The organism is Paraburkholderia sp. WS6 (genome assembly GCF_030464835.1).
GTDB lineage: Bacteria > Pseudomonadota > Gammaproteobacteria > Burkholderiales > Burkholderiaceae > Paraburkholderia > Paraburkholderia madseniana.
Map to the genome: position 1 here is coordinate 1 of NZ_JALQCK010000057.1, position 52335 is coordinate 52335.

38 protein-coding genes and 5 pseudogenes are annotated in these 52335 nt (G+C 58.1%); 27 read left to right on the forward strand and 16 right to left on the reverse strand.

Annotated features, from left to right (window positions below):
* Positions 1-288, forward strand: a pseudogene (locus M0D64_RS40165) (IS630 family transposase); the annotation flags it as partial.
* Positions 289-937: 649 nt separating this feature from the next.
* Here the strand turns inward: M0D64_RS40165 and M0D64_RS40170 are convergent.
* Positions 938-2335, reverse strand: a complete 1398-nt coding sequence (locus M0D64_RS40170) for a replication initiation protein (RefSeq protein ID WP_200567610.1) — start codon at positions 2333-2335, stop codon at positions 938-940.
* A 1120-nt stretch (positions 2336-3455) separates the two neighbouring features.
* On the opposite strand from M0D64_RS40170, the gene M0D64_RS40175 reads away from it, so the two are divergent.
* Together M0D64_RS40175 and M0D64_RS40180 are read left to right on the forward strand one after the other, a co-directional pair.
* Complete coding sequence (locus tag M0D64_RS40175) at positions 3456-4664, forward strand: ParA family protein (RefSeq protein ID WP_266261742.1); 1209 nt, start codon at positions 3456-3458, stop codon at positions 4662-4664.
* Positions 4661-5638 carry a ParB/RepB/Spo0J family partition protein gene (locus M0D64_RS40180; protein WP_266261743.1) on the forward strand — a complete coding sequence of 326 codons (978 nt, stop codon included), beginning with the start codon at positions 4661-4663 and terminating at the stop codon, positions 5636-5638. Before M0D64_RS40175 ends, M0D64_RS40180 begins: the two co-directional genes overlap by 4 nt.
* Positions 5639-9868: 4230 nt before the next feature.
* On the opposite strand, the gene M0D64_RS40185 is transcribed toward M0D64_RS40180, so the two are convergent.
* From M0D64_RS40185 to M0D64_RS40240, 12 genes and pseudogenes are all read right to left on the reverse strand, one after another.
* A complete protein-coding gene (locus M0D64_RS40185) occupies positions 9869-10312 on the reverse strand; it encodes a TetR family transcriptional regulator (RefSeq protein WP_266261744.1) in 444 nt (147 codons plus the stop codon).
* On the reverse strand, positions 10290-12134 hold the full coding sequence (locus M0D64_RS40190) for a tyrosine-type recombinase/integrase (protein ID WP_200567607.1): 1845 nt from the start codon (positions 12132-12134) through the stop codon (positions 10290-10292). Before M0D64_RS40190 ends, M0D64_RS40185 begins: the two co-directional genes overlap by 23 nt.
* Positions 12127-13767 (reverse strand): hypothetical protein, encoded by a 1641-nt coding sequence (locus tag M0D64_RS40195; RefSeq protein ID WP_266261745.1) that lies wholly within the window; start codon positions 13765-13767, stop codon positions 12127-12129. Before M0D64_RS40195 ends, M0D64_RS40190 begins: the two co-directional genes overlap by 8 nt.
* Positions 13764-14783: a site-specific integrase gene (locus M0D64_RS40200; protein ID WP_266261746.1), complete on the reverse strand. Its 1020-nt coding sequence runs from the start codon at positions 14781-14783 to the stop codon at positions 13764-13766. Before M0D64_RS40200 ends, M0D64_RS40195 begins: the two co-directional genes overlap by 4 nt.
* A 137-nt stretch (positions 14784-14920) precedes the next feature.
* Complete coding sequence (locus M0D64_RS40205; RefSeq protein ID WP_266261747.1) at positions 14921-15229, reverse strand: hypothetical protein; 309 nt, start codon at positions 15227-15229, stop codon at positions 14921-14923.
* Positions 15230-15331: 102 nt separating this feature from the next.
* Complete coding sequence (locus M0D64_RS40210; protein ID WP_266261749.1) at positions 15332-16192, reverse strand: ATP-binding protein; 861 nt, start codon at positions 16190-16192, stop codon at positions 15332-15334.
* Between the two features lie 28 nt (positions 16193-16220).
* Positions 16221-18221 (reverse strand): annotated as a pseudogene (locus M0D64_RS40215) (integrase).
* Entirely contained in the window at positions 18218-18853 is a 636-nt protein-coding gene (locus tag M0D64_RS40220) for a hypothetical protein (protein WP_266261750.1), read from the reverse strand. The pseudogene M0D64_RS40215 and the gene M0D64_RS40220 overlap by 4 nt, the downstream one beginning before the upstream one ends.
* 138 nt (positions 18854-18991) lie before the next feature.
* On the reverse strand, positions 18992-19183 hold the full coding sequence (locus tag M0D64_RS40225) for a hypothetical protein (RefSeq protein WP_266261751.1): 192 nt from the start codon (positions 19181-19183) through the stop codon (positions 18992-18994).
* 742 nt (positions 19184-19925) lie between these two features.
* Positions 19926-20092, reverse strand: a pseudogene (locus M0D64_RS40230) (rubredoxin).
* A gap of 118 nt (positions 20093-20210) precedes the next feature.
* The gene (locus M0D64_RS40235; RefSeq protein ID WP_201138912.1) at positions 20211-21020 is read right to left on the reverse strand and encodes an MOSC domain-containing protein; all 810 of its coding nucleotides are present in this window, start codon (positions 21018-21020) and stop codon (positions 20211-20213) included.
* 684 nt (positions 21021-21704) lie between these two features.
* The gene (locus tag M0D64_RS40240) at positions 21705-22610 is read right to left on the reverse strand and encodes a LysR family transcriptional regulator (protein WP_266261752.1); all 906 of its coding nucleotides are present in this window, start codon (positions 22608-22610) and stop codon (positions 21705-21707) included.
* A gap of 127 nt (positions 22611-22737) precedes the next feature.
* On the opposite strand from M0D64_RS40240, the gene M0D64_RS40245 reads away from it, so the two are divergent.
* From M0D64_RS40245 to M0D64_RS40260, 4 genes are all read left to right on the forward strand, one after another.
* On the forward strand, positions 22738-23358 hold the full coding sequence (locus M0D64_RS40245; protein ID WP_266261753.1) for a cysteine hydrolase family protein: 621 nt from the start codon (positions 22738-22740) through the stop codon (positions 23356-23358).
* Between the two features lie 10 nt (positions 23359-23368).
* Entirely contained in the window at positions 23369-24640 is a 1272-nt protein-coding gene (locus M0D64_RS40250; RefSeq protein ID WP_266261754.1) for an epoxide hydrolase family protein, read from the forward strand.
* 18 nt (positions 24641-24658) lie between these two features.
* A complete protein-coding gene (locus M0D64_RS40255) occupies positions 24659-25201 on the forward strand; it encodes a cytochrome P460 family protein (RefSeq protein WP_266261755.1) in 543 nt (180 codons plus the stop codon).
* 398 nt (positions 25202-25599) lie between these two features.
* Positions 25600-25803: a hypothetical protein gene (locus M0D64_RS40260; protein ID WP_266261756.1), complete on the forward strand. Its 204-nt coding sequence runs from the start codon at positions 25600-25602 to the stop codon at positions 25801-25803.
* A gap of 71 nt (positions 25804-25874) precedes the next feature.
* On the opposite strand, the pseudogene M0D64_RS40265 reads toward M0D64_RS40260, so the two are convergent.
* Together M0D64_RS40265 and M0D64_RS40270 are read right to left on the reverse strand one after the other, a co-directional pair.
* Positions 25875-27319 (reverse strand): annotated as a pseudogene (locus M0D64_RS40265) (AMP-binding protein).
* A 101-nt stretch (positions 27320-27420) separates the two neighbouring features.
* The gene (locus M0D64_RS40270; RefSeq protein WP_266261757.1) at positions 27421-28272 is read right to left on the reverse strand and encodes a fumarylacetoacetate hydrolase family protein; all 852 of its coding nucleotides are present in this window, start codon (positions 28270-28272) and stop codon (positions 27421-27423) included.
* Positions 28273-28558: 286 nt separating this feature from the next.
* Between M0D64_RS40270 and M0D64_RS40275 the strand changes: the two genes are divergently transcribed.
* The 20 genes and pseudogenes from M0D64_RS40275 to M0D64_RS40370 all read left to right on the forward strand — a co-directional run.
* Positions 28559-29062 (forward strand): helix-turn-helix domain-containing protein, encoded by a 504-nt coding sequence (locus M0D64_RS40275; protein ID WP_266261758.1) that lies wholly within the window; start codon positions 28559-28561, stop codon positions 29060-29062.
* Positions 29063-29108: 46 nt separating this feature from the next.
* Entirely contained in the window at positions 29109-30086 is a 978-nt protein-coding gene (locus M0D64_RS40280) for a hypothetical protein (protein ID WP_266261759.1), read from the forward strand.
* Positions 30087-30105: 19 nt separating this feature from the next.
* A complete protein-coding gene (locus tag M0D64_RS40285) occupies positions 30106-31233 on the forward strand; it encodes a serine hydrolase (RefSeq protein WP_266261760.1) in 1128 nt (375 codons plus the stop codon).
* 20 nt (positions 31234-31253) lie between these two features.
* Positions 31254-33062 carry a GMC family oxidoreductase gene (locus tag M0D64_RS40290; RefSeq protein ID WP_266261761.1) on the forward strand — a complete coding sequence of 603 codons (1809 nt, stop codon included), beginning with the start codon at positions 31254-31256 and terminating at the stop codon, positions 33060-33062.
* Positions 33055-33867 (forward strand): SDR family oxidoreductase, encoded by an 813-nt coding sequence (locus M0D64_RS40295; protein ID WP_266261762.1) that lies wholly within the window; start codon positions 33055-33057, stop codon positions 33865-33867. Before M0D64_RS40290 ends, M0D64_RS40295 begins: the two co-directional genes overlap by 8 nt.
* Before the next feature lie 75 nt (positions 33868-33942).
* Positions 33943-34779, forward strand: coding sequence for an enoyl-CoA hydratase/isomerase family protein (locus tag M0D64_RS40300; protein WP_266261763.1), 837 nt, complete (start codon positions 33943-33945; stop codon positions 34777-34779).
* A 606-nt stretch (positions 34780-35385) separates the two neighbouring features.
* Positions 35386-36537: a porin gene (locus M0D64_RS40305; protein ID WP_266261764.1), complete on the forward strand. Its 1152-nt coding sequence runs from the start codon at positions 35386-35388 to the stop codon at positions 36535-36537.
* Positions 36538-36903: 366 nt separating this feature from the next.
* The gene (locus tag M0D64_RS40310; RefSeq protein ID WP_266261765.1) at positions 36904-37809 is read left to right on the forward strand and encodes a LysR family transcriptional regulator; all 906 of its coding nucleotides are present in this window, start codon (positions 36904-36906) and stop codon (positions 37807-37809) included.
* 322 nt (positions 37810-38131) lie between these two features.
* Positions 38132-39025 (forward strand): SDR family oxidoreductase, encoded by an 894-nt coding sequence (locus M0D64_RS40315; protein ID WP_266261766.1) that lies wholly within the window; start codon positions 38132-38134, stop codon positions 39023-39025.
* Positions 39022-40518 carry an AMP-binding protein gene (locus M0D64_RS40320; protein ID WP_266261767.1) on the forward strand — a complete coding sequence of 499 codons (1497 nt, stop codon included), beginning with the start codon at positions 39022-39024 and terminating at the stop codon, positions 40516-40518. Before M0D64_RS40315 ends, M0D64_RS40320 begins: the two co-directional genes overlap by 4 nt.
* Positions 40519-40662: 144 nt before the next feature.
* Positions 40663-41211, forward strand: coding sequence for a PaaI family thioesterase (locus M0D64_RS40325; RefSeq protein WP_266261768.1), 549 nt, complete (start codon positions 40663-40665; stop codon positions 41209-41211).
* Positions 41212-41244: 33 nt separating this feature from the next.
* Positions 41245-41637: a hypothetical protein gene (locus M0D64_RS40330; protein WP_266261769.1), complete on the forward strand. Its 393-nt coding sequence runs from the start codon at positions 41245-41247 to the stop codon at positions 41635-41637.
* Between the two features lie 123 nt (positions 41638-41760).
* A complete protein-coding gene (locus tag M0D64_RS40335) occupies positions 41761-42948 on the forward strand; it encodes an acetyl-CoA C-acyltransferase (protein ID WP_266261770.1) in 1188 nt (395 codons plus the stop codon).
* Between the two features lie 47 nt (positions 42949-42995).
* On the forward strand, positions 42996-44333 hold the full coding sequence (locus tag M0D64_RS40340) for an MFS transporter (protein WP_266261771.1): 1338 nt from the start codon (positions 42996-42998) through the stop codon (positions 44331-44333).
* Between the two features lie 208 nt (positions 44334-44541).
* Entirely contained in the window at positions 44542-45627 is a 1086-nt protein-coding gene (locus M0D64_RS40345; RefSeq protein ID WP_266261772.1) for a porin, read from the forward strand.
* A 263-nt stretch (positions 45628-45890) separates the two neighbouring features.
* Complete coding sequence (locus M0D64_RS40350) at positions 45891-47978, forward strand: 3-hydroxyacyl-CoA dehydrogenase NAD-binding domain-containing protein (protein WP_266261773.1); 2088 nt, start codon at positions 45891-45893, stop codon at positions 47976-47978.
* A gap of 198 nt (positions 47979-48176) precedes the next feature.
* Positions 48177-48869 carry a cysteine hydrolase family protein gene (locus tag M0D64_RS40355; RefSeq protein ID WP_266261774.1) on the forward strand — a complete coding sequence of 231 codons (693 nt, stop codon included), beginning with the start codon at positions 48177-48179 and terminating at the stop codon, positions 48867-48869.
* A gap of 430 nt (positions 48870-49299) precedes the next feature.
* Positions 49300-49623 (forward strand): reverse transcriptase domain-containing protein, encoded by a 324-nt coding sequence (locus M0D64_RS40360; RefSeq protein ID WP_266261777.1) that lies wholly within the window; start codon positions 49300-49302, stop codon positions 49621-49623.
* A complete protein-coding gene (locus M0D64_RS40365) occupies positions 49589-50239 on the forward strand; it encodes a group II intron maturase-specific domain-containing protein (protein WP_266261775.1) in 651 nt (216 codons plus the stop codon). The genes M0D64_RS40360 and M0D64_RS40365 overlap by 35 nt, the downstream gene beginning before the upstream one ends.
* Positions 50240-50315: 76 nt before the next feature.
* Positions 50316-50447: pseudogene (locus M0D64_RS40370) on the forward strand (DDE-type integrase/transposase/recombinase); the annotation flags it as partial.
* A 689-nt stretch (positions 50448-51136) separates the two neighbouring features.
* Here the strand turns inward: M0D64_RS40370 and M0D64_RS40375 are convergent.
* On the reverse strand, positions 51137-52150 hold the full coding sequence (locus tag M0D64_RS40375; RefSeq protein WP_266261776.1) for an ATP-binding protein: 1014 nt from the start codon (positions 52148-52150) through the stop codon (positions 51137-51139).
* Positions 52151-52335: the final 185 nt, after the last annotated feature.

A 52335-nucleotide genomic window follows, 5' to 3' on the forward strand; every position in this document is an offset into this window, starting at 1 on the left:
GCATCCCAAGGTCAACGCATGGCTGGCCGCGCGGCCTCGGTGGCACATGCATTTCTCCCCACTTATAGTTGGTGGCTTAACCAGGTGAAACGCTTCTTCGCGCTGATCACCGGCAAGGCTATACGTCGCGGCTCGTTCGGTTCCGTCAAGCAACTGATTAAGCGTATTGATCAATTCGTGTCCCACTACAACGAGAATTGCAAACCTTTTACATGGACCGCTTCCGCTGACTCCATCCTCGCAAAACTACAAAGACTTTGTACGCGAATCAGCGGAACGGAACACTAGTTGTTACCGCACTTAGCCTCCGCATCAATCTGGTTCCCACTACATTCTGGTGGGAACCAGATTGGCCATCCCGCAGTACCTGTCTAGACGGTACTGCCATGACGCTTACAGTGCACCGAGAGAAGGTTGATCCTCTGTTTCAGGCCACAGCAAGAGTGAGGCTGCAGCCTGCTAGCCAGCATAGCGATCAACGTTTCTTACTAGCACTAACTCGACCTATCCAATATTGATCGCAGTAGCACTCTTTGAATTCTCTTTATGAAACGGTAATTTATGAACTCTCGTCGCCGAGAACTGCATTAAGGCGTTATGTTTGGTCGACTCGATTAGGTAAGCAAGTGCACGGCAACCCTCTCACCTCGGAGAAAGGAAGAATTGCGTGGAAGTTGCGGACGCTCTTCGAGTGGCATCCGCAGCTGTTCCATGTACTGGCGGATCACCGCCATGGGCGCCCGGTCGCGGCCCCCCACAAAATAGAAAGGCAACCAAGGCGAACCACCCCACAGCTTGCGTCGGATGCTGAGGGTAGTTCATTCGATTCGAAACGCCGTTCAGATTCGTTCACTGCCCCCCTCGGCAATGCCCGCCGCGGCCACCTGCGCAACACGCCTGCTGGTGACCTGCCCCGCTCCCGTTGATTTTCGACCGGTTAGGCGCGCGTTCGAGCCGCCTTGGGTTTGTTGCGCAGGTACACAAAATGATAGAAGGCGAAGGAGAGATCCGCGTGGGTGAGCACGTCTGCTTCGCCAATGGTGGCTATGTTGAACTTGAGACGCTTGATGGCCAGCTTGCCAGAGGGAGATGCAATGTACGCGCGCATGAAATCTTTCCTCGCGCGCGCGTCAGCTTGGTCGAACGCTTCGCGACCAGCGCGGACCTCGTCGGCTAATCGCAGCTTGGCTTCTTCCTCACGAGCTGCACTGTTCGCTTCAACGGCGATTCTCGTGTTGACTCTGGCAGTCACCTCTGCCTGTTCTTCCGTGGCTTTCTGGGCCAGTACCGTTTTCATCCGGCGCTCAGCCTCTGAAAGCTTGTAGCCCTCAGTGATGGCCTTCATCAGATAGCCGGAGGGACTCTTTGTCACCTTCGCGTCATCAATCTTCGCGCGGGTGTATTCGATTGCATCAAGGATGCGTTCATCGGACCAGATGGCGCGGTTCTGCGAGATAATATTGAACTGCTTTTCGGTGAAGCCAAATTCGGTTTTCAGCGTGGTGTAGGTTTCCTTCAACCCAATTAAGCTCGCGCGGACGGTGTCGGCCCCTTCCTTCCTGGAAAGCCTGAAGCGTATCCGGTCAATCTTCTTGGACTTGGGGCTTTCGGTGCGAGTCTCGTAGCTCAGCTCGATGTCAGAGACCTCGTTGATCTGCTTTACCGCAGGCTCGAGACTGTCCCGCTTGAAATATTTGAAGACCGTTGCGCTGGAACCCGCTTTGCCTGGCCAGTTTCGGATCAAGTCAATTTCAAACCAATCCGTGATGCCGTCCGTCACGTACGCAATGACGTGGTCGTAGATTGCACGTGCGTAAGTAAGGGTGAAGGCCGACGTGATGCGAAGGCTCAACCAGTGAGACTTTTCCGGGTCCTTAATGTGGCGGATGAGCGGTTGCGGGACTTCAAATGTTATGCGTCCTTTGTCGATACCGACAATGCCGAGCAACTGCACGGAAACCCATTTTTCGTGTTCTGGCGAGGTGCTACCCTGCGGTGCCGCGGACACTTGGATGAGTGCCTTCTGTGCTTCTGATACGACTGCTCTCAGATGTTTGTAGTTGTAGCTGTCGTAACGCATGAGCCACCTGAAGTAGCTTAGTTCAACGTCGTAGTATTTCGGTGTTGTTGACTCCTGCGCCACGATGAAATGCGCTGCATCAAGCAAGCGACGCGCTGTGACTCCGACGTCCGCGACATCAACGAAAACGTTGTTCCGCTGATAGCCGATTTCCTTGGTTGACTTATGGATCGGCGTGTCGGTCGCCAACATCTCCTCAAACAGTTCGAGCGACATCTGGCGCGATGTGGCGCGAGCCGATACGTCAGTGGACATCGTGGCCCTCTTCTATTGGTTGCTAGCCGCGGGAGACTCTAACACGCGTAGGTGAGATGTCAAAACAAAAAAGCTCACCATGAAAACGTTGTTTCAACAATTCGGCTCACCCACCTTCGCAATCAGTCAAGTCGACATTGATGCTCACCATGGCGCCGCGAGCATGCTAGTCGGTCCATCGTCGAGCCGTTGGTTTTGTGTTTTAAAGTCTTAGAAATAACGAACCCACAAACATACAGAGAAAATCAAACTCCCGAAAAAACAATGAGTTAACCAGAGAAAGGTGAGTGTTTTTGTTTCAGAGGTGAGCCCTTTTGCGGGCAAAGGTGAATGAAATTCCCCTACGAGAGTGAAGTGTTTACCCGCGCAGGGTGAGATTTCCTGTTGCCGTCGGCATGATGGTGAGATGAATTGTTGAAGCCTTCCTCGAAGCCGACAATGCGTTATGTGCCGGGGGGTTCCAGCGATCTTCCTTAGGAGGTGGTGAGGTTCTTTGTTGATGACGGTGAGTAAATTTGTGCTGGCCAGGGCAACCCACGGTCGGACCAAGAGAAAAGCATTATTGCCTCGGTGGTTAGGGAGTATCCCCGGCTGCTTCCGATCTTCCGGCGTGGTGATCAGGAGAGTCGTGGGGGCTGCCAAGTTGTGCTCTCCAGGCCATGTGGTGAAGGATTTTGTGTAATCGTCGACGCCGCTGATCCATGGTGAGCTGAATTGTGAGGTGGGCCAGCGAGGCGAGTAATGGTGCGAAATCTTGTGGGCGTCTTGTCGTTCCGGCTGGTTTTGATGCACCGCAAGACTAATCGCGCCCTATCTATGTTTCGGCTCGGACTCGCTCGCCTCTTGTTGTTCCGTTTTCAACAAAACTTCTCACCCACCTTCCGGACCGGGTCGCCACTGGTTCAACAATTTCCCTCACCATGACATTTCAAAACGCATGTATAGAACCCTCCAATATCGACACGAGTTCTTCCCACATTATGAAATAAATAGACATTTTTGGTTTCAAGATAGCCACTTAGCTCAGTTTTCTAAGAACTGAGGTTAACTTAGTGGCACTGTTTTGTATTTTTCTAGTATTCTACGCTTTGTCTCGATTTCGGACTAAACCTTAAAAACCATGTCTAAAGCAGAATTCCCGGCAATAACGCGAAGAGTGACCTTGGGTGAACTTGCGGGTTTCGCGGAGACGCTTAACACGCTCACGGAGGACTTGCGCAACAGTATCCTGACGCCAAAACCTCGAAAAGCGGCCCCATCGTTCACTACGGCGGAGGTCGCCGAGCTTTGCGGATTGGATCGCACGAAGATTCATTACCAGGCCACAAGGGAAGGGAGCACGTTGCCGGCGGGTGAGGCATCGGGTACTGGTCGTAGCCGCCATTTCACACTGGCCGAGGCACGGACTTACGTGCAGCAACTCTCCGAAATATACCAGTCGCCGCTGGTCACCGGGTCGCGCGGTGCGGACGGGAAGGTCATTCTCGTGGCCAACTTCAAAGGAGGTTCGACCAAAACAACGACGTCTATGTGTCTTGCGCAAGGATTGTCGCTCCGCGGTCGGAGGGTGCTCGCCATTGATCTGGATCCGCAGGCATCACTTTCCGAACTTTGCGGACTGTATGCAGAGAAGGAGGTTGATGAGGATTCGACGGTTTTACCGTTCATCTACGACCAGACCATCGAAGGCGGACTGTCATCATTCGTCAAGCAGACCTACTGGGACGGTTTGGATGTCATCGCAGCACACCCCTCATTGTTCAGTGCGGAGTTCTACATCCCATCGATGCTCAAGACCAAGCCCAGCTTTCAATTCTGGGCAATCCTGCGGGAAGGTCTCGCGCCGCTTCGCAGCCAATACGACTACATCATCCTCGATACGGCGCCTTCATTGTCCTACCTGACGCTCAATGCGCTGATGGCTGCCGATTCGATGGTCATGCCGCTGGTTCCGGAAAGCCTCGACTTCATCAGTTCGGTGTCGTTCTGGGGGCTGTTCTCCGACATCGCGCGTAACTTCATGGAGAAGGAGGCCAACAAGGCCTACGACTTCATTTCTGTCATCCTTTCAAAGGTCGATAACAGCCCGACTTCGTCGGCATCTGTGGTTCGTCCATGGACTCAACGGGCATACGGTGATTGGCTGTCGACAACCGAAATTCCGGCAAGCTCGGCGATGAGTAGCGGCGCGCTTGCACTGTCGACGGTGTTTGACCTGAGCAAGAAGGACGCGAGTTCGAAAACAGTCGAGCGGGTTCGCCATCCGCTCAGGGAATACTGCAAGTGGATTGACGACATGTACGTCGAACAGTGGAGGCTCGGCAAATGAACATCCGTGCTCGAATGGCCGAGCAGACCGCCAATCTGCGGGCTGCTTCAGATATCCCGAAAGACGAGGTCACTGCCTCCAAGCCAACAAACGATAAACCGAAGACCGGGCCAGGGATGGCTGCCGCCTTGGCCGCGGCCAATATTAAGATTCAGGAGTTGGAGACGCGCGGTGCGCAATCTGTGCTGCCAGTATCAGAGATAGTGCCGAATCCGTGGCAGCCTCGGAGGGTTTTCAACGAGGCGAAACTATCTGAACTTGCAGAGTCCATTCGCGAGGTCGGGCTGCTACAACCAATCGTCGTTCGCCGCGCAGAGTCTGCCTATCAGATTGTTGCGGGCGAACGGCGCTGGCGCGCACACAAGCTAGTCGGACTTGAGGAAATCAAAGTCCTGGTTGTTGATTGCACGGATCAGGATATGGCCGTGCTGGCGCTGGTGGAGAACATCGGTCGGGATGACTTGGCCGACTATGAGATTTCCATCTCCATTCGCCGTACCGCAAAAGAATTTCCGAATCGCACACGCTTGGCCGAAGCAGTCGGCATGAGCCGGCGAGGGCTGTACCGATACCTCGCATTCGACGGCCTACCCGCGTTCATGGCGAACGATCTCGATATCAATCCCACGCTCATTGGTGGCAATGCCGCCGATGCGATTTCGAATGTCATCAAGAAACATGGTGAGAATGCAGTAGCTGCTGCCCGCGAGCTTTGGCCGGATGTTGTATCAGGAAGTCTGGACCAAGGTAAGTATGCGCCGGCAATTGCTGCGTTGCTCGGCCGTCGTGCATCTAGCACAACGGCTCGCGAGCGTTCAATTGAGAAGTTCTTTGCGGGAAATACTCACGCCGGCAGCATTACCAAGGACGTGAACAGCTTCACCGTAAAAATCAAAACGGGCGTCCTCTCAGATGCACAGGAGACCCGGATTCGTCAGGTCATCAGCGAATTGTTTAACGGCGATCCCTCTTGAGTGAAGTCATCGCCAATGGATCTGGAGCCCGCCTCGATGCGGGCTTTTTTTCGGCTGCTTGATTCCGCATGCTATATCGTGGCCGCTTTACGCGACGGGGATTCAGCGCGCGGCTTCTTGAGTGGTCGGCCACAAATCCTGGCGTATCGGCGGCGCATAGTGGTGAACGAGAGTGTGCTACTAGGCACACTTTTCGGATGAGCCCTAACTTGCGAGGCGACCCGAATCGGCTGACCAGCCGTAAATTCGCCAGGTCCGCACGACGTTAGCCACCCCGCTCCATTAGCTGCGGGGCGACGAAAGAGTGTGCTACTAGGCACACTCTTCGGCGGAGGCCTGTTTGCGGGGCAACCCATGTCGGCCACCCATGCGTAAATCCTCCACAGGTGCGTTCCACAAAGCGACAGGCCCAAACATAACCCTCATGTTCGGCTGTGCGGTCATTCATATCTAATGCTGTTGGGGAGTAGAAACGCTCAAACTCTCTCGCCATAGGTCGTTTTTTAGCCTACCCATAAATGAAAGTCTTCTGGACACGAGCATGCTGCAACGCTCTGAATCACATTTCTTGGAACTCCTTCGGCCGCAGCCTGAAGGTACAAACGTGTGCCGGAATGAGTGGCGGAAAACTTCGTGTAGCGACATCCGGTCAGCTCCGTAACGGCCGTCTATACCGACCAGCACCCGGTTATCGCCCAGTCAACCAGACGCGATGCCGCGCGCTGAATATCTGTCTCGGCCCCGACGGCATACATTCCGTCTGCCATTTTTGTACGGAGCGCAAAGAACGGAGCAAGAAGGGGCGCAGCGGACGCTTAGATAGAACTGCAATCGAACTCCCGGTGCCCCAGTGCGACCGGATGGCTGGCACGTAGCAAGGCTCATTGGAATCATATGTTCCCTTTTGCGCCTCCCTCCCCCCGGTCCACCGCAAGAACGGAAGATCGGTTCAATGCCTGTGCGGTGCATTGAAATCTGGAATTTGCCGTGTATCGCGCCCGCGGCATCTTCTCGCCACAGACTTGAGACATCGGTAAGCAGTATTAACTCGCGGGTTACTTGCCATTGCTTTGTTGCAGCCTGCCCACATCCGAGATCCAAGAAGCTCTGGACTGTTTCCCATAGGCCACCTGACAATGCGTCGCACATTTTTTTAGTTCATCGCGCTCGAGAATTATTCGGTCCATCGCAGCCTTCCATGGGTTGGCCGCCATCAAGCCTAGGTGCGCCCAGATCCCGACCCAACGAAGGAAGCGCCTCAACTCTTTTGTTTAGGCACGCAACGATGCGCCGGGTCTATCCAATGCCAATACGCGGCGTCGAGCGTCGAAGTCCCTCCTGCCTTCATCCCGCGTTGAGATCAGCGGCCGAACCCACATGCCGACTCCCCGATTCCCTTGGGCCGGGTTGCGACCAGCGCCGCAGTCTGGTCGACCAGTTCACGCTGACCTTCGTCAGCCGCGGGCCGCCGAGCGTCTAAGCCGAAGCCTTTAGATGGACGGCGAGAACGGATGAGCCATGCTTGACCTCCAGTTTGACCAAGGCGGCCAGCATGCGGCAGAGGCTTGGATCAACCCATACAGGCGTCGGATCGTCGCAGCCCTCGTTTTTTGCGAAGTAAAACCGCGCGATGGTCGGCGCCGGCGCGCGGGCAAAATGGGGCAAAGCTGCGAAGTCGCTATCGAGGATAGATGCGAATTCGCGAGATGGTTTGAGTATGGTTCGCTAAGGTCATTACCTATCATTCGCAAGTTCCAAAAGCCGCCTGAGGTGTGCGAGTGGACGCAGCGGCGTGAAGGACGGCATGACAGCAGATCTTCCAATCGTCCACGACGTGAGGTACTGACTTCCCCAAAGGGTTGAAAAGCTGCTGAAAAAACCAAACACAAGGAGGCAGATCGCCGCAGGCCCTCATTGCACCGCAGCGATGATCCTTTCCTGAATGTTCTTCCTTGACTGTTTGTCGTGCAGGGTTGCCATCTCTCTCCGCTGGATTATGCGATGGACCCTCCAGCGGTCAATCCAAGGCTCCTCGCTTGGAGAGTCTGAGACCCTGTCAGAATTCAACAAGGCTTCGAAGACGCATGATGTCTGCTGGCCACGGGCCGATCGCGGATCTCTGAAAATATTCCGAATGATGGTCCCTCTAGTCGAATGCTCGCCGGGACTCTCAGTAAGAACGGGCGACATTGAAACCCAACCGTTGAGCAACTGGGTGACCGTCATGTTCGTATCAGAAAAGATCTTGTTGACCCTTGGATTGTAGTAACAGCCACGCGTCATGATCCGCGAATAGTCTTCGGGTTCGGATGGCCGATCAACAAAATCTCTCCGTCGTTGGTTAGCCGGTTCGTGGTGGGTTACTCCGAATGCCACGAAATGAAAAGAAGCCTCCATATGCCCCGTAATTTATGGCAGCTGTCGGATAGCGTGGAATGGAAAGAAGTTTTGATATGACCCCATTTTTAACTCATCGAGCAAGGCTGCGACGCGGCAACGTCAACACTTTCACTTCGCAGTCGGAAGAAATGAAAGCCTCAACTCGCGGTTGTCGGACGGAATGTCTGAATTCATTCGGAATGACGATTGCAGGTGAAATTGAGCTTCCGTGAAACATCGACCATCGAACCAGGAAACCTGGGAAAGCCAATGCTGACAGGGTAGTGCCGGTCCTCTGTGACCCTAATACTCCTAATGTTTCACGACGAAGTGCTCCGCGGGGATCTGTAGCCGGTCAAACCTAGGCTGACTTTTGGAGGGCGCACGCCGACCCGAATGATCTGTAGCAAACGCTACGTATTGTGTAGTAACGCCATGAGCGCAGGAAATCTCCCGCCCTAGCTGGCCTGTAAAGGCCATTTGCCAAGCGCTTTTGTAATAAAACATAGGGACTTGTCTGAACTGGGGGCGTAACCGCGATCCCTCGACGACACGGTCAACGACGCTCGCTCGTAGTCCGCTGCCGCCAAACCCACTACGGGACGCTGGTGGACAACTTCGTCATGCAGTGGCTGCCGTCCTCGCAAGCACGTTCGCAATCACCCATCGGTATCAATCTGCTCCCGCACCACGCAACGCCGTTTGACCTGCAGCAGCCAGGCTGGCGAGGGTAGGGTAGTGCTCGAAATGCGGCGATTACGTGCCCGCGGCACGTAGACCGGAACAAATCTGTCACAACTTCGCTAGTAAATGTGTCAATTCGCCTAAAAGAGGCGTCGGTGGCGAGGAAAACCACGAAGATTCAACAGGTTGTCTGTTGCGAAATAAATGTGTCAACACACGAGCTCCAACGGGTCAGGAGTCTGCACCCCTAACCGATTGTTCAGGACGACGCTCGCCTGTCGTGTCGCCCGAGCGAAGAAGCAAGCGCCGACTGATGGCAGCGCGGTCCTGCCTACGCATTGCAGGGATTGTCGAAAGCAGCGAGAGTCGCCCGTAGCTGAAGTGTGAGTGGCACGAAACGCATCGAAATGGCGCTCCGACCACTTCGGTATTGATGACATAGGGCGTCTCTTTCCCACAAGACAGGCATCGCGTTTCGAGCGGCTGCTGATGGACAGGACAACGGTCTTCGTCTTTGAATTGATACAGCACGCAATGATAGCCGTGCGCAGCACACTGACGGCAATATCGGAGCGTAGGGTGGTAGCGACCCGGTAACGAGGTGTCGAGCAGCGACGCGCGCAGTACATTTTCAGGCAGACGTAACAGCCGATGCATACGGGTGATGCTGATGACATCGCGCACGGGCACCACGCCCACAGATGGGTCTACGTCGGGACTCATCTGTTGAACGAGCCAATCGGGAGCGAGCGCGTTAGCGCTGCAGAACTTCCACAGCATCGAGACAAGCGATTCTCCCGGCACCAGCCATTTGAGATCGAAGACGATTCCGGCGGCCAGGCGGAGGCGGAGCTCGTCAAACGCCAGGATCGGGAAACGAGGCGGCTTGAGTGCCGTCGCGTTACGCCGTCGCGAGCACGCGGCCGGTGGCATCGAGACTGAACGTAACCGCAGTGACGCACCGCGTGAGACCACAATGCGCCATCAGGGCAGAAGCCGGGCGCATCCTTGAGCTCACTGTCTTTGAGCACAATCTCGACAGCGCGTGCGAAGGATTCCATCGGAACAGATTCGTACTAACAGTTAGTTACGCGTGAGTGAGTGAATTTGCAGGACAATTTTTAACTAACCATTTTCGCGCACCTTGCACTCCGCTAACGATGACTTTTACTCGGTCTTCCGCCCGAACGGAGCGGTCAGCACCTTGCCCTCGACTATACCTTTGAGTATCCGGATTTCCACTCTCAGCGCTTCATTCACCGATGCCAGATCAACAATTTGCTTGTTTTGGTCGGCGATCACCTCGTAGAGCCGGGTGGTCGTCGCCCGTTGTAGCTGCAATTTCTGATGCTTGTCGTCGCGCTGTGCCCGTGTGGATTTGTTGAGCAGGGCGCGGATGTGTTCAGCGAAGTCTGGATAGGTGTTATGGATCAGGGCGGGCGTCACCCCGGCTTCCTTGGCGACTGCCGCAATCGACACTTTCCTGCTGGCGCGTTGCAGACGGTTCAGGGCCAGCTGCAGCTCAGTCTGCGTTCGCCTACGATCACGCCGGCGGGGCGGTTTGACCGCTTCCGACGGGGCCGCGGCGCTAGGAGTTCGCTTCGCTGCCATTCGGCTCTTCTCCCGGCAGTTCAACGCCCAAGTCGTTGAGCACTCGTGCGGCTTCTTCAAGATCGCGCTGGACCCGCTTAACGTCGCCAGGACCCAACTTCCTGGCCTCTTCAAGCAGTTCCCTTTGGTGACGGTAGGTCTCTTGCCAGAAGGGCTTGAAATGACCGTCAATGATTCCGTTGCGACAGGTTCCGCAGCGCCCCTTTTCATAGATGCCGGAGCCGCCGCAGCCCGCATCCTGCGCCAGGCACCACGCATGACCCGTGCTGCGAATGGTGATCCGGTCCGATGTTTCCTCGATCATCGCCTTCCGGTCTGGAAAGTCTTGCGCGCGCAAGGCCATGATTTTATCGCCGGCCCCGCCGGCCAACAATTCCTCACCTTCCAACCACCCGGTGATAGTCTGGATTTTGTGCTGCCGCGTTTCCTCCAGAATTTCGTCGTAGAGGGCGGCGTCCTGGCGCGGGTTGGCAGCGTATAGCTGGGTCATGTTGATCGATGAGTGCTTGAACTGCTCCTTGAGGAACAACAGGCCGCCCAGCCGATGCCGCGCGAAGGAATAGGCATATAGCCGCCGCATCTGGTGCGGCGCCAGAGCCCAGTCCACTCCGGCGGCCTTAGCAAACGTCTGAAGTGCATCGCCCCATCCGGTACCGGACACCAGAGAAATGCCGCGAGGGCCCTTTCCAAGAAACAGCTTCCCGAGATTGGCGCGGGCCTCGGCGATCTGCTGCATGCGCCCGTGTGTCCTCTCCCCTTGATTCGCTTCCCACCCCCGCAACCGTTCGGCCAGCCCCATTCGATGTGGTTCGGACCAGCGTTCCAGGACGCGCAGAACGTCGTGGCCCATGCTCGGCATCAAAAATTCGACGACACCTTTCTTGGTCTTGTGTTCGAATGACTTGATCCAGTGAAAGGTATAACCGTTCTTGATCTCGGTACGCCCGGCACCAACTTCGATGCCAGATAACTCAGAGCTTCGCATACCGGTCAGCACTCCAAGAAGGTAGAAGCAGGCATTGCGGATTGCGGTGATCTCCGGATCCCGCCACGCAGCACGCCTGCCTGCATCTCGCTCATCCAAAATGCTGTCGGCGTTGTTCAGAATGGTTTCTGCATGAGTGAAGAAGGCTTGTGCCGCTGCAGCAGGAATCAGAGGTGTTCTGCAGTCCTTTTCGCTGGCCTTCCTTGCCTGTCCAACGCGTCCCGCCATTTCGGTGGCGGACGAATTGGGCCATGGATGGAAACGCAACCGATCAGGATGCTGATCCCGAAACGCGTAGAGTCTTTCCAGAGTGAAGAATTTACTCGCTAGCGTACCGCTCACATGGCCACGATCTGTCTGGTCTCGAACGTAATTGGTGATGTGAATCGGATGGACATCAGCGAACGACGAGACGCCCACTGATTCCAAATACCGGAGGAACACGGCGAGATTGCCCAGGAAGTTTTGCAGCCGCGCCACGCCGGGCGGGGTAGCGCCCTCGGTTCCTACCCGCCAGTATCGAAACAAGACCGCTTTACTCGCCTCTCGGAACGGTTCAGGGATACGTGACCAGTTGAGGCGCTTGCTCCCTTCAAGAGTATTTGGTGTACTCACGAACGGCCACATTTCCCATACCAAATCGCCATAACGTGAAAGCACACGCTCTTGTCCGCTATCGATGACGGCCGAGATGACGACATTGCGGCGGGTCGTCTCGTCGAGCCCGGCGACACTCAGGGGCTGCTCAATCAACACCCCATAGGCGTTGGTCAGCGCCCGCCCGGCTGCGCGCTGAAGATACGGTCCGGTGACTGCGAACCGGTGGGCTTTAGCCATGTTCGAGGTCTGTCAAATCTGGGTCGATCACGTACGATTTCCAGAAGATATGCGGATCGACGCGTGCGCGCTCTTTGGCGGTTTGCACCAGCGCCAAATCAAAACTGTCCGCAGTGAATGAGTCAATCAGGCGCATCGTGTGATGAAATTGCGTGCGCCAGTCGCTGCTTCGGGCGCGATATTTTTCCCGCTCCAGAAACCAGTAGAAGCTGAAGAGCCGATGCAGGTCGTCCGGGGTACCGACGATGGCATAGCTGCGACAGGAGAAGCAGGTAAAGAAGTCGTCGCAGGGAGTGCCGTCGCACGGGGCCTTGTCGCCGTAATACGGATCTTTGCACCCACCCACGCGCGTCGCGGTGATCGGCACGATGGGGATTACCTTACCGTTATCATCGCCGTGCTCGCCGTTGCGGTAGATCTCGGGGAGCGCCTCCCCGACGAAGGTTGCATCCTCGCGCATCGAGTTCGTGCAGGCGAGGTAATGATTGTCCGCAACCTGCGGTGTGTGACCCATCAGCGCAGCAGTGACGATGAGGTCGCCGCCACTGAGTTGCCAGAGGCGGTCTTCCATGGTTTTGCGTAGACGCGATGGATTGATCTGCAGGGGCGCGCCGTCGTCTGCCTTGAGTTGATGTCGATCGATCAAGGCCTGGATGCCGAGACAAAGTGCGGATCCGCTCAACCTTGTGAGTTCGCGCGAATTGCTGCCAACTCCCGTTCTGATATAGAGCCAGACGAAATCTTTGAGGTCGTCGCGCGCAGCATCGGCGAGAGGCTGGGTCATCGCCAATACCTTCCGTACGAGTCCGACGCCGTCCATGGCGACCGCCAAGGGGCGGTCTTCCTCTTTGGAGAAGCGCAGGCTCCTGATCTGGGTTGCATTTCCGCGCCGCTTGAAGGTCTCCAGCAGCATCATGTTAGATATAAACGGATGCGGTTTTAGGCAATTCCGCTTCATTTCCAGAAGCGGAGTGGTATTGGCACCGGTGCGCACAGCAATTGCCAGCAGGTACACAATCAGCGCCGCCGAAGCAGTGCCGTTGAACTGTTGCTTGTGAATGGCGATGATGTCGTCGCGCAATGCGGCGGCCATCCGGGCGCGCTCGCTGGTCGAGAGCGGTGTCGCTCCCTTTTGTCGCGCATTGCTGTGCGGGAATGGATTGGCGGGGAACAGCTCCGTGCAGCCCGGCACCACGTCGCGACGCTGGAGACCGTTGAGCACGGCTTTGGTTCTCGTATAAAAGCTCCTTTGCGAGGTGTAGGCCCAGTCCGTGTGGTCGCTAAGCCATGCGATGAATGCAGCGATATGCTTTCGCTCCAACGTCCCCGGCTGACATGGCACCCCGGCCATGATCAGGAAGTTAAAGAAATGGACCAAGCCATGGACCCAGTAGCCACGCACCGTCGCCGGGGTGGCGCCGCCGCCCGCGAGGAATGCCCGCAGCTGCGTGGTGCATGCCCATACCCAGGCGTCGATGCCGCGGCCAAGGTAGGCAGACAGGTCGAGTGTGCGTTGTGACGTGGCATTGCCCTTGGCCGGAAGCATGACGGTGGCACCGCCCTGCTCCACGCCAACGGGGGCGATCGATACTCGAAGAGGAGCCGCGGCGTGGCTTTTGCGACTTGTTTTCACGGTTCCGCATCTGCAAACAGTTGATCAATCTCATCCTCGTGGGCGAGCACGAGGTGGCCTTCCAGCGAGTTGATCATATGAAGGTAGATCGCCGTGGTCGTGACGTCCGAATGACCCATCCGGTCGCGCACATACAAGAGAGGCTCTCCTTCGAAGGTCCTGCTCTTGCGCAGGCTCCAAAGCAAAAACGTGGCATAGGAGTGTCGCAACATGTGTGCAGTTACATGGAATCCCACTCGCCTCGAAAGTGCTGCGAAAATAGCGGTCAAGGCTGCTTTGGTGTAAGGCGTGCCGTGCTCGGTGAGAAACAGGGTGGGAAATTTTTCTCCATTGCAATGATTCCTCTCGCGCATCCGACGGTGTCGAACACTGTAGGTGTCCAGTTCCTCCATCAGTTCATAGGGCATGTCGATGCTGCGAGGCTTGTTGTTCTTGATCTCCATGTCGCGCGGGTCAAGATTCAATCGAATTTTTTGGTTCGAGCGGAGATCCTTCCGGCGACTGGGGTCGAAGACATACCCTGGCTTCTCCGGCCAGGTCCGACATTCAATCTGGCGCAAGCCCGAACGAAGCATCAGGGAGAACATGAGCCGATGGGTTAGGTTCGGTAGGGCCTCATAGCAAACCTTCAGCTGTTCCCTGGTCAGGATTCTGATGGACTGCGCTTGCTGTTTCAGCAGGATGCTTGGCGACTTCACCTTGCCGCTTGTGGCGTCGACATGCGCCAGAAAACCCGGCTGCCGACGGGTATGGATCGAGACCAACTCGAAGGGCAGGCGATCAATGTGGCCCCTCTTCTCCGCCCATTGATAAAAGCGGACAATGACACGCAGTCGATTGTTGATGGTCGTATTCGCAAGCCCGACCGTGCCCTTCGACCAGTCCCGATATGCTTCAAGTGCACTCGGCATGCCGGCCGGGCCGCGTTGCACCCAGTCCAGACCGTTGGCAAAAATAAAAGCAAAGAAGTCGTACAGCGCCCGGCCATACGAATCCCATGACTTCGGACTGCTCACTCGGCCATTCGATGTTATCAAGTCCCAGAGAAATGACTGTGCGGGTTCCATTGACTGGCCGCCCGTGTTGAGCAGCAGCGGAAAGCCCTTCCAGACTCGTCCTGCAACGACTAATTTCTCGTTTGCGAGGACGTATCTCACAGCACCTGCCGAAGTTTCGTGATGGCCTGCCTGAAATCCAGGGCAAGTAAATGCATGGCAAGATCGATACCGCCGCCACCACCTCGCTGGAGCCGTGTATCGAACCATTTTGGGCCAGTGGTTAGCAGCTCAAATTCGCGGTCCCCCACCCGTAAGTGCCAGCGGTGCGTATGACTGTCGCGTATCGGAATGAAGCTCGCGTCCGCTTTGACGTAATCGACCAGAAGCGGAAGCAACGCCTCGCAGCCTATAGATCGATACCTTTCCAGTTCAACGGCGTCGACTCGCCCTCGCGTGAATCCCATTCTTCGCCTCCGTCTCGCCGAAAAACCAAACGCCGCTACTCGTCTGTAAAACAGACTTTGCTACTCAACAACAAGAGGGTGCGCCTCTGGGATCAGCATATATCAAACGTGACTTTTGTCACTAACATATTTAAGTATCCTGATCATCGGCAGGTCGAGGTTGCCAGGTAAGCTCGCCTTGTGATGTGCAGCCTCGAACGTCTGCCATAACTGGCGGGCGTCGCTCACCAGGCGATAGCCGGCGTCAAACGCCTCGGGTACGTAAAAGCGTGTGAAGCTCCAGGGAGTGCCCTCCGGATAGGCCGTCTGATCGTAACCATTCAGGCATGTGGCGACGTCCTGGGCATTGCGGATACCGTAGAACGCGAGCTCGTCGACCATGAGGCGAGCAACGATCTGCGTCTTGCCTGCGAGCTGCAAGGCGGTCTTCTGCGCGAGCAGTTCCTCCTGCCCGACGAGAAACGTGAAGAGCTTGATCTGCTGGCGGTCAAGCACGTCATGCACGTCTCGCAGCCACTCGTATTCATTTTCATTGAACCTCTGGGCCTCGTCGAGGAACATGAGCACGGCATTGCTTCCTGAGCGCGCGGCTGCCTCGCGAATACGCAATGACAGGCGCGAACGTTTGGCCGAACTGGTGCCGGCGTTGGGTGCGTGATCGCCTACCGCCTCCAGCAGTGTCGCGAAGAAGGGGCCCTCTGCATGCCGCGGCTTGTGTTCGCACTGCGCATGATAGGTGGTTATCTTCGGGTACTGACGTGCGAGGAGCAGCCGAACGTATTCAATGGCCCGTGTTTTACCAACCCGCGACGGCCCATAGATGAGCGCGCCCATGATGCGGTAGCGCAGGCAGCGCGTGACGAGCTCATAGAATACCTCGATCGCCGGGGTGGCAAGACGATAGTTGCCGGTGACGAGTGGGTGCAGCGATGGATCGACCGGACGCGGGATCTTAAGCGACATGACACACCTCGCAGCTTGAACAGCGGAGTTAAAACACCTGACCGGTACCGATCGAGAGCTTTCGCGGCCGAACCACCATGCGTGGCTTAAGTTCATTGACCGTGGTCGCTTGCGGATCCATGCCTGATGCTGTGCCCGCTGTGACGGTATCTGTCCCGGGAGGGCGGGGCGGACCGACGGGAGTGCGAACAGTCGGTGCCGATCCGAGCAGGCGCGTCGCATGAGCGAGCTCCGTCGCAGCTTTGCGCGTTCTCTTCGCCTGCCTCATCTTCTCGTCGACGTAGGCTTCAATCGGGTCGAGACCGAGGTTAGCGTTGCCTCGCCGCCTGCCCGGTTGCCTGAGAATCTGCTGACGCAGTTTGAGGTTGTGTGGTACCACACGCCACGCGCCTTGCGCCTCGAGTACGCCGAGCTCCATGCCGTCGGACAGGAAGGCGCGCACGGAGCGCAGGTCGTCGGCGTTCATGTAGATCAGCAGATGCTGACCGATGAGGTGTGCACTTGTCGCGAGGACATGGTTTGTGTAGCGCACGCCAAACAGATTGATGTGCGGACGCACGCCCTGTTGAAGGTAGGCGCGTACGCGACACTGTCGTGCCGACTGCATCAGGCAGAGCGTCCGACGCTGGTGTTCTGCCAGCCAGACGAGCATCGTTTCCCTGCCCCGCACGAAGTACTGCATCGCTTCCAGCGGAGTCGCGTTGTTGAGCCCTCAGTGCGGTGTGCCGTTGTAACCTGAGATGGCGTACTCAACGAGTTCCACCAGTTCATCGAGGGAGACGTAGAGACGCAGATCGCCTTTCGGATCCGAGAGCGCCCGGCGAAGGTCACGTATATGAGAACCGGTGTATCCCGGCAATCGTGAAGACAGCCGACTGGCAATCGTGCCGAAGAACCGTTCGATGTAGGGCCGCTCGTCCGGACTGTGTTTCGGTCCGGCATCAGCGAGGCAGCCGACGAATTCGCACAACGCCGTCATCGTTTCGTCGGCGAGGTTGGCCTTCGCGTTGTCGAGCCTGATCCACTCCCAGGTCACGTAGCCCAGTTCAGGCATCTTCCCTGACGGAAAGCCGTCGTGCGGTCCATACGTGAGGCCTGGTATTGTGAACGTTCGCGGGCAGTGAGGCGTCAGTGCATTCTCGATAGTCTTGATGACGTCGTAGCGGCCATATTCCCTCGCTAATGCAATATGAAATCCGATCACGGCACGCGTGCAAACGTCGATAATCACCAGCAGCCACACTCTTTCCATCTCGAATTCATGCGCGAAACCTAGCGGGTCGCGCACGACCACCTTGAGACGGACGTCCAGTCGGTGACCGTCGAACTCGACGACCTGATATGGCCGGACCGCTGCGGGAGCACCAGTGTCGTCAACGCGCGGCAGGCCTTTGAGATGCGTGGCGCCCGCGGAGCGTGCAGCCGAGCCGAAGTTTTGCAGCATCTCGGCCTTCACCCGTCGCGAAAGCGAACGGATCGCATGGTCGGCCGTGTTCAGCGGGTAGTCGGCCGCTGTCAATCCGACTGAGCGGCATTGGCGGAGGAAATTGTCGTGTAGAGCCTGCAGGCCGCGCAGACGCGTGCGCAGTTGCCCGTCAGTATGAATCTGTTCGAGCCATACCTTGCGTTGTTTTACCTGAAGAAGCAGCCACCCTGTCAACGCCGGATAGCGTTCAAGCAGTTGCGCGAGCGCACCGGCGGCCCCGCGGCTGCCGCGCTCGCCGCGCACTTGCACGTCACGCACTCGCGCATATTCTGCGATGCGCACGTAGTGGATGAGTGCCCGGAAGCCGAAGGGGCGGCCATCAGGGTGAGTTGTCTGGGCGCGCTCAAGCCAGCGGTACAACTGCCGGCGATTGAACTGTGTCGATTTCTCAATCGCCTTGACCGGCTCACCAGCGATATAGCGCAATATGGCCTGCCGCCGCGCCTCGAACTTACGGCAGACTGGTTCGTCGAGTTCGGTATGGGCGACAGTGGGCCATGCGTTAACATCGATCGTCTGCAACTCCGGCTTGCGGCGACTCATGATGTTGCCTCCAACGCCGTGAAGGATGTCAGCAGCGACAGTGGTTGCGTCTGAAGTGCCGACGCGCTGACGCGACCGCTGTGGAGCAGACTGAACAAGGCAGCACGAACGATCACCGGGTCGCTGGTCAGGAACTCGCGCTCGATATCGAGCAGTCGTCGTGGCTCGTCCACGAATTGCATGATGGCTGGTGGTAACGTTGCCGGCACGAGGCCCCGGTTCGCAACAAGGTAGGGGAGGATGCGCTGCCAGTTGTCCGTCCACGCACGCGCTGCGGCGAGCTCAGCCGATCCGACCAGCCGGACCTCTACGGTGCCAGCGTCGACCTCCGGGCGTGACGCGTCTACATTCGATCCACAAAGCAGTTCGCTTAGTACAACCAACTCATCGCGATCAACGTAGCGCACCCAGAAATCGGCGAGGTGACGATCTTCGTTGATCAGCACGTAGCCTGGTCGCTCGCAGAAGGTGACCACCTTCGGGTTCGCCTCGAGCATTAACCATTGTTCAAGCAATGCACGACGGTAGAACATGACGCGGCGCGCGAGCTTGGGACTGAAGGCTTCGAATCGGTGTGCGCCACGTGGACGCTCCAGCGCGATCGGCCTGGTTACCTGAAGGGTATCCGCCATGAGATCAGCCTCCTACGGACGTGATTCGAAGTGTAGGAGGCGAGTTGGCAAATTTAATACGGACATATGCGAGTTGACACTTTTATGCCGATTCGAAGGGAAATAAAAGTGTCAACTCGCGCGCGTTCTGGCCCGTGGTTACTGGGGATGGCCGGTGACAGATTTATTACGTCCTACGACTCCCTCTAGCTCAGCCTGATAAGGCGCGAGCGCTGCCAGAATCAGTCTGAGATCATTGGTCAGCCGCTTGCAGTACAGCACCCGATCCTGGTCGTCGATCACGGCGACCACGGCGTTGTTCGAGTGCAGATCAATTCCGCTAAACGTCATTTCAGCCTCCTGAACGGGTCGGTTGAGCGTTGCATCCCAACTCTAGACCCTGGCCGCCCCCTTCTCTGGGCGGCCAGGAGGCCTTTCAATGATTATCAATCCGGAAGTCCCGTGTAGGCTGGGTTTTCCAGGACGAGTTGATTAATTATCTTAATAGCGCGGTCGGCTGTGCATCCGCAACTCCGCTCTTACACCGCGTCGCGCGCGTCGCGAATGGCCGTTATCGGGAGGCGCGAACGCCTCTTGTCGACCCACTGCCGCCGGTCGCGCTGTCAGGGATTCAACGGCAGGTAACAGAGTGGTCCGGTCATCCAAACCAGCTTCTCGGGGACAGCAGTTCGGCCAAACCGGACCTTCGCTCCTCGCAGTTGAGGCCGTTCGGCAATGTCCGCTTCCTGGCGGCGCGGATAGGAGTTTATCGACCACAAGCGGATCTCTGCCACACCTGGCCGCGATGTTTTTCAGTTGAGCTTCCTGCGCGAAAAGTGGCGCACTAGATGTCTCGTCTAGCCGGGCATGGAGGCAAGCGACTGCCCTTTCCTTCAGATAACCGATTGATCGCCAGTTCCATATCTTCTTCGTGAACGGTGTCGCCGCCAACGCCGGCGAACCGACAGTGTTTCGCAGCAGCATCAAGGACCTCGTCCGGCAGACTCGTCGCCAGAAGGTAAGTGGAATAAGCGCCGAATCCTATCGCGACAAGGCCAAACATAAGCAGATCCATCAAAGCCTCTCACATGTTTCAAGCGAGCTCGACCATTACGAACTCGGCTTTGCTCACAGCACACTCTGGACAGGCCCAGTCGGGGGGACATCCTCCCACGGCGTGCCGGATGCTATGCCATCCTCAGGGATACCCTCGGCTTGTTTACAAATGAATCCGCAAACGACGCACTGCCAGGTCTTCATTGTGTGGACCTCGTGAATTACTGCGGCATCGATATCCTTCGATGTAGTCCGCGGCATAGGGGCAACAGACGTTACGACTGACGTGGCGGTACAGCGCGTCAAGCTTGTGCACAGTTATTCAATTCAACTCGACCGCGTCGTTGACTCGCACCGTGCCGATCTGCACCGGCTCCGCGTACACGCCGATGGTGCCCGCGTTATGCCGATAGATCGCCTTCAGGACAGACATGTCCTTGGGCAAGTCTCCCTGGGCAAGCGTCGTCATCACACATCGTTGCGTCGGCTGTTTCACCTGCAGCACCACCTGGCCTATGCGCAACGTTCGACCCACCCATGTGTTCTCGACGAAACCTTCCGCGCCATCGGTACGGATGACGAGGTTAGGGCGAAAGCGACGGCTTTCGATGCGGCTGTGCGGCACCGTTTTTCGCAAGGCGTCGATGGTCGACGTCGTCAGGATATGGATTAGCCCGATGTCGAAAAACGTTCCTGGCGGGGAGATCTTGTCGAAAACGAAGTCGCGATCGGACACGCCCTCGACAGTAGGCACAAAGCCTTCGAACCCCTTGTTCGATTCATCGGGACGCACAAGACGCACGCGTTTGCGCAGCGCTGCGGACAACGTTTGCTCCGCATCGCCGGATGTGGATTCGATCACATCGCCATTGGGCAACGCGATGTACACCGGCGGCACATGCTCCGGCGAAACCGGGGGCGACGTGTAGCGGGCACGGTAGGCAAACATCTCCGGCCACTTTTGGGGATGCTTCGCATTGACGAGCTTATTGGTCTCGACATCGATGAGCGAGTAGGCGCGATCGCCCGCCACTCCGCGCGTGGTAATCGCGACTGAGTTGAGTTCCTCACCCATCATTGACTTGACGGGATATCGGTGAATCGATGCAACAATGGCTTGCGATGGTGACATGGCAAACGCTTCCTGTTCTTGCGCGGCCGAGGCGCCACGCTGAACTACAGGCTACTGCCTTAACACCTTTGCGACGCGCAAAAGCTTGCAGTGGATTCTGCCAACCCGGCGTTGAATTCTGCCATGTGTGGTCGTGTGCGCTGCATTTGACGCTGGCCGCCCACAATCGTGAAACGACAAACCGGTCGCCCAGGCAAAGTTCGACGAAGCAAGCTGTATCGAGCTTGTGTGATCGCCTGAGTCGCATGAGCCGTACTCCGGATTTCGTAGGCCGGAAACTCAGTTGGCTGTCAAATCGGCTGACCATTCAGCGTCCTGTGCCGAACCGGACGCCCGATGCGCGGACGAACGAGGCGCCGGTTCTGAAATTCCGGAGTTGGGACGCGCACATCGACCCGGGTCACCGGCAACCCGATCGTATCCCAGCGTTGCGTCGGATTTGCGCTTAGAAAAAGCTGCGTCGCGCCGGCGCCCTTATCGAAGCAACGGATCGATAAGGGCTATTCGCGAGGCTCCATGTCCCCACGTTCCGGAATAGGCTCGAGAAGTGCGAATGTCCGGATTGGCCGATCAACCGCCTGTTGTTTCGCGTAAGTGGCCGACAGGGCGTCGGCCTTAGCGGATGTTCCGGTGCCGCCCCTGTTGAGGCTGCTACAGGTTAGCTGCCGTCGCCGGGTTGGCCTATCATGCATGCATATAGCCGAGCCTTTTCCTTAGCCGCGGAATTGCAAAGTCGAGAAAGGCGCGCAGCTTCAGCGGTATCTGGCCTTGGCTGGCATACATGAGGCTGACCGGCGCGGGCAACGGCTCATAGGCCTCCAGCAGTTTCACCAGCGTGCGCGATTTCACCAGGTTCCCAATCTGGTACGACGCGACCCGGGCAATTCCGGCACCATCAATCGCGGCAACGAGCGCCGCCTCCACCGAGTTCACTACAAGCCGGGACGGGACCTGGATAGTTTGTAATGTCCCTTTCGAGCGGAATTCCCAATCGCTTCCGATCCCATACCCTTCGTATGCCACGCAGTCGTGCGAGACTAGATCTTCAGGCTTTTTTGGCACGCCACGTTTCTTCAGGTAAGCAGGGCTGGCGCACAGCATCTCTCGAACCAGCCCTATTCGCGTGCTGATCAAGCTACTGCTCGGCAGTGCTCCAATACGTATCGTCAGATCGACGCGGTCTTCCAGCAGGTTGACGAACCGGTCGGTCAGTTGCACGCCCATGCGGATCTGCGGGAAGGCACGCAGGAATTCCACGATCACCGGCAATACGTGGATGCGGCCCATCACCGGCGGCATGCTGATGATCAGCTCGCCCTGCGGCGCATGATATTCACCAGATGCCGTGCGTTCGACTTCCGCAATATCTTCCAAGATCCGCCGGCATGACGCGACGTAGCCGCGCCCGGCCTCGGTCAATGTCAGCTTGCGGGTGCCGCGCACGAGCAGGCGGATGTTCAGGTGCTCCTCGAGTTCCGACACCCGTCGGCTGACTGTCGCCAGAGGAATGCGGAGCTTGCGGCTGGCAGCAGAGAGGCTCCCCGTGTCTATCGCCGCCAACAGAATGGTCATCGCTTCGAGTCGATCCACAGCCTTCCACCAGTGAGAGGGTGCCTTCCGATTTTACCGTCTAGTCGACGGATCGAGAGAGGCCTAGATTGTGCGTCCAATCGCCGCGCATATGCGTGTTTCACTACCCAACGCAAGAGAGCTCTCCATGTCGAATGCACAGTATCCCCCCGGTCGCACTGGTTACCTGCTCGTCGATCCCTACAATGATTTCCTTTCCGAAGGCGGGAAGGTGTGGCCCCGGATAGAACCGATTGCCCGGCAGGTCGGCCTTCTCGAACATCTGCGTTCGTTGGAACGTGCTGTGCGCGCTCGGGGCATCCCGGTGTTCTTCGTGCCGCACCGCCGCTGGGAGGCGGGCGATTACGAAGGCTGGGCTCATCCCACGCCCAGCCAGCAGCTCGTCATGCGTGGCCATCACTTCGCAAGGGGCGAATGGGGTGGGGATTGGCATCCGGATTTCACGCCGAAGGCTGGCGACATCGTAGTCGCCGAGCACTGGGGCTCCAGCGGCTTCGCCAATACCGACCTGGATCTGCGCCTCAAGCAGAAGGGCATCACGCATGTGATCATCGCTGGCCTGCTGGCCAATACGTGCATCGAAAGCACTGCCCGCTACGCGGCGGAACTCGGCTACCACGTCACGCTCGTGCGCGACGCCACAGCTGCACTTGCGCCGGAAATGATGCATGCCGCGCACCAAGTGAACGGCCCCACATTTGCCCACGCGATACTGACCACGGATGAGCTGGTCGCATCCCTGAATTGAGGAGCCGAACATGAAGCGCTTTCTTGCCGCATTTATGACGGTCCTTGCATGCTCGGCATCGGCCGGCGCAAGTGCTACTCCGCAAGGCGAAGCAGAGCTCGTCCGTCCCTTCCATGTGCATGTCCCTGACGCCGAGCTCTCGGATCTGCGCCACCGCATCGCGGCCACGCGCTGGCCTGACCAGGAGACGGTGGTGGATGGAACCCAAGGGGCGCAGCTGACGCAGCTGCACGAACTGGTTCGCTACTGGGGGACACGCTACGACTGGCGTAAAGCGGAGGCTAGGCTCAATGCACTGCCGCAGTACGTCACGACCATAGACGGGATCGACATCCACTTCATTTGGGTGCGCTCCAAATACCCGAATGCGCTGCCGATCATCATGACGCATGGATGGCCGGGCTCCGTGTTCGAGTTCCTCAACGTGGTTGGCCCACTCACTGACCCACCTGCATACGGCGGAAACGCCGCCGATGCCTTCGACGTCGTCATCCCGTCGATTCCCGGCTACGGATTCTCCGGCAAGCCGACCGGCGCCAGGTGGGACCCCGACCATATCGCGCGGGTCTGGGCGCAGTTGATGCAGCGCCTCGGGTACACGCACTACGTTGCCCAAGGCGGCGACTGGGGGGCCCCGATTACCAGCGCCATGGCGCGGCAGGTGCCGCCGGGACTTGCCGGCATCCACCTCAACCTGCCCGCAACGGTGCCACCGGAAGTGGCCGCGGCGCTCGCTACCGGGGGACCGGCGCCAACGGGACTCAGCGAGAAGGAACGCGCAACCTTCGACGCGCTGCTCGCATACGCCAAACAGGGGAATTCGGCCTACGCCACGATGCTGGGCGCCCGACCGCAGACGATCGGCTATGGCGAAGCGGATTCACCGGCTTTCCTCGCGGCATTCATGCTCGGGCATCCTGGTTTCGCCAACTGGGCCTACGGTGCTAATCCACAAATGGCGCCGACAAAAGACCAGGTGCTGGACGACTTCACGTTGTACTGGCTGACAAACAGCGCTACGTCCGCAGGGCGACTCTATTGGGAAAATATGGGGCGAAGCCCGTTGATCGCGGCCGCCCAAAAAACCAATGACATCTCGCTACCTGTAGCCATAACCGTATTTCCGGAGGATGTCTATCGGCCCCCTGAGACGTGGGCACGGCGTGCTTATCGAAAGCTCATCTATTTCCACGAGGCGGACAAGGGTGGCCATTTCGCCGCCTGGGAGCAGCCGCAGCTTTTTTCCGAAGAGCTTCGCTCGGCATTCCGGTCGCTGCGCTAATTCTGGAGGAACCCAATCATGAGACGAACGGCTTTAATGCTGATGGCGACGATGGCGCTGGCCGGCGGGAGCGTCTGCACGCTTCACGCGGCCACGGATGCGGGCGGAGCGTACGTTTCGAATGACGTAACCCTTCCGGCCGGATACCGCGAGTGGACATTGATCTCAGTGGCGCGAGAAGAAGGAAAGATCGACGATCTACGCGCGATCCTCGGCAACGAGGCGGCGATCAAGACGTTGCAGGAAAGCAAGTACCCGATACCGAACGGAGCGATCATCGCGCGCCTGGCATGGAGTTATGACGAACTTGAGGAAAGCGCCAAGGCGTTTGGTCAATCCCAATCGCATGTCGCCGGACATCCCAAGAATGGAGTCCAGTTCATGGTCAAGGACGCGACGAAATATGCATCGACGGGCGGCTGGGGCTATGCCCAATTTGACCCGGGCAAGTCCTACAACACGGCGGATCAACACGCCTGTTTTGCCTGTCACTCGGTCGTAAAAAATCGCGACTTCGTTTTCAATCGCTTTGCGCCAGACCTGAACGGGACTCAACCATGACCTTTGAGACGATCGAGGTACACCGCGATGATGCGGTTCTGTTCGTGGATATTTCCGCGCCGCTCCTGACTATTTTATCTCCCACATCGTTTTGGCGCGGGTCAAGGAATATCGGGAGGAAGCCGCGAAGCTGACTGGCGAAGTGTCAAACATGTTGCTGTTTCGCCATATGAGCGCCAGCCGGCTCGTCTACAGCGCGAACATCGCGGCGCGGGTAGCGAGTTTGTGCTGGCGTGCGAAATGCGCTCTGCGGCGTACGAGTCTGCCTGCTTCGGTCAGATGGAACTGATATCTGGCGGGGGCGCGGTCCAGTGCCTCACAGGCGTGATGGACCGCGGCCGGGGCGCACGAGGTGATGCTGAGCGCGTTGGACTATGACGCGGAAGTCGCGGAAAGTTATGTTGGATCAACCGGGCGCTACCCGTGGGAGGTGCGACGAATTCCTCTCATGGGTCGCGCAACGGATCATGAGGTTTCCGGCCGCCGGACATGGCGTGGTCAAAGACCGCGTCAATGCCATCGTGCACGCATCCACTGACAATTTCCGCCGCGATTCCGATCTCTTCGGCGAGAACCTGCGTTACCGGGGGGGCAACGTCTGATAGGCGCTGCAATTGGCGCGAGGGTTTCAAACCCGGGACGTGGAACTGACGCTGTCCCGGATCCTGTGCGATCAGATGGCCCCGGTACCCGGTCCCTCAAAGTGCTCCCGTAACCACTTCTTGTTCAACTTCCCGACGCTGGTTTTTGCGAGAGAATCGACGAACCTTATGATCTCGGGAACGGCGTATTTCGAGATCATTCCTTTGTTGCTATAAGCGAGCACATGTTCACGAATATCAATGGCGGTCACGGGCGCAACACTATCTTTCTTCAGAACGACTAGGGCGGCTGGACGCTCTCCCCACTTTTCATCCCTGATTCCAATGACCGCCACTTCCGCCACCGCAGGATGCGCTGAAATCAGACTCTCGACCTTAATCGATGACACCCATTCGCCGCCCGATTTGATCACGTCCTTGATTCGATCTGTGACCTGCAGATACCCATCCCTGTCGATGCGACCGATGTCCTGAGTATGAAGATACCCCCCCACCCAAAGGCTCTCGGAAGCTTCCGGATTGTCAAGATATCCCTGGGTAAGCCAAGGCGCCCGTACCACGATCTCACCACTACAGAGACCGTCGCGTGGTACGTCGTTCATTTCGTCGCCAACAATACGAAGATCAACAAGTGGCACAGGTAGTCCCGTCTTGCACCTCATGCCGATCTCGTCATCAAGTCCCAGAGAATCTCGTCCGGGCTTTAGCTGAGCGAGAGTAAGGATTGGACAGGTTTCGGACATTCCGTAAGCTGAAAACACGTCAATCCCACGCTCACGCGCCGTTTGCGCGAGCCCCTTCGACAGAGCACTACCTCCGATCACGACCTTCCACCTGCTGAAGTCCGTCTCGTGCGCACTGGCACAATTCAAGACCATGTGAAGAACGGTGCCTACGCAATGCGAAAACGTCACTGCCTCGTCGGTGACGAGCTTGACTATGTACCGGTCGTATAGAACGTCGTCGCCCGGGTATTCTCATCAAAGTCGGGAAAATCGTATGATTCGGCGCTGAGGGAAAGCAGATGCTCGTACTCACCAGAGAACGAGCGCTCAACCACTTTCGCCTCATTCCCGTCGTCAGACATCAAGACGAATATTTGGACTGCCTTGATCTCGCCGCGGATCGCCTCCAGAATCGATAGAAAATCCTTATGCACCAGAAGCACTTTTGCGCCGGCATGATTGATCGTATAGGCAATCTCAGCGGGCGAGAGGCGCACGTTCACCGTTTGAAGTACGGCCCCCATCATCGGTATCGCAAAGTAGCATTCAAGATAGCGGTGGCTGTCCCAATCCATGAGCGCCACGGTCGTGCCCGGACGCACACCAAGCGAGTGCAACCCGTTTGCCAATCGCGCGATACGGGTGCGTAGATCCGCATAGGTCATACGCAGTCGCCCTTGGTAGACAATCTCCTGGCCCACCGCATGTGTCAAAGAGGTATGTAAGAGATGCTTGATCAATAGTGGATAAGCGTATGACATAGCCATTCGTCCGTCTGCCGGATTGTGCATTTCCATTTCCTTCGTTATTTCAGTGCGGAGCGGGCGTTCATCTGTCTCATGTCTGCTCCCGTGTCCTCTGCTTTCTCTGATTACCTGTCGGTCTTGCGTGCTCAACGCTGCGGTGCCTCGTCCCGCACGACGTTGCTCAACACTCCGAGCCCTTCGATCTCGACCTCGCACACGTCGCCATCGCGCATGATCAGTTTGGGTTCGCGCGCCCAGCCGATGCCGGACGGTGTGCCGCTGACGATGACGTCACCCGCTGCGAGGGTGATTGCTTCGCTGATGATCGAAATAAGGGAGGCCGCATCGAACAGCATGTCGTCGGTGTTTGCGGACTGGACGACCGTGCCGTTCAGGCGCGTCTCCAGCTTGAGGCCCTTGCCGCCCGCCGGCACTTCGTCGGCCGTGACGAGTGCAGGTCCGAATGCACCTGTGCCGTCGAAGTTCTTGCCGACTGTCCACTGCGGCGCTTTGAACTGGAATTCGCGCACCGAGCCGTCATTGAAGATCGAGTAGCCCGCCACGCAATCGAGTGCCTTCGCCAGCGGAATGTGCCGTCCGCCGCTCTTCAGCACCACGGCCATCTCGCCTTCGAAGTCCAGGGAATCGGAGACGAGTGGGCGGATCATCGGCGCGCCGTGTGCGATCAGGCTGGTGTTGAAGCGCGGAAACAGTGTCGGATAGGCGGGCTGGTCGTACGGGCTTTCCTTCGTGTGGTCCGCGTAGTTCAGCCCGACGCAGATGATCTTGCCGGGCTTCGTCAACGGCGGCAGCAAGGTGACCTCGCTGAGCTGGTATTCGGCGGCGGACGCGTGCTGGGCGTTCGCGAAGGCGGTCAGATCCTTCCCCTCCGCCAGCAGTTGCTCAAGCGTGGCAACGCCCAGTGACACGATCGTTGAGCCCTGGAGCACGCCGAGCTGACGTTCCTTCCCATCGGGCGAAAAATTGACAAAACGCATTGTTTCTCCAGATCAGGTGAGGTGGCGGCCGCATGTGCTCCGCCGACGCATACAAAAACTAGTTTCTTAATGATACTTGAAGACTTATACAAGTTGCATAGTGAAACTACATAGCGAGGCGTTTTGCCAAATTATCCCGGTAAAATGCACGTCATGCCAGTTGTCCGATACAACTACCAGTGCAAAAGAGGTTGCAACATGAAACTTAAAGTGCTAATGTACGTTCCATCGGGGAATGCGATGAAGTCAGTTGTGAACAACTGGATCTTGGCGGGAGGTTTGACAGATGAAACGTGTGAGTTTTCAAGGTGATGGATGCCCAGTGGCGCGTTCTCTCGACGTGATCGGCGATTTGTGGTCAATGCTGATCATTCGGAGCGCCACCAACGGCGCGAGGCGGTTTAATGATTTCCAAACCAGGCTCGGTGTCGCGCGGAATATTCTTACCGCTCGTCTTCGAGTGTTGGTCGAGCACGGAATCCTTGAGCTTGTGCCGGCATCCGATGGGACCGCCTACCGGGAGTACGTCCTGACCGCTAAAGGGCGTGGGCTGTTTCCCGTCATCGTTGCACTGCGGCAGTGGGGCGAACAGTTCCTATTCGAAGACGGGGAGCCAGAGTCAGTGATGATCGATCGGGAGCAGCGCCAGCCTGTAAGGCGACTTGAGCTACGTGCGGCCGACAATCGGCTACTCAGCCTCGAAGACATCGAGGTCATGCAGGTGAGTCCGAAAGGACCGCAGAGCCAGCCTGGACTTGCGGCGGCGGAAAGTAATCGACGCGGTTCTTGAGCGAAATAATTAGCCCGTCCGAGCGGCGAAGCGTATGGAGAAGACTATGGGTACTGGCGTCCGGTTGGTGGTCGGCACAGGAGGCTTTGCGGCGTGGCAAACCGACGATTTTGGCGAGACTTGGCAGAGATCGCCAGCTGAGGGTGGAATCTATCCTGAATGTAGGGTTTGGGGCGTCGTTAGCGATCGGATGGACCCCAAGCGAATCTTCATCGGAACGGACATCGGCGTCTATACGTGGATCGATGCTGAAGCGCGTTGGCAGCATTTGCCTTCGGTCCTGGATCTAAGCCCAGTTTGGGTGCTGGAGCAATCGCCGCACGATCCCAACGTCTTTATCGCTGGTACTCAAAATCCTGCCGCGCTGTTCCTCTCGAAGGACCGGTGTCGCAGCTGGGAGCGGTTGGATGTCGTTTTCGCCGAAAGATGCGCATTAGTGGGATCGCCCCGTGTGACGCACGTTTTGTTTGACCCCTTTGACCCGTTGACCATTTGGGCCGGCGTCGAGATTGATGGGGCCTACCGTTCGACAGATGGCGGGAAGACCTGGACGCGGATCAGCAACGGGCTTGTCTCTGAAGACCTGCATTACCTTGCGCACGTCAATGCCGGCGGGCAGAGGAAGTTATTTGCCACTACTAATAAAGGCCTGCACAAGAGCTACGATGGTGGAGATAGCTGGATTCCTGTGCCACTGGATACGCCTTGGCCCTTTCTCCGGGAACTCGCCGTCGCCGAGGACAACAGCGGAGTCATGTTTCTGTGTAATGGGAATGGCCCGCCGGGCTCGACCGGTAAGCTGCTGATCAGCCGGGATTGGGGCGAGACCTGGTCACCATCGCCCCTGCCCAAGACACCGAACAGCACGTTGTGGAGCATTGCAACAAACGCTGCTGATCCGAACCTGATCTTCGTTTGCTCCAATCTAGGTGAGATCTACCGGACACACGACAAAGGTGAGACGTGGATCAAGCAAGATCGTGAGCTTGGCGAAATCCGCAAGATGGTCTGGTTCCCCGTTTGATACCCCGAGTGCCACAGATATGACTTTCCTGATGCCAATAGCAGAGGATGCGACGCAGTTGGGCTTCGCCGCAGAGCCTCTGGCACATCTCGATGCCCTCATCCGACGCCATGTAGCCGAAGGACGCTATCCGGGATGCCAAATCGCACTCGCACGCCATGGCCGCCTGGCGTTCGCGAAAACATACGGCACGGCGGTTATAGAGTCCGCTACGCCTGTTGATGACCGAACACTCTGGCAGCTCTATTCGGGAACGAAGCCCCTTATCGCGGCTTTGCTATGGGTTCTTGTTGAAGAGGGGCGGATTTCCTTCGCAGATCGCGTTGCTGATCACCTTCCAGGTTTTGGTACAAACGGGAAGGGAGAAATCACCATCCTGCAGTTGTTGACCCATCAGGCGGGCTTTCCAAGCGCGGTCATCAGCGAAGCCGCATGGCAGGACCACGCGCTCCTTGCCAAAGAAGTCGCGGCGATCGAACTCGAATGGGAGCCGGGAAGCCGAACCGTGTACCACGTGCGCAGCGCACACTGGGTTGCTGCCGCGCTGGCGGAAGCAGTTACCGGCAAAGACTTCCGCGTCGCGCTAAAGGAACGCGTCCTGACACCACTCGGGCTGGAGCGCGATATCGTCGTGGGTTTCGCAGGGATAGAAAAATCGCGAATCGCTCCGATGTATGCCTGTCGCGATGACGGCTCCATCGGCCAGATTGAGAGCGAGAACAGCGCCTTATGGCTTGAGGCCGGAATTCCGTCGAGTGGTGGTTACGCTACCGCACAAGGGCTCGCGGCCTACTATCAGATGCTAATCAACAGTGGCGAGTTCTCTGGCGTACGCCTGTTTTCTCCGCGTCTCGTTAGCTATGCGACGCAGAATTTCACAGGGGAGCGGGTGGACGAACTATTCAAAGTTCCGATGCGGCGCGCGTTGGGGCCTCACGTTCGGGGCGAAGCACCCTTGGTCCGCTCTTTGGGTACCCTTGCTCACCCGCGAACGATTGGCCAAGGAGGGAACGGGTGCTCTGTTGCGTGGGGGGATCCCGATTCAGGCGTGTCGTTCGCATATCTTACCAATCTCCGAACAAGCGAGCCGTGGCATTCCGCTCGCCTCGAGTACGTGAGCAATCTCGTCCACTCGGCGATCCGCTGACGCCGCAAGGAGATCTATCAATGAAGTTCCGGCAGCGTGGCCCGGTTCGCGCGGAAGGATCCGACATCTGGGACAAAATCGACGAACAGCGCCAGATTTTTGACGGGTCTTGCGGGCCCTGTAGTGATCTGACCAACTTTCCGATGAGCGGCAAATCCATGAGAAGGAGTGTGAACTACGACTATGTGGTCGTCGGTGCCGGTGCAGCTGGTTGTGTGCTCGCCAACCGGCTTTCGGCCGACCCGGCCGTTAGCGTACTACTGGTCGAGTCCGGCGGGCCAGACCGGAACCCAATCTTGCGGATTCCGGCACTCACGGCACTAGCGTTCAGCCTACGCCAATATACAAGTCACAACCAAACCGAACCGATCCCGGAACTTGGGGGCCGGAAAGTGGGCTGGCTAGAAGGTCGAGTCCTTGGGGGTTCCTCTGCCGTAAACGGGATGGTTTATGTGCGCGGGCATTCCAGTTTTTACAACCAGTGGCGTGACCAGGGATGCGTGGGATGGGGTTTCGAAGACGTGCTGCCCCTGTTCCGCCGAATCGAAAGCCATGCCCAAGGCGCCGGGAGTTCTTGGCATGGTCTCAAGGGACCGATGCACCTCGAGCGCGCGCGGTCGAGCCTGCCGATCTGCGACGCATTCCTTCGTGCGATGGCGGACGATGGCCTGCCGCTCGTCGACGACCTTAACGCAAACCCAGAGGAAGGCTTCGGCTATTACGACGTGAATATCAGCCAGGGTCGTCGGTGCTCAGCGTCCGCCGCGTATCTAGCCCCTGCGCAACGTCGAGCTAATCTGGTGGTCAAGCTTCACACGCGCGCGCGCCGGATACGGTTTGAGAATGGTCGGGCTGCGGCAGTCGAACTGGAGACTCGCGAAGGTACCGAGACCGTTCGAGCTCAACAAGAGATCATCATTTGCGCTGGAGCGGTTAACACTCCGCATCTGCTCATGCTGTCTGGAATCGGACCGGCCGATCAACTACGTAGTGCCAATATTCCCGTCGTGGTTGACGCTCCGGAGGTTGGCCAGAATTTTACGAACCACCCCACAATCCGCCTAACCTACTCCGCGTCAGAACCTGTCACCGCGCGAAAGTACGCTACTCCAGGAGGAATGCTCGGTGCTCTCGGTCAGTATATTGCTCATCGTGATGGATTTCTGGGCGAGGCGGTAATTCCAGTTGGAGGATTCCTGCGCTCGGGCCCCGGCACGGACGCGGCGGCCGACCTACAGGTCAGCTTGATTCCGGCCCTTCTTCCGCACTCGGCTTCGAAACTGAGCGACCTTATGCCAAAGGAGCACGGTTTCACTGTGTCAGTAGCTCTTGGTACTCCTGAAAGTCGAGGTAGTGTAACGCTCGCCCCTGGGGATCCTGGTTCACGGCCGAAGATCTTCGGTGGCTATCTGACGGTGCCGGGCGACTTGTCCCGTCTGACTTCTGGTCTGCGCCGGGTCCGAAATATCATGCGCGGTCGCGCGATGGCACCGCTTGTTGCATCGGAACTCATGCCGGGCGTTAAGGTCCCCGACGACCAACAGGACCTTGAAACCTTTACGCGAACCAATCTTGCCAGCAACTCTCATCCAGCGGGGACCTGTCGCATGGGGAGCGACCCTCGGTCTGTGGTGGATCCCTGTTTGCGGGTAAGGGGCGTCGAGGCGCTGCGGGTTGCTGACGCCTCGATCATGCCATCACTGCCCAACGGGAATCCACAAGCCGCCGTCCTCATGATCGGCGAGAAGGCAGCCGAGTTGATCGCGGCCGCAAACGCCTCCTTAAGCCGGAGTGCAGTGCGTCAGATGAAGGAGTTCAAACATGCTTGAGGTGCGACCCCTCGCGGTGGTGACCGCCTATTCTCAGCTGCCGGGATCCGGGCCGAGCCTGACCGGCGGCGCCGCGGCCGGCACAGGCGCCCTCTACGCCGACCGCTTGGCCAAACGGGGGTATGACCTGCTCCTTGTCTCGCGTGATGCACGGCGACTGGATTCGCTTTCGGACCGTCTGCGGCGCGAGACGGGCGCTGAGATCACAGCGATTTCGGCCGATCTCAGCGTACCCGAGGATGTGGCGAGGGTGGAATCGATTCTTGGCGACCGTGGGGACATCAGTCTTCTGGTGAATAGCGCGGCTGCTGCGGCTCCTGGCGGTTTTGCCGCCGCAGCACCGGAGACGTTGGACCGATTGATCCAGGTAAACATCTCGACCCTTGTTCGTCTTACCGCCGCGGCGCTTCCTGGCATTCTGTCGGCGCATGGGTCGATCGTCAATCTCACGGCGGAATCGGCTTTCGCCCCACAGCTTCCTGCTGGCCTCTACAGCGCTTTGAAGGCTTTTGTCCTTACGTTTTCGCAGTCCCTGGCAGAGGAACTCGCAAACTCAGCCGTTTTTGTGCAGACGGTGATTTTACCGATCACTCAGCGAGAGATCTGGGAGTTGAGCGGACGGCCGGAGGATGAGCCGGACCGTCATGCTTTCGACGTCGGCGCTTTGGTCGATAGCGCGCTCGAGGGGTTTGACCGACAAGAGCGGATGACGTTTCCGGGGCGAGATGTAGGAGGACGATGGCAGGAATTCACTCAAGCCTCTCAGGCTTTGGCGGCCGGCCTACCTGAAGCGCGTAAGCGATAAAACCCGCCATACTCAGTCGCTGACTCCGCCGCGTTTAATCTAGATTTAGTACTCTTAACAGATGGAGAAAATACCATGAGCGAATACACGACGTTCAAGTTCGAGGTGGATAACAATGTTGCAAAAGTAACGTTCTCGAATCCGCCGATAAACCTTATTGACGATGCAATGAATGCCGATCTCGGCCATCTCGTGAAGATGCTGGAGGCCGATCAAGATCTGGATGTCGTCATTTTTCGTAGCGACAATCCCGAATATTTTCTTGCACACTTCGACATCGCACCCGGACCTGCTCGCGTCATTCCTTCGCTTGGCGCAGCTTCGATGAAGTCGCATTTGCACACACGAATCAGCAACCTCCGACAAGTGACGATTGGCGAGATTCGGGGGCGCGCACGCGGCGCGGGCAACGAGTTGCTGCTGGCGCTCGACATGCGTTTCGCGTCCAGGGAGAAGGCCGTCTTTGGGCAGCCGGAAAGCATTCTGGGTCTCGCGCCTGGCGCGGGCGGCAGCATCAGGTTGGCCCAGTTAATGGGCCGCGGTCGAGCGTTGGAAGCCTGCCTTTCTGGGGACGACTACGACGCCGACACGGCCGAGCGGTACGGTTGGATTAATCGCGCGCTCCCGGACTCGGAACTCACCGACTTCGTCGATCGCCTCGCGGGGAGGATCGCCAGCTTCCCGAGGACGGGTCTCGCAAGCGTCAAATCGATCATCAATCGCATCAACGCGCCCGACAGTGCGACGCTCATCGAGGAGTCGCACCGGTTCGTCGCCGACCTGAAGAACCCGCAGGTTCGCGAACGCCTAATCTGGATGCTACAGAACGGCGGTCAGACGGACGGTGAACTGGAACGTCATCTCGGGCGTGATTTGGCTAAATATCCGGAACAGCTCAACGTTGAGCCGTAATTAGGTCCTCGCGGCGCACTTCAGAGGCGAGTTCTATGAACGATTCCCAGGAAGTCGGGGACTGCTCACAGGCGGTCCGTGGAACTCGCCTCTAAGTATCGGAGTCGCTGCATCTACTGAAAACATAGAGTCTGCTGCTAGCGTACTTGCGCTCATCGAAAACGAGCGGGCGCGATAACGTCAATACGCATGCGCCAATTACCAATCACTGGAGACGACGCAAAATCACGATAACGCCATAAGGTGAGTGACGCCTTGGGTATGGGGGGCTGTTTCCTTCGTCAACTCAGAATGATAAGAAAACGAGACGAAATGCCAGTCGCCAACCGTTACTGCTAGCGAGTCTCGGCAAGATTGCGTACGAGAATGCGCTGTGCGCCTCGTTGCCTTGATCCGTTGCACAGCATGGGGATTTTCCGACCAATGCTAACGGCGTGCCTGCCTCCCCGGTGCGCTGGATGCGAAGACGCTCGAGTTTGACGCAATTGCCGCCGATGTGTCGTGCACGCAAATGTACGCAGCTGGCGTGCGATGCCACATCGCAAGACGCTGGAGTTGGGCACCACTCGCGAGAAGATCACCGCCGCATGATCCAAAGGAGACAAAATGAAATTGAAGTTGATCACCGCTGTAACGCTCACGTCGTTCGCCGGTGCGGTACAGGCACAGTCGTCCATAACGCTCTATGGCGCCGTCGATTCTGGCTTGCTGTACCAGAGTACGTCTGCCGCGTCGTTCAAGCCGAACGCACCCAATACAGGGCACGTGTTCCGCTTTAAGGATGGCGGCATCTATTCGAGCTTCTGGGGGCTGAAGGGCAGCGAAGATATCGGTGGCGGATACAAGGTCAACTTCAGGCTTCAGGGCTCTTTCGATAGTGGCACGGGAAAGTTCGCCCTGAGCGATACACCCGGTGTTCCTGCGGTGTTCAATCAAGTCGCGTCCATTGGCGTATCGGGTCCGTTCGGTACATTCGACGCCGGCCGCCAGTACGCGCCGATGATCTCCGCGATGTCCGACACTGATGTGCGCGCAGGGCGGTACTTCGGCAGCATTATGACGGCATGGCTTGGCATGAACCAGGCAGCGGGCTGGCCCGGCACGAGCACCAACGGGCTGATCGGTGCGCTGTATGACAGCAATGCGCTGGTGTATCAGTCGCCGAAATTCTACGGTGCTTCGTTCGCGCTCGAGTACGCGCCAGGCGGCGTGGCAGGCCAGCTGCAGGGTGGCACGCGCGAGTCGGCCGTGCTCAAGTATTCAAACTACGGTCTGAACCTGTCCGCCGTATATTACAACGGCCACGACACCAATCCGTTTTCGGTCAATCCGGCTACCGGTGCAACTGTCACCGCACCGGCGACGGGGCTGAACAACAACCGTTTTTACTATATGGGGGCGATGTATACGTTCCGCGGCTTTTCGGTGTCGGGCTCGTACAGCAACGGCAAGAATCCCGCGAACAACAGTCACGTCAATTTCGATCTTTACTCGGTGGGCCTTGGATACAAATTTAACTCCGCATTCGGGGTCACGTCCGGCTTCTACTACCTGAAGGACAAGAACAATTCGACCAATCACTCAAGCGAATTCGCAGTGGGCGCCGAATACTACGTATCCAAACGCACATTGGCCTACGCACAGGTGGGATATGTCGACAACAAGGGCACGATAAATCAGACACTCGTGTATGGCCAGCCTGTTGCGCCAGGCAAGTCGACCACAGCAGCGATGATAGGCGTGCGGCATAGCTTCTGATTTTGGAACCCAGAGAGAACTCGACGATGACAAAATACTCGTCGTTGTCGGGAAGAATCGATGGACGCTCGCGACGGCGAGGTGCGTGAAGTGATGAGCAGATACATCGAACGCTACATTGAAGTACTCGAAAATTCACTTGGCGGTGAAGATGATTCCCGGGCCATAGTGGCGGTTAGCGCGATGATTGGAGCCGTCACTGTTTCGCGGGTGATGCGGATGCCAAGCGCGCAGACCTTATTCTTAGCGCCGTTCGCGAGCCTCTGTTGGGGTTCGTCAGCGAAGGGGATCAGGAGAGCGGCTCCGCTCAATAAGTCCACGTGCTAGACCCTGCCGGGCGCGGCCGGCGATCTTCAGGAGACGAATATGGATCTGGACTTGGTGCACTTGCTCGTTGAAATCGTGGACTCCGGTTCGCTATCGCGTGCCGCGTCTCGCCGAGGCGTGACGAGGTCGCAGATCAGCAAGTCACTCGCCAAACTGGAGAGCCAGGCCGGAGCGCAGCTACTGCGGCGGTCGACACGCCACTTGGAACTCACTGGCCAAGGGGCACTTCTTTACGAGCACGGCGTGCGCATCCTGCGCGAACTCGAGGCCGCCAAGGCGAGCATTGACGACCTCGCAGGATCCGTTCGCGGCCACATCCGCGTCAGTGTCCCTTGGGGACTCGGCGACGTATTTCTCGGTCAGGTCTTACTGGGTTTTCTCGCGCGTCACCCACGAGTGACCATCGACGTATCGTTCTCGAACCGCGTGCAGGACCTGATCGCGGCGGAGATCGACGTTGCTTTGCGCATTACGTCGACACCTCCCATGGACTCGATTGCACGGGATCTTGGTCCCGTCGAGTGGCGTCTCTATGCGTCCCCAAATTATCTCGCCAGCATAGAGAGCATTCCCCATCCCAGCGATCTTGCGAACTGCGCGTTGCTGTCCATACCGACACCTAGCCGACGCTGTGTGCTCCGCCTCCAGCGAGGTTCGGAAGAAGTCCGCATCGAGCTAGCACCACGTCTGCAGTCGCAGCACTTCATGTTTCTCGTGCGCGCGGCGGTCCAGGGAATGGGCATCGGTGCATTTGCTTCGTACATGGCCGAAGGCGAGGTCGCTGCCGGTAGACTTGTACGAGTATTGCCTGATTGGACGCTTGATGGCTTCGGCGGGAATTTATATGCGATCAGGACGGCGAATCAGAGACTTCCGAGAGCGACGCAGGCATTAATTGATCATCTTAGCGAACACATTCGAGGCCGGGACCTCGACAAGCTCTGAGACCACCCTCCACTCGATCCGAAGACGCGACTCATCGGAAAGTGAACGATCGCCTGATCGGAGCTTCTGGCAGCGTTCGTTTGCGACTTGGACATCAAGCCGCCGATCGGAACGTTGCGATAAGCATGCACTGATATCTTCCCCGAATCCCGCGCTTGGGTTCTGCCCGCTCGCCGCGCCTCACGCCGACACTCGCGATTGTTGGCAGACGCGCAGCCCCCATTGCGTCGCGCATGGAAACACGTTGGTGAACGCGTGAGGGATTGTCAGCGAAATTACCTCCCCCCACAATGACACAACTCCAATTCCACACAGCACTGAAATGTTCGAGAAAGATCACTTTGCCGGGCGCAGAATTCTTGTAACCGGGGGCGGCACCGGCTTGGGACTTGGCATGGTCGAGCGACTCGCCGCACTGGGGGCCGAAATCCATATTTGCGGCAGGCGTGGAAGCGTTCTCGCAGAAGTGGCTGACTCCCTGGAGCGGCGTTTCGGGGGGCGTGTCGGCCAGCACGTAGTAGACATTCGAGACGCTGCTGCGGTGGATGGGATGGTCGAGCGAATCTGGCGAGACCACGGCCCTCTCGATGGTCTTGTGAACAACGCTGCAGGAAACTTCATCAGTCGTACGGAAGATCTATCTCCCAATGGGTTTAACGCCATTTCGGACATCGTCTTCAAAGGAACGTTCTTCGCGACCCAAGCTGTTGGGAAGCGGTGGATTGCCACGGGTCATCCAGGCGCGATCGTGTCGATCGTGGTGACCTGGATCTGGACGGGGTCTCCTTTCGTCGTGCCCTCGGCGATGTCGAAGGCCGGCGTCGATGCAATGACCAAGTCGTTGGCGGTCGAGTGGGGGCGGCATGGCATCCGGCTGAATGCCATCGCGCCTGGCGTCATTCCGACGGAGGGCGCGTCCGCGCGGCTGCGCCCTGGATCCCAGCCTCACGAGTCGCCGTCGCGGCCCAACCCGACGGGCAGAACTGGCACACCTCGTGATCTGGGCACATTGGCTGCGTTTCTTCTTAGTCCGGAAAACCACTGGATCAATGGGCAGACGATCGCCCTTGACGGCGGCGACTGGTTGGCGCACGGCGCTTATTACAAGCAGTACTTCAACTGGACCGAGGCCGAGTGGGCGGAAGCGAAGGCCCGCATCCAGGCAGCAAACGTGAAGGAAAAAAACCTGCGCAACCGGGGAGATGCGGCTCAATGACGGCGGACTTTTACTGTGCGGACCGGTTGATCCCTTCCGACGAGCTCGAGCTTCGCGCCCGCAGGTTGGCGGGCGGGCTACGTGAGAAGAACATCGGGCCTGGCGACTCGATCGCGATTCTGGCGCGCAACCATCCCGTCTACGCAGACGTGATCCTGGCGTGCCGTTTGATGGGTTGTTTCTACTGTCCAATCAACTCGCACCTGACTGCACGGGAAATCGAGTTCATTCTCGAGGACAGTGGCTCAAAGCTTCTTATCGTGCAGCACGAGTTGGCGGATCGCGTTCCGGAATCGGTACGTTTCGAACTTCCGACGCTGGTGGTGGGCGGAGGTGGCGAACAAGGAGAGCGCCACTACGAGCGCTGGCTCCAGACTCAGATTGAATTTCCTGGTAGCACCGACGCACCTGGAAGTCACATCCCATACACGGCTGGAACCACCGGCAGACCGAAAGGGGTCGTCCGACTGTCCGTGCGCAGCGAGGAGCGCGTCGCAAAGCGTGCGATGTACGGAAAGCTGATGGCGGATGCGTTCGGAATCATCCCAGGCGGGCGTGTCCTCATGCCGGCGCCGCTCTATCACAGCGCGCCGTCGATCATCGCGCAAACCGCGCTTGATGTGTCTGAGCGCCTCGTACTCATGCCTCGATTCGACGCGCAGGCTCTTCTTGAAGCGATCGAGGTGCACCGTATCACGACCCTTTACCTGGTGCCAATCATGTATTCGCGCCTGCTGGCAGTTCCGGAGGATGTGCGGTCCCGGTACGACATCAGCTCGCTGAAGTTCGTCGCATCGACGGGTGCGCCCTGCGCGCCAAGCGTGAAGCGCCAAATGATCGAGTGGATGGGGCCGATCATTCACGAGGCTTATGCGTCCAGCGAGGTCGGTGCGATCACTATCATCAATTCAGAGGAAGCGTTGCGGCGCCCGGGAAGCGCAGGGCGCCCTCTGGAAACGGCTGAAGTCCGAATCATGGACGCTCAAGGCAACGCGGTGCCACCGGGATCGACGGGCCTCATCTACGTCCGACAGCTCGCCTATCCGGACTTCACGTATCGCGGGAACGATGAAGCTCGCCGAAGCATCGAGCGGCAGGGCCTCGTCACATTGGGAGACATGGGGCATGTCGATGACGAGGGGTACCTCTATGTCAGTGATCGCGCGACCGATATGGTGGTCTCCGGAGGGGTGAACATTTATCCCGTGGAGGTCGAGCATCAGCTTGTCGCCTATCCCGGCATCGCCGATTGCGCCGTATTCGGAATACCCGATTCACAGTTCGGAGAGAAGCTCATTGCGGTCTTGCAACTGGAGCCGGAGCGGAACATCGACACGAACGCTCTGATCGAATGGTTGAGAGACAGGATCGCTGGATTCAAGATCCCGCGGGTGTTCGAGACAGTGACCGTCCTGCCCAGGGACGAGAACGGCAAGATCGCCAAACGCCGGCTGCGCGAGCCCTATTGGGCATCGCACGAAAGAGCAATCTAAGGAGACTTCAATGCTCAGCAAACGCAGGACACGTTCTGTTGTTGGCACTCGCATCGATCACGCCGCCGTCGCCCCTGTAACTGGGGACGTGTTGTCGCAGGAAAGAACAGCAGACTCAATGGATAAGACATGAGGACGATTGAAATGCCTGAGGCGCTCGACACGACAGCGCAGTGGCTTCACGACGAGGAGCTGGTTGGTAGCCGCCTGGCGACCACCAAAGCGCTGGAGGGTAAACCTGATGCAGCCTCCGCCGCGGAGCAGTTGGACGGACTGACGATTGTTATGCGCATGTTAACCGGCGAAATCCCCCAGGCGGCGATGTGCGAGACGTTGAATTACGTACTGATCGACGCCGCCTACGGCCGCGCCTTGTTCCAGGGACGCCCCCGAGACGCCTTCACGAATCCCCATCTGACGATGCACGGCGGCTGGAGCGCGACGCTTCTGGACTCCGCGATGGGTTGCGCGGTTCGCACCGTCCTGCCTGCCGGACGCGTCTATACGACGATGGATCTCACGGTGCGGTTTATCAAGGCGGTATCAAAGAAAGTCACAGTACTTAGGGCGGAAGGCACGGTGGTTCATGCCGGCCGGCGTGCCATCGTGGCTGAGGGTCGTCTGTTTGGGCCGGATGGCACGCTATACGCGATGTCCAGCGGCTCGTGCATCACCTTGCCTTCCGAAGCGTGAATGGCTGCCATGTCAACACTGCCGGGGTTACCCATGAAGGATCAGGAGCAGGAGACGCTTGATGCGTGCCTTGATGTGCTCGACCGATTCATGATCGCGCTGAACGCGCACGACGCGGTTGCCATGGACGCGACGATGCATTTTCCGCACATCCGTTTTGCAGAAGGTCGTATCAAGGTCTATGAATGCGCCGGGAGTAATCCGATGGACCTCTTTGCACGGCTTGAGGCGGAGGACGGATGGAAGTTCAGCACCTGGCGCACTCGCAAACTCGTACAGTTCAGCGATACGAAGGCTCATGTCGCCCTCAGTTATACGCGATTCAGAGACGATGGTTCCGTGATCGGCATCTATGATTCCCTCTATGTGCTGACGAAGGTCAAAGGGAACTGGGGCATTCAGATGCGCTCCAGTTTCGGCGCCTGACAGGAATTAGCCCTTTCAATTGCGGATCGACGATGGCCAAGTCGCTGTGCTGCAAGCACCGGCGCCATTAGCCCGGCAAGTCGATGAACTCTGGCAATAACCAAATGACCGAAAGCTCTTAACATGAAGCGTGAAGCCGTATTTGTCGCCACCGCGCGAACCCCGATCACAAAAGCCCACCGTGGTGAATTCAACCTGACAAGTGGGCCAGAGCTTGCCTCGCTCGCTGTCCGTGCCGCGGTGGAACGCTCGCGAATCGATCCAGCGCTGATCGAGGACATCGTTCTCGGCTGTGGATATCCAGAGGGTACGACCGGGCGCAACGTGGCGCGCCAGACAGCAGTCCGAGCAGGACTTCCTGTCGAAGTGGCGGGCGTAACCCTCAACCGGTTCTGTGCGTCCGGGCTAAACGCGATCGCAGATGCAGCGGCACGGATCATCACGTATGGGGCAGAAGCGATGATTGCCGGTGGCGTGGAGAGTATTTCAAACATTCCATCTACGGCGAACGGTCAAGCGACGACGGATATGTGGATCCTCGCAAACATGCCGCACCTGTACATGTCGATGATCGAAACCGCGGACGTTGTGGCGAGGCGCTATGGGATATCGCGCGACGCCCAGGACCAGTTTGCACTGACGAGCCAGCGAAGAACTGCCGCTGCGCAAAAGGCCGGGCGCTATCGGGACGAGATCGTTCCGTGCACCGTGACAATGAGTCAGAAAGACAGGGTCACGGGCGAGGTTAGCTACAAGCAGGTGACTGTAGAGGCCGATACGTGTAATCGTCCCGATACGACGCTTGAGGGCCTGGCATCTCTTCAACCTGTCCGCGGCGCTGAGGAATTCGTGACGGCAGGAAATGCGTCGCAACTGTCCGACGGAGCCTCTGCGTGCGTGCTGGTCGAGGCTGGCGCGGCCGCACGAGAAGGTCTGGAACCCTTGGGTGCTTTCCGCGGCTTCGCCGTGGCGGGGTGTCAGCCCGACGAGATGGGGATCGGGCCTGTGCTGGCTGTCCCGAAGTTGTTGGCCCGCAATGGCCTCACAGCTAATGATATCGGGATGTGGGAATTGAACGAAGCGTTCGCGTCTCAGGCGATCTATTGCCGGGACTCATTGGGGATCCCAGACGAATTGCTGAACGTCAACGGAGGCTCAATTTCCATCGGGCATCCGTACGGTATGACCGGTGCGCGGCTTGCCGGACATGTCCTGATCGAAGGCCGGCGACGCGGCGTGCAGTTCGCGGTCGTCACGATGTGCGTTGCAGGCGGCATGGGAGCGGCCGGGCTCTTCGAAATATTCCACTGAGGGGCAAGCGGGTATCCCGCGCAGAAACTAAATATTCGGAGACAAATATGGGCAGCACAGTACCAACAGCAAATTCGATTACAGGCGCGGCCGAGGGAGAAAGTGGGCCAGTGGCTGATCGGCGACGGATTCGCCGCGCTGTGATTGCTAGTGGATTTGGCACGGTCGTGGAGTACTTCGACTTCAGTCTCTACGCGTTTTTCGCAACCACGATAGCCGACACTTTTTTCCCGGCAGGTAGTCGGACGACCGCCCTTCTCTATACATTCGGTATCTTTGGCGCGTCCTTCGTGATGCGTCCGCTCGGGGGCATTTTGCTCGGTCACATCGGCGACAAAATCGGTCGGCGGCCCGCACTTGGCCTGTCCGTCGGAGGCATGGCGTTAGCGAGCGCGTTGATCGGGTGCGTGCCTTCGTATGCAGAAGTTGGAATGGCTGCGCCGCTTTTGTTGCTCTGTTTGCGTTGCGTCCAGGGTCTTTCTGCGGGTGGTGAAATTGGCGGCGCACAAGCGTACGTGATCGAGGTCGCGCCTGACCGTGCACGGGGATATTTGACTGGACTCGTGAGTATGGGAGTGTTGGTCGGTACTTTGTTCGGCGCATTGAGCAGTGTTTTCATGCATACGGTTTTCGATGCGAGAGCGCTAGCCGCTTGGGCGTGGCGCCTGCCGTTCCTTATCTCATTGCCCTTGGGAATTGTCACGCTTGTACTGCGGTCGCGGATGGAAGAATCGCAGGCGTTCACGCGTATCGAGGAGAGCGGGGCCGTCGAGCGCATGCCCGTCATGACCATACTGCGGGACAATCTGCGCGAAGTATTGATCGTGTGCGGTGTGTCGAGTGGAAACTTAATGCTGTTTTACATGACGCTCGCCTACATGCCGACATACTTGCAACGTGAACACTTGATGTCAGGTACGGCTGCAGCATGGTCGACCGCCATGACGCTTCTCGGGGGCATGCTTACGATACCGTTGTGGGCACGATTGTCGGACCGGCTCGGCAGGCGTCCGTTGCTTCTCATTGCTTCATTTGGCACGGCGTTGGCGGCGTATCCCGCGTTTCTAGTTATGCCGTGGTCCGTCACGACCGCCGCAATTGCACAGATAGCGCTAGGCCAGTTAGAAGCGATTTGGTTGAGCGTTGCCTATGCAACGTACTGTGAGCAATTCCCAACGCGTGTCCGATCAAGCGGCGTCAGCCTCGGCTGCAACCTGAGCTCGATTATTGCTGCCGGCCCCGCGCCCTATGTCGCCACATGGCTCATTCCGGCCATCGGCCGGGTGCACGCGCCGGCGCTGATGCTTATCGTTTTTGCGCTTATCTCCGCCGCGGCTGCATGGGTTTCGCGGGAGACTGCTGGCCAGTCACTTCAAGGAGAATGACTTTTCTCTGTGAGGAGCAGCGGTCGGTGGCAGGCGACCTGCTGACGCTTGCGGTCGGAGCAGTCGTAGGCATGGTGGCGATGTTGTTCGTCAGCAAGAATATTTCCCGCGAATGGAACCAACGCCAGAGTGAGCGATACATTTCGCGCTCTTACGGATTCAGTGCGATTAGCACTACTACAATAAAGAAGAAATCAAAGGAGACACAATGAAGTCGAATTACACGGCCCAGACAATCAGAAATCTGCTTGCCGTTTGCCTGGGAGGGGGTGTGAGCGTCGCTGTCCATGCGCAATCCTCGATCACGCTCTACGGGATTCTCGATTCCGGTGTCGAATACGTGAGTCACGCCGCGAAGCAGGGTTCAGCCAGTCTGTTTCGGGTCAATTCCGGTAATCGCATCAATTCGCGCTGGGGCATGACGGGCAAGGAGGACCTCGGCGGCGGCCTGCGATCCATCTTCACACTCGAGTCAGGCATCGCGACGAACAATGGAACGTTGCAGCAGGGCGGCCGGCTCTTTGGCCGCCAGGCGTTCGTAGGCCTCGAGACGGACCGGTTCGGCTCCGTGATGGCCGGCCGGCAGATTACGCCGATGTATCGCTACTTTCTTGCGCTCGATCCGCTCAACTATTCCAGCTACGGGCTTGCAGCGCAGGACGCGCAATTTGTCGGACGGGCCGACAATGCTCTCGCGTATCTGGGACACGCGGGACCGTTCGAACTCAATGCGCTATACAGCTTTGGCTATGACTCGACAGTGTCGAATGGCGGCGAAGTGCCGGGAGCGTTTCGGGTCGGCAAGCAGTACGATTTCGGCAGTCGCTTTCGTCAGGGTGCGTTCAACCTGACGCTTGTCTACGAACAGCGGCAGGGCCAGAGCATTGCATCGGCAAGCGACAGCGAACGCCGGTACGTTGCAGGCGGGTCATGGCAGATCGGCGACGCGACGCTTTACGGTGGGTACGAACTGTTGCTCAACAACATTTCCGCCACGCTTCAAGCGTCCCCGCCGCAATATATCGCGTTTGGTGGGATGCGGTACAAGGTCACGCCGCGACTTCAGATATCGGCGGCTTCTTACTACCACTCGTATCGCGCTGTATCGGCACACGCGCTGAGCTCCGGGGTCAATGCAGATTACTGGTTTTCCAAGCGGACCGCTCTCTATACGGATGTGACCTATGTGATCAACAGTTCGAAGTCGGCGTTGAGCGCGACAGGGTCTACAACGCCTGTCGCGACGGGCGCAAATCAACTCGCGATTGCGCTCGGGATTGTGCACACGTTCTAGATGGGCCGTTGTGGACGGAATACGTCGCGGCGAATGCGGGTGCTGATCGAGTGGTCGACACGAGGATCGGGCGGCTCGCTGAAGGGCCGACGCGCACCTATGCGCACGAATGACGATGTCACAGGCAAAGCCAGTCAAAACGGAATCGCCCGTTGGGTGCGAAGTGCCCGGGTGCCTGCTGGCCAGCAGGCAGCCCGACTGTCAATACAGCGAACTGCCTGCGTGGCAGCATTCGAATCACGAAATCAGGAGATGGGACGGTCATGGAGTCTGCATATGTGGTCGACGACGGCGTTGCCGTCGTGAGTTTTGACAATCCGCCGGTGAACAGTCTGTCCGCTCCCCAGCGCCAGAAACTGCACGAACTGATTCTGCACGCTGCTGCACGCGACGACGTCCAGGCGATCATCGTTACGGGCGGCTCACAGCCGTTTTGCGGCGGAGCTGAGATTCGCGAATTCAACACGCTAGCTCAGAATGCATCACCGACCATGCCAGAGCTGATCGAAGGATGCGACGAGGTTAACAAGCTGCTGATCGCCGCGATCGGCGGCTTCGCATTCGGTGCTGGACTCGAACTCGCGATGGCGATGCACTACCGCGTAGCGGCCGCGAATGCGCAACTCGGATTGCCCGAGGTCAAGTTTGGCTTTCTGCCAGGCGCAGGCGGCACTCAGCGGCTTCCGCGGTTGATGCCGATGGAAAATGCGGCGCCGATGATGCTTAGCGGTGCGCCTCTTGGTGCAACGGATGCGTTCGACCACGGGCTCGTTGATGAGCTCTCTCACACCAATCTGCTCGATGACGCGCTTGCCTACGCGCGCAAGCTGATCACTGCAAAAGCGCCGCTACGCAGAACGAGCACCTTGGCGGCTCGAATGGCCAGCGCACCCACCGACCTGTTCGCAATGCTGCGTGCGGACATCAACAAGCACACGCCGGGACATAAAGGCAAGCTGTACATCGTGGATTGCTGCGAAGCGGCGACGACGCTGCCGTTCGAAGCGGGCCGCGAGTTTGAGCGCGCCCGTTTCCTCGAGCTGCTCGCGACGCCAGAATCGAAGGCGCTGCGCTACAACTTCTTCGCAGAACGCCAGGCCACGAAAATTGCCGGTCTGTCCCCCGATGCAAGCCCACGCGAGATACGCAAGGCAGCGGTGATCGGCGCTGGCACGATGGGGGTAGGCATTGCCATCTGCTTCGCGAATGCGGGGATTCCGGTCGTGCTCGTCGATGCGAAAAATGAAGGACTTGAGCGAGGCATAGCAACAATTCGCGAGTTCTACGATGCGCAGGTCGGCAAGGGGCGCCTCACGCCCGATGCGCGCACCCGCGTGCTGCAACTTGTCTCGCCAACGCTCGATCTTGCCGCAGCGGTATCCCGCGTCGACCTGGTTGTCGAGGCGGTATTCGAGCGGCTCGATCTGAAGCAACAGATTTTCCGCGACCTCGATCGAATCGCGCCAGAGGGGGCAATTCTTGCGACCAACACATCGATGCTCGACATCGATCGGATCGCAGCAGTCACGCAACGCGAATCGACTGTGATCGGCATGCACTTCTTCTCGCCCGCGCACGTGATGCGACTGCTCGAAGTGGTGCGGTGCGCGAAGACATCGGACGAGGTGCTCGTCTCGGTGATGCAACTCGCGCGCAAGCTCAAGAAGACCGCGGTGCTCTCGCGCGTGTGCGACGGCTTCATCGGCAACCGGATGCTGCAGCGCTATCTGCAGCAGGCGCTCTTTCTGCTTGACGAAGGGTGTAGCGTCGAGCAGATCGATGCGGCGATGGAGAAGTTCGGGATGGCAATGGGGCCGCTCGCCGTCGGCGACCTGAGCGGTCTCGACGTAGGCTGGTCGATCCGTAAGCGCCGCTACGTGGAGCGTCCGGAAATGGTCTATTCGCGCGTCGCCGATCGCCTCTGCGAGGCAGGGCGCCTTGGTCAGAAAACGGGCAAGGGCTGGTACCGCTACGAGCCCGGCGGTCGGGAGCGTCTGCCGGATCCGGAGGTTGACCAGATCCTGCGTGCCTACCGTGAGGCAGTCGGTGTTGCGCAGCGCACGGTCGCCGACGAGGAGATCGTCGACCGGTTGATGCTCGCACTTGCCAACGAAGGCGCGCAGATTCTTGACGAAGGGATCGCGCAGCGCGCCTCCGACATCGACGTCGTCTATACGACCGGCTACGGTTTCCCGATCACGAAAGGCGGCCCGATGCACTACGCGAATACGCTTGGCCTTGGCGAAGTGCTCGCGCGCGTCCGAAAGTATCAGCAAGGCTACCAGGGTGCCCAGTGGCAGCCGAGCCCGCTGCTCGTGAAGCTGGCCGGGCAGGGCACGAGCTTCGAATGATGCGAGCCCGGCCCGGCGTGCGCGAAGGGTTGTCAGAGCTGTACTTTCCGTGTTTGGAGGCGATGCATGATCACTACTTCGACTCAGAACGTGGCAAGGACGAGATCCAGCACGATATTAATCATTTCATCGGGTCCGGGAGCAAGCGCTTTTACGGACAAGAATGACGAGTCAAGTGAACTTAACCGGAGTATGAGCATGCATTCCATCCAGATCATTCCAGAAGTACTCAAACGCACCATTGCGAATCGCGGTGGACAATGGGCATTTGAATCGATTGACCCCAAAACGACCTGTCACATTGTCATTGATTTGCAGTACGGTTTTATGGAGGAAGGTGCGCTCCTTGAGGTGCCCATGGCGCGCAAGATCGTACCCAATGTCAATGCAATCAGTCGGTCTTTGCGTGCTGCGGGTGGCATGGTCGCCTATACCCGCTGGACGTACAGGGCTGATGAGCCCAGTGTCTGGCCTAATTGGTATCAGCTTGGTATGTCTGAAAAATTCAGCAAAGCACTAAGGGAGACCTTTGTTCCCGGTTCCCACGACCATGCGCTCTGGCCGGAACTGGATGCGTTTCCTGACGACGTGGTGGTGGACAAAACCCGCTTCTCCGCTTTTACACCAGACACGTGTGATCTGAAGAGTCTTCTCGACCAAAGAGGCATCGATACCGTGATCATCAGCGGCACGCTCACCAATAGCTGCTGCGAAAGCACCGCGCGTGATGCGTGTCAGCTCAACTATAAGACAATCTTCGTTGCGGATGCTACCGCCACGTTTACTGACTCGGAGCATAACGGCACGTTGAACAGTCTGTCTCCGACCTATGCGGATATCATGACAACCGATAAGGTGCTTTCCGTCATTCTCTCCAGTCGGTCACGATAATTCAGCTTTCGGACTTCTATCGCTAATTCAGAGGTCAGTGATGGAGGCTATTTCAACGGCGGTCCCCGTCAGGGGACGCATAGAGCGCCGGGCGTGTGCCGTCTGACGTTTGACGCTCCGACGACGAGGTGCGCGAAGTAATGTGGTCCGAGAGCGCCGGAGAGACGGTGGCGACACTTGATGCCCCACGCGCCCCCCGTGTGCCAGGCGGCTTAGAGTGAACGATCAATCAATTTGGCATCACCGGAAAGGCAGGACCATTCCATGACCCATACAGTTCGAACAGTTTGTGACCCCAATTGCAACGCAAAACCTCGGTGCGGAATCGATACCATTGTTGTCGACGAGAAAATCGTGTCCATCCGGCCTGCGGAGTTCCCGGCACAGCTTGATGTGAAAAGCCGTATCTGTATGATGGGTACTTGAGCCGATATTCCATGAAAATTCCTATGGATACCGGCCTGGGAGGTCGGCGAAACAGGCGGTTGTCGTAACGCGTGAGCGCTGCTGGAAATACGACTGGGTTGTTGAGTTTGACATCAAGGCGGCATTCGATCAGATTGATCATGGCCTCCTGCGCAAGGCGGTGCGCAGGCACATCAAGGCGGACTGGATCCTGCTGTACATCGAGCGGTGGCTGACTGCGCCGTTTGAGACTGCGGACGGAGTGAGACTGCCGCGGGTGCGCGATACACCGGCAGGGCGGAGTGGTCAGCCCGATGCTGATGAATCTGTTCATGCACTATGCGCTTGACACATGGATGCAGCGACACTTCCCGCAATGTCCCTTTGCGCGTTATGCCGATGATGCGGTGGTCCATTGCCGCAGCGAAGCGCAGGCGCAGGAGGTCATGCACGCCATTGCCTCGCGGCTGGCGGAATGCGGGTTGGAGATGCATCCAGAAAAGTCAGGCATCGTTTATCGCAGGGACAGAAGCCGTACTCAAGCCTACCCGAATGTGACCTTCACATTTCTGGGTTTCCTGTTTCGTCCGCGGAGGGTGATGACCAGATCTGGGCAGCTCTCAACGAGCTTTCTGCCCGGCGTGAGTCGTGGTGCCCTGAAACGGATGAGACAGACAGTGCGGGGGTGGCGGCTACCTCGTCAGACGTTCAGGTCACTGGTCGAACTGGCCGATCAATGCAATCCCACGATACGTGGTTGGTGGAACTATTACGGAGCTTTCTATCGGACGGCCATGCAGGGGCTCGGTCGCTATCTGGACCGCAAGCTCGCACGCTGGGCCCGGTGCAAGTACAAAACACTACGACGGCATAAACGGCGTAGCGACGAGTGGTTGCACAAGATGAGGAAGGCGTATCCGCTACAGTTTGTGCACTGGCAGTTTCTGGGGGTAAAGGTTGGATAACGGGAGCCGTGTAAATCGAGAGGTTTACGCACGGTTCTGCGAGAGGCTCGGGGTGAAATCCCCCGGGCCTACTTACCTGTTCGTGACGCTGCGCGGCGAGCCGTATCTGTTGTGGCGAGCGGTCGACGAGCACGGTGCTGAGCTCGATGTGCTGGTGCAAAGGCGGCGCGATAAGGCCGCGGCAAAGCGCTTCTTCCGGCGGGTGCTGTTGGTGTTCACAAATGCTGCTAGCCGTGTTCACAGGGATGCTAGCGGCCACGACGTCGAATCGCTTGCTGTGTAAGGGAATGCGCCCGATCAGTGCGATTCGATGCCTGTTGCGACGGTACAACAATCATAAGGAAGTTTGTTCAGTAACTCTGCTAGCGCGGCATAGGTACCTAGATATCAAATCGCATCGACCACGCGATCGAAAAGGCGTTTTTCATAAGCGTCGTTCTATATCGATGACCGACCGCATGTTGTCAGCGGCCGCTTCGGCTTTCTATGGTTGCTTTCGAAAACGGAAACTCTAGCGCTTGTATGAAGGGTTATTCTGGTTGTCACGAGTCGTAGTGTTCGGCGGCAGGCCAGCTGTGCGGACACCCGTTATGTGCAAGCGGCACTATAGCTTCAAGGCTAAGCGCGATGCTCTGACTGAATTCTCGGGCGTGTGCAAGGCACGCTAGCATCGTTAGTGATCGTGCTAGCGCCGCTATGAACACGGCTAGCAGCAATTCTGAACTCCAACACTCCGAACGATCAGAGGCTGCCGGGTGGTCGATGGTCGACCCGGTTGCCGGTATATGCCATGGAAGATCGTCGGGACGAAGCGCGTTCAGCGCGCAGGCGCGCATGACGGTATGCCATCTCGATGCATACGGCAGCACACTTCCACTATGCCAGGTTAGACGGGAGTCAGGCATGTCTGGCCCTGCGTCGGGTGTTTCCCCGCAGCGCCGCGCTCGCCGATACCAGCGCCATCAGGGTACCGTGCCCGCTTGCGTCGACAGCGGTTCTCCATGCGTCGGCCGAGGTCGCTACATCAATGTCGACGCCGCCCGCGACGCGCAGCAAAATGTGACGGCACGCCTGCGCGACGGTCTTCATCGGAAAGTCCAGTGGTCCTGCGTAATGCGGCGACAGCGTGTCCTGCATTGCGCTCATCAGCGCCCCGGCGTGATCCGCCATCCGGAAGCCGTCGGCCCATTGCCGCGGCGCCAGTCCCGCCGTAAATGAGCAGCCTGAGCCAGCGGGCCACTCGCTGCCTTCGTCGTAGCCTCGCATGACATAGGCAAGCTCGCTCACATTCCGCACACCATGAAATGGCTCGGAGGCCAGCATGAAGCGGGCTGCGACATGGGCACCGCCGGCCAGCGCCATGCCAATTGGCTCGTCGAAGAATTGCAGCGACGCGATCGAAAACACGGCCAGGCGGATCCGCTGTTTCTCGAGCAGACTGTGCAGTTCTACCAGCCAGATCCACTCGCGCTGACTCATTCCTTGCGCCTCGTCGATCACCAGTACCAGAAACCGCCCGCCGCCTTGGGACGCAAGTTCAATCCATCGCTCGACCAGCATGGTCTGGCGTTCCAGCGGGCTGCGCCGCGACTGCGCCAGGCGGTGACCGCTTGCTTCAAGAAGGTAGGCATAAAAGCGGCCTACCGCGGCGGCGCTTCCTGAGTCCGTATGGCTCCAGATCACGAGGGGCACGTAGCCGCCGTGACGATCAGACAGCAGGCGCTGCAGCCAGTGATCGACCGCGCTCGATTTGCCGAAGCGGGATGGTCCGAAAATCGTCGCTCCGTCGATCTGGTCGTCGAGCCACATGCCGATGCGCTCGACCATGTCATGGATGGCGAGGGTGAACAAAGAATAGTCGCGCGTGACAATAGGATGATCCCGCGGCACATGAGCGGCAATCAGCGGCACTGCAGTTGCAGACAGCGTTACCATTGCTGTGCTCGCCGCATAGGTGGTAGCGGCGTCGAGATTTCACGGTCCGCTCGCTCGCGCGTCGTGTCGTGCTCCTCGGTCGTGCTGCTGATCCTGGAAAGGCTCGCCATTGATTGACCGGCTACGCTTTCCGCCTGCTTTTGCAGAATGCGCCTTGCTTC

Coding starts and splice junctions, on each gene's coding strand:
- M0D64_RS40365 (WP_266261775.1), top strand. CDS start 49,589: ATGCTGATGAATCTGTTCATGCACTATGCGCTTGACACATGGATGCAG.
- M0D64_RS40350 (WP_266261773.1), top strand. CDS start 45,891: ATGGAGTCTGCATATGTGGTCGACGACGGCGTTGCCGTCGTGAGTTTT.
- M0D64_RS40235 (WP_201138912.1), bottom strand. CDS start 21,020: ATGTCACCATCGCAAGCCATTGTTGCATCGATTCACCGATATCCCGTC.
- M0D64_RS40220 (WP_266261750.1), bottom strand. CDS start 18,853: ATGGCGGATACCCTTCAGGTAACCAGGCCGATCGCGCTGGAGCGTCCA.
- M0D64_RS40185 (WP_266261744.1), bottom strand. CDS start 10,312: ATGGCAGCGAAGCGAACTCCTAGCGCCGCGGCCCCGTCGGAAGCGGTC.
- M0D64_RS40225 (WP_266261751.1), bottom strand. CDS start 19,183: ATGACGTTTAGCGGAATTGATCTGCACTCGAACAACGCCGTGGTCGCC.
- M0D64_RS40355 (WP_266261774.1), top strand. CDS start 48,177: ATGCATTCCATCCAGATCATTCCAGAAGTACTCAAACGCACCATTGCG.
- M0D64_RS40170 (WP_200567610.1), bottom strand. CDS start 2,335: ATGTCCACTGACGTATCGGCTCGCGCCACATCGCGCCAGATGTCGCTC.
- M0D64_RS40300 (WP_266261763.1), top strand. CDS start 33,943: ATGAGCGAATACACGACGTTCAAGTTCGAGGTGGATAACAATGTTGCA.
- M0D64_RS40325 (WP_266261768.1), top strand. CDS start 40,663: ATGCCTGAGGCGCTCGACACGACAGCGCAGTGGCTTCACGACGAGGAG.
- M0D64_RS40340 (WP_266261771.1), top strand. CDS start 42,996: ATGGGCAGCACAGTACCAACAGCAAATTCGATTACAGGCGCGGCCGAG.
- M0D64_RS40330 (WP_266261769.1), top strand. CDS start 41,245: ATGAAGGATCAGGAGCAGGAGACGCTTGATGCGTGCCTTGATGTGCTC.
- M0D64_RS40205 (WP_266261747.1), bottom strand. CDS start 15,229: ATGGGATTCACGCGAGGGCGAGTCGACGCCGTTGAACTGGAAAGGTAT.
- M0D64_RS40275 (WP_266261758.1), top strand. CDS start 28,559: ATGAAACGTGTGAGTTTTCAAGGTGATGGATGCCCAGTGGCGCGTTCT.
- M0D64_RS40260 (WP_266261756.1), top strand. CDS start 25,600: ATGTTGGATCAACCGGGCGCTACCCGTGGGAGGTGCGACGAATTCCTC.
- M0D64_RS40310 (WP_266261765.1), top strand. CDS start 36,904: ATGGATCTGGACTTGGTGCACTTGCTCGTTGAAATCGTGGACTCCGGT.
- M0D64_RS40320 (WP_266261767.1), top strand. CDS start 39,022: ATGACGGCGGACTTTTACTGTGCGGACCGGTTGATCCCTTCCGACGAG.
- M0D64_RS40335 (WP_266261770.1), top strand. CDS start 41,761: ATGAAGCGTGAAGCCGTATTTGTCGCCACCGCGCGAACCCCGATCACA.
- M0D64_RS40250 (WP_266261754.1), top strand. CDS start 23,369: ATGAAGCGCTTTCTTGCCGCATTTATGACGGTCCTTGCATGCTCGGCA.
- M0D64_RS40190 (WP_200567607.1), bottom strand. CDS start 12,134: ATGGCTAAAGCCCACCGGTTCGCAGTCACCGGACCGTATCTTCAGCGC.
- M0D64_RS40270 (WP_266261757.1), bottom strand. CDS start 28,272: ATGCGTTTTGTCAATTTTTCGCCCGATGGGAAGGAACGTCAGCTCGGC.
- M0D64_RS40255 (WP_266261755.1), top strand. CDS start 24,659: ATGAGACGAACGGCTTTAATGCTGATGGCGACGATGGCGCTGGCCGGC.
- M0D64_RS40285 (WP_266261760.1), top strand. CDS start 30,106: ATGACTTTCCTGATGCCAATAGCAGAGGATGCGACGCAGTTGGGCTTC.
- M0D64_RS40305 (WP_266261764.1), top strand. CDS start 35,386: ATGAAATTGAAGTTGATCACCGCTGTAACGCTCACGTCGTTCGCCGGT.
- M0D64_RS40180 (WP_266261743.1), top strand. CDS start 4,661: ATGAACATCCGTGCTCGAATGGCCGAGCAGACCGCCAATCTGCGGGCT.
- M0D64_RS40345 (WP_266261772.1), top strand. CDS start 44,542: ATGAAGTCGAATTACACGGCCCAGACAATCAGAAATCTGCTTGCCGTT.
- M0D64_RS40315 (WP_266261766.1), top strand. CDS start 38,132: ATGTTCGAGAAAGATCACTTTGCCGGGCGCAGAATTCTTGTAACCGGG.
- M0D64_RS40245 (WP_266261753.1), top strand. CDS start 22,738: ATGTCGAATGCACAGTATCCCCCCGGTCGCACTGGTTACCTGCTCGTC.
- M0D64_RS40280 (WP_266261759.1), top strand. CDS start 29,109: ATGGGTACTGGCGTCCGGTTGGTGGTCGGCACAGGAGGCTTTGCGGCG.
- M0D64_RS40290 (WP_266261761.1), top strand. CDS start 31,254: ATGAAGTTCCGGCAGCGTGGCCCGGTTCGCGCGGAAGGATCCGACATC.
- M0D64_RS40175 (WP_266261742.1), top strand. CDS start 3,456: ATGTCTAAAGCAGAATTCCCGGCAATAACGCGAAGAGTGACCTTGGGT.
- M0D64_RS40295 (WP_266261762.1), top strand. CDS start 33,055: ATGCTTGAGGTGCGACCCCTCGCGGTGGTGACCGCCTATTCTCAGCTG.
- M0D64_RS40210 (WP_266261749.1), bottom strand. CDS start 16,192: ATGTCGCTTAAGATCCCGCGTCCGGTCGATCCATCGCTGCACCCACTC.